Source organism: Arthrobacter sp. AK01, from assembly GCF_021109375.1.
Taxonomy (GTDB): Bacteria; Actinomycetota; Actinomycetes; order Actinomycetales; family Micrococcaceae; genus Arthrobacter.
On the sequence record NZ_JAJOHP010000033.1, the window covers coordinates 1 to 53,922 of the forward strand.

52 protein-coding genes and 1 pseudogene are annotated in these 53,922 nt (G+C 63.0%); 31 read left to right on the forward strand and 22 right to left on the reverse strand.

The window, feature by feature from the left end; genetic code table 11:
• Window positions 1-152: 152 nt before the first annotated feature.
• Window positions 153-362: a dodecin gene (locus LN996_RS12940; RefSeq protein WP_011773002.1), complete on the reverse strand. Its 210-nt coding sequence runs from the start codon at window positions 360-362 to the stop codon at window positions 153-155.
• Between the two features lie 186 nt (window positions 363-548).
• On the opposite strand from LN996_RS12940, the gene LN996_RS12945 reads away from it, so the two are divergent.
• Entirely contained in the window at window positions 549-980 is a 432-nt protein-coding gene (locus LN996_RS12945) for a universal stress protein (RefSeq protein ID WP_159704332.1), read from the forward strand.
• Between the two features lie 81 nt (window positions 981-1,061).
• On the opposite strand, the gene LN996_RS12950 is transcribed toward LN996_RS12945, so the two are convergent.
• The 7 genes from LN996_RS12950 to LN996_RS12980 all read right to left on the reverse strand — a co-directional run bounded on the left by LN996_RS12950 (window position 1,062) and on the right by LN996_RS12980 (window position 9,313).
• On the reverse strand, window positions 1,062-2,738 hold the full coding sequence (locus LN996_RS12950) for a thiamine pyrophosphate-binding protein (RefSeq protein WP_231340784.1): 1,677 nt from the start codon (window positions 2,736-2,738) through the stop codon (window positions 1,062-1,064).
• Window positions 2,735-3,526, reverse strand: coding sequence for a cyclase family protein (locus tag LN996_RS12955; RefSeq protein ID WP_231340785.1), 792 nt, complete (start codon window positions 3,524-3,526; stop codon window positions 2,735-2,737). The genes LN996_RS12950 and LN996_RS12955 overlap by 4 nt, the downstream gene beginning before the upstream one ends.
• A 7-nt stretch (window positions 3,527-3,533) precedes the next feature.
• Window positions 3,534-5,165, reverse strand: a complete 1,632-nt coding sequence (locus tag LN996_RS12960; RefSeq protein WP_231340786.1) for an NAD(P)/FAD-dependent oxidoreductase — start codon at window positions 5,163-5,165, stop codon at window positions 3,534-3,536.
• A gap of 17 nt (window positions 5,166-5,182) precedes the next feature.
• Entirely contained in the window at window positions 5,183-6,949 is a 1,767-nt protein-coding gene (locus LN996_RS12965) for a flavin reductase (RefSeq protein ID WP_231340787.1), read from the reverse strand.
• A 27-nt stretch (window positions 6,950-6,976) separates the two neighbouring features.
• A complete protein-coding gene (locus tag LN996_RS12970; protein ID WP_231340788.1) occupies window positions 6,977-8,215 on the reverse strand; it encodes a styrene monooxygenase/indole monooxygenase family protein in 1,239 nt (412 codons plus the stop codon).
• A 35-nt stretch (window positions 8,216-8,250) separates the two neighbouring features.
• Window positions 8,251-9,039, reverse strand: a complete 789-nt coding sequence (locus LN996_RS12975) for an SDR family oxidoreductase (RefSeq protein WP_231340789.1) — start codon at window positions 9,037-9,039, stop codon at window positions 8,251-8,253.
• A gap of 124 nt (window positions 9,040-9,163) precedes the next feature.
• The gene (locus tag LN996_RS12980; RefSeq protein WP_231340790.1) at window positions 9,164-9,313 is read right to left on the reverse strand and encodes a hypothetical protein; all 150 of its coding nucleotides are present in this window, start codon (window positions 9,311-9,313) and stop codon (window positions 9,164-9,166) included.
• Window positions 9,314-9,462: 149 nt separating this feature from the next.
• Between LN996_RS12980 and LN996_RS12985 the strand changes: the two genes are divergently transcribed.
• The gene (locus LN996_RS12985) at window positions 9,463-10,431 is read left to right on the forward strand and encodes an AraC family transcriptional regulator (protein WP_231340791.1); all 969 of its coding nucleotides are present in this window, start codon (window positions 9,463-9,465) and stop codon (window positions 10,429-10,431) included.
• A gap of 262 nt (window positions 10,432-10,693) precedes the next feature.
• Complete coding sequence (locus LN996_RS12990; RefSeq protein WP_231340792.1) at window positions 10,694-11,911, forward strand: hypothetical protein; 1,218 nt, start codon at window positions 10,694-10,696, stop codon at window positions 11,909-11,911.
• Window positions 11,912-11,923: 12 nt separating this feature from the next.
• Here the strand turns inward: LN996_RS12990 and LN996_RS12995 are convergent, their stop codons facing one another.
• Window positions 11,924-12,931: a LacI family DNA-binding transcriptional regulator gene (locus tag LN996_RS12995; protein WP_231340793.1), complete on the reverse strand. Its 1,008-nt coding sequence runs from the start codon at window positions 12,929-12,931 to the stop codon at window positions 11,924-11,926.
• 216 nt (window positions 12,932-13,147) lie between these two features.
• On the opposite strand from LN996_RS12995, the gene LN996_RS13000 reads away from it, so the two are divergent.
• From LN996_RS13000 to LN996_RS13015, 4 genes are read left to right on the forward strand one after another with little or no spacing between them, the layout of a single operon-like run.
• Entirely contained in the window at window positions 13,148-14,524 is a 1,377-nt protein-coding gene (locus LN996_RS13000; RefSeq protein ID WP_231340794.1) for an ABC transporter substrate-binding protein, read from the forward strand.
• A 9-nt stretch (window positions 14,525-14,533) separates the two neighbouring features.
• Window positions 14,534-15,493 (forward strand): carbohydrate ABC transporter permease, encoded by a 960-nt coding sequence (locus LN996_RS13005; RefSeq protein ID WP_231340795.1) that lies wholly within the window; start codon window positions 14,534-14,536, stop codon window positions 15,491-15,493.
• Complete coding sequence (locus tag LN996_RS13010; protein WP_231340796.1) at window positions 15,493-16,425, forward strand: carbohydrate ABC transporter permease; 933 nt, start codon at window positions 15,493-15,495, stop codon at window positions 16,423-16,425. Before LN996_RS13005 ends, LN996_RS13010 begins: the two co-directional genes overlap by 1 nt.
• Window positions 16,422-17,825, forward strand: a complete 1,404-nt coding sequence (locus tag LN996_RS13015; protein ID WP_231340797.1) for an adenylosuccinate lyase family protein — start codon at window positions 16,422-16,424, stop codon at window positions 17,823-17,825. Before LN996_RS13010 ends, LN996_RS13015 begins: the two co-directional genes overlap by 4 nt.
• Window positions 17,826-17,964: 139 nt before the next feature.
• Here LN996_RS13015 and LN996_RS13020 read toward each other — a convergent pair whose 3' ends face one another.
• Window positions 17,965-18,363, reverse strand: a complete 399-nt coding sequence (locus LN996_RS13020) for a hypothetical protein (protein ID WP_231340798.1) — start codon at window positions 18,361-18,363, stop codon at window positions 17,965-17,967.
• A 104-nt stretch (window positions 18,364-18,467) separates the two neighbouring features.
• Between LN996_RS13020 and LN996_RS13025 the strand changes: the two genes are divergently transcribed.
• Both LN996_RS13025 and LN996_RS13030 read left to right on the forward strand, forming a co-directional pair.
• Window positions 18,468-18,707: a hypothetical protein gene (locus LN996_RS13025; protein ID WP_231340799.1), complete on the forward strand. Its 240-nt coding sequence runs from the start codon at window positions 18,468-18,470 to the stop codon at window positions 18,705-18,707.
• Between the two features lie 246 nt (window positions 18,708-18,953).
• Window positions 18,954-19,343, forward strand: a complete 390-nt coding sequence (locus LN996_RS13030; protein ID WP_231340800.1) for a hypothetical protein — start codon at window positions 18,954-18,956, stop codon at window positions 19,341-19,343.
• Window positions 19,344-19,417: 74 nt separating this feature from the next.
• Here the strand turns inward: LN996_RS13030 and LN996_RS13035 are convergent, their stop codons facing one another.
• Window positions 19,418-19,900, reverse strand: a complete 483-nt coding sequence (locus LN996_RS13035) for a hypothetical protein (RefSeq protein ID WP_231340801.1) — start codon at window positions 19,898-19,900, stop codon at window positions 19,418-19,420.
• A 98-nt stretch (window positions 19,901-19,998) separates the two neighbouring features.
• Here LN996_RS13035 and LN996_RS13040 point away from each other — a divergent pair, with 98 nt between their 5' ends.
• A complete protein-coding gene (locus LN996_RS13040; protein ID WP_231340802.1) occupies window positions 19,999-20,508 on the forward strand; it encodes a hypothetical protein in 510 nt (169 codons plus the stop codon).
• Window positions 20,480-20,836, forward strand: coding sequence for a hypothetical protein (locus LN996_RS13045; RefSeq protein ID WP_231340803.1), 357 nt, complete (start codon window positions 20,480-20,482; stop codon window positions 20,834-20,836). Before LN996_RS13040 ends, LN996_RS13045 begins: the two co-directional genes overlap by 29 nt.
• Before the next feature lie 155 nt (window positions 20,837-20,991).
• On the opposite strand, the gene LN996_RS13050 is transcribed toward LN996_RS13045, so the two are convergent.
• The 3 genes from LN996_RS13050 to LN996_RS13060 form a co-directional block, all read right to left on the reverse strand.
• Window positions 20,992-21,396: a hypothetical protein gene (locus tag LN996_RS13050; protein ID WP_231340804.1), complete on the reverse strand. Its 405-nt coding sequence runs from the start codon at window positions 21,394-21,396 to the stop codon at window positions 20,992-20,994.
• Window positions 21,397-21,428: 32 nt separating this feature from the next.
• Entirely contained in the window at window positions 21,429-21,794 is a 366-nt protein-coding gene (locus tag LN996_RS13055) for a hypothetical protein (RefSeq protein WP_231340805.1), read from the reverse strand.
• A 100-nt stretch (window positions 21,795-21,894) separates the two neighbouring features.
• Window positions 21,895-22,128, reverse strand: a complete 234-nt coding sequence (locus LN996_RS13060; RefSeq protein ID WP_231340806.1) for a cold shock domain-containing protein — start codon at window positions 22,126-22,128, stop codon at window positions 21,895-21,897.
• A gap of 170 nt (window positions 22,129-22,298) precedes the next feature.
• On the opposite strand from LN996_RS13060, the gene LN996_RS13065 reads away from it, so the two are divergent.
• Both LN996_RS13065 and LN996_RS13070 read left to right on the forward strand, forming a co-directional pair.
• Window positions 22,299-22,535: a hypothetical protein gene (locus tag LN996_RS13065; protein WP_231340807.1), complete on the forward strand. Its 237-nt coding sequence runs from the start codon at window positions 22,299-22,301 to the stop codon at window positions 22,533-22,535.
• Window positions 22,536-22,604: 69 nt separating this feature from the next.
• Window positions 22,605-22,982, forward strand: coding sequence for a hypothetical protein (locus tag LN996_RS13070; RefSeq protein WP_231340808.1), 378 nt, complete (start codon window positions 22,605-22,607; stop codon window positions 22,980-22,982).
• On the opposite strand, the pseudogene LN996_RS13075 reads toward LN996_RS13070, so the two are convergent.
• The 3 genes and pseudogenes from LN996_RS13075 to LN996_RS13085 form a co-directional block, all read right to left on the reverse strand.
• A pseudogene (locus tag LN996_RS13075) lies at window positions 22,979-23,979 on the reverse strand (IS481 family transposase). The gene LN996_RS13070 and the pseudogene LN996_RS13075 overlap by 4 nt on opposite strands.
• 109 nt (window positions 23,980-24,088) lie before the next feature.
• Window positions 24,089-24,790, reverse strand: a complete 702-nt coding sequence (locus LN996_RS13080; RefSeq protein WP_159704310.1) for a FadR/GntR family transcriptional regulator — start codon at window positions 24,788-24,790, stop codon at window positions 24,089-24,091.
• A gap of 77 nt (window positions 24,791-24,867) precedes the next feature.
• Complete coding sequence (locus LN996_RS13085) at window positions 24,868-25,668, reverse strand: alpha/beta fold hydrolase (protein WP_231340809.1); 801 nt, start codon at window positions 25,666-25,668, stop codon at window positions 24,868-24,870.
• 131 nt (window positions 25,669-25,799) lie between these two features.
• Here LN996_RS13085 and LN996_RS13090 point away from each other — a divergent pair, with 131 nt between their 5' ends.
• The 5 genes from LN996_RS13090 (at window position 25,800) to LN996_RS13110 (ending at window position 31,130) form a co-directional block, all read left to right on the forward strand.
• Complete coding sequence (locus LN996_RS13090; protein WP_231340810.1) at window positions 25,800-27,305, forward strand: four-carbon acid sugar kinase family protein; 1,506 nt, start codon at window positions 25,800-25,802, stop codon at window positions 27,303-27,305.
• A 35-nt stretch (window positions 27,306-27,340) separates the two neighbouring features.
• Window positions 27,341-28,243 carry an NAD(P)-dependent oxidoreductase gene (locus tag LN996_RS13095; protein WP_231340811.1) on the forward strand — a complete coding sequence of 301 codons (903 nt, stop codon included), beginning with the start codon at window positions 27,341-27,343 and terminating at the stop codon, window positions 28,241-28,243.
• Window positions 28,244-28,346: 103 nt separating this feature from the next.
• Window positions 28,347-29,813: a GntP family transporter gene (locus LN996_RS13100; protein WP_231340812.1), complete on the forward strand. Its 1,467-nt coding sequence runs from the start codon at window positions 28,347-28,349 to the stop codon at window positions 29,811-29,813.
• Entirely contained in the window at window positions 29,813-30,688 is an 876-nt protein-coding gene (locus LN996_RS13105) for a class II fructose-bisphosphate aldolase (RefSeq protein WP_231340813.1), read from the forward strand. The genes LN996_RS13100 and LN996_RS13105 overlap by 1 nt, the downstream gene beginning before the upstream one ends.
• A 49-nt stretch (window positions 30,689-30,737) precedes the next feature.
• A complete protein-coding gene (locus LN996_RS13110) occupies window positions 30,738-31,130 on the forward strand; it encodes a DUF1304 domain-containing protein (RefSeq protein WP_231340814.1) in 393 nt (130 codons plus the stop codon).
• Here LN996_RS13110 and LN996_RS13115 read toward each other — a convergent pair.
• A complete protein-coding gene (locus LN996_RS13115; protein WP_231340815.1) occupies window positions 31,127-31,546 on the reverse strand; it encodes a VOC family protein in 420 nt (139 codons plus the stop codon). The genes LN996_RS13110 and LN996_RS13115 overlap by 4 nt on opposite strands.
• Before the next feature lie 63 nt (window positions 31,547-31,609).
• Entirely contained in the window at window positions 31,610-32,614 is a 1,005-nt protein-coding gene (locus tag LN996_RS13120; protein WP_231340816.1) for an Lrp/AsnC family transcriptional regulator, read from the reverse strand.
• A 141-nt stretch (window positions 32,615-32,755) separates the two neighbouring features.
• Between LN996_RS13120 and LN996_RS13125 the strand changes: the two genes are divergently transcribed.
• The 4 genes from LN996_RS13125 to LN996_RS13140 all read left to right on the forward strand — a co-directional run bounded on the left by LN996_RS13125 (window position 32,756) and on the right by LN996_RS13140 (window position 37,154).
• Window positions 32,756-34,174 carry an MFS transporter gene (locus tag LN996_RS13125; protein WP_231340817.1) on the forward strand — a complete coding sequence of 473 codons (1,419 nt, stop codon included), beginning with the start codon at window positions 32,756-32,758 and terminating at the stop codon, window positions 34,172-34,174.
• A complete protein-coding gene (locus LN996_RS13130) occupies window positions 34,171-35,361 on the forward strand; it encodes a M20 family metallopeptidase (protein WP_231340818.1) in 1,191 nt (396 codons plus the stop codon). Before LN996_RS13125 ends, LN996_RS13130 begins: the two co-directional genes overlap by 4 nt.
• Window positions 35,362-35,442: 81 nt before the next feature.
• Entirely contained in the window at window positions 35,443-36,801 is a 1,359-nt protein-coding gene (locus tag LN996_RS13135; RefSeq protein ID WP_231340819.1) for an acyltransferase, read from the forward strand.
• Window positions 36,798-37,154, forward strand: a complete 357-nt coding sequence (locus tag LN996_RS13140; protein WP_231340820.1) for a GNAT family N-acetyltransferase — start codon at window positions 36,798-36,800, stop codon at window positions 37,152-37,154. The genes LN996_RS13135 and LN996_RS13140 overlap by 4 nt, the downstream gene beginning before the upstream one ends.
• Before the next feature lie 3 nt (window positions 37,155-37,157).
• Here LN996_RS13140 and LN996_RS13145 read toward each other — a convergent pair whose 3' ends face one another.
• Window positions 37,158-37,739: a hypothetical protein gene (locus LN996_RS13145; protein WP_231340821.1), complete on the reverse strand. Its 582-nt coding sequence runs from the start codon at window positions 37,737-37,739 to the stop codon at window positions 37,158-37,160.
• Between the two features lie 146 nt (window positions 37,740-37,885).
• On the opposite strand from LN996_RS13145, the gene LN996_RS13150 reads away from it, so the two are divergent.
• From LN996_RS13150 to LN996_RS13160, 3 genes are all read left to right on the forward strand, one after another.
• A complete protein-coding gene (locus tag LN996_RS13150) occupies window positions 37,886-39,508 on the forward strand; it encodes a sigma-70 family RNA polymerase sigma factor (protein ID WP_231340822.1) in 1,623 nt (540 codons plus the stop codon).
• A gap of 274 nt (window positions 39,509-39,782) precedes the next feature.
• Window positions 39,783-43,616, forward strand: coding sequence for a hypothetical protein (locus LN996_RS23795; RefSeq protein ID WP_231340823.1), 3,834 nt, complete (start codon window positions 39,783-39,785; stop codon window positions 43,614-43,616).
• Window positions 43,617-43,721: 105 nt separating this feature from the next.
• Entirely contained in the window at window positions 43,722-44,150 is a 429-nt protein-coding gene (locus tag LN996_RS13160) for a hypothetical protein (RefSeq protein WP_231340824.1), read from the forward strand.
• Between the two features lie 35 nt (window positions 44,151-44,185).
• Here the strand turns inward: LN996_RS13160 and LN996_RS13165 are convergent, their stop codons facing one another.
• Entirely contained in the window at window positions 44,186-44,551 is a 366-nt protein-coding gene (locus tag LN996_RS13165; protein WP_231340825.1) for a hypothetical protein, read from the reverse strand.
• A 289-nt stretch (window positions 44,552-44,840) separates the two neighbouring features.
• Between LN996_RS13165 and LN996_RS13170 the strand changes: the two genes are divergently transcribed.
• The 4 genes from LN996_RS13170 to LN996_RS13185 are packed head-to-tail and all read left to right on the forward strand — an operon-like array spanning window position 44,841 to window position 50,168.
• Window positions 44,841-46,403, forward strand: a complete 1,563-nt coding sequence (locus LN996_RS13170; protein WP_308102721.1) for an aspartate aminotransferase family protein — start codon at window positions 44,841-44,843, stop codon at window positions 46,401-46,403.
• Window positions 46,400-47,743 carry a lysine N(6)-hydroxylase/L-ornithine N(5)-oxygenase family protein gene (locus LN996_RS13175; RefSeq protein ID WP_231340826.1) on the forward strand — a complete coding sequence of 448 codons (1,344 nt, stop codon included), beginning with the start codon at window positions 46,400-46,402 and terminating at the stop codon, window positions 47,741-47,743. The genes LN996_RS13170 and LN996_RS13175 overlap by 4 nt, the downstream gene beginning before the upstream one ends.
• On the forward strand, window positions 47,740-48,330 hold the full coding sequence (locus tag LN996_RS13180) for a GNAT family N-acetyltransferase (RefSeq protein ID WP_231340827.1): 591 nt from the start codon (window positions 47,740-47,742) through the stop codon (window positions 48,328-48,330). Before LN996_RS13175 ends, LN996_RS13180 begins: the two co-directional genes overlap by 4 nt.
• Window positions 48,327-50,168, forward strand: coding sequence for an IucA/IucC family siderophore biosynthesis protein (locus LN996_RS13185; RefSeq protein WP_231340828.1), 1,842 nt, complete (start codon window positions 48,327-48,329; stop codon window positions 50,166-50,168). Before LN996_RS13180 ends, LN996_RS13185 begins: the two co-directional genes overlap by 4 nt.
• Here the strand turns inward: LN996_RS13185 and LN996_RS13190 are convergent.
• Window positions 50,155-51,477: a BNR-4 repeat-containing protein gene (locus tag LN996_RS13190; RefSeq protein WP_231340829.1), complete on the reverse strand. Its 1,323-nt coding sequence runs from the start codon at window positions 51,475-51,477 to the stop codon at window positions 50,155-50,157. The two genes, LN996_RS13185 and LN996_RS13190, sit on opposite strands and share 14 nt — an antisense overlap.
• Window positions 51,478-51,612: 135 nt before the next feature.
• Here LN996_RS13190 and LN996_RS13195 point away from each other — a divergent pair, with 135 nt between their 5' ends.
• Window positions 51,613-52,398 (forward strand): SDR family oxidoreductase, encoded by a 786-nt coding sequence (locus LN996_RS13195; RefSeq protein ID WP_231340830.1) that lies wholly within the window; start codon window positions 51,613-51,615, stop codon window positions 52,396-52,398.
• 131 nt (window positions 52,399-52,529) lie between these two features.
• Window positions 52,530-53,922, forward strand: a 1,393-nt coding sequence (locus tag LN996_RS23665; RefSeq protein ID WP_269215708.1) for a sigma-70 family RNA polymerase sigma factor, incomplete at its 3' end; no start/stop codon positions are given.

The window sequence follows — 53,922 nt, forward strand, 5'->3', positions numbered from 1 at the left end:
CTCAACCGCCGACCCAGACCAACCCTGAACCTCGAAACACCAGCCAACCGACTAAACCAGCTGCTACAAGCGGCCTAACCCCCAGCGTTGCTCCCACCAGTTGACTTTGCCCGCGGAACATCCGCATTAAATGCCATCCCGCGTAGAGGGATTCAGCGCTCCAGGCGGAACCCAAGCTTGATGGTCACTTGCCAGTCGGCAACTGCGCCGTCTTCGAGGTGGCCACGGATCTCCTTGACCTCAAACCAGTCCAGGTTCCGGAGGGTTTGGGAGGCTGTCGCGATGCCGTTCTTGATCGCGTCGTCAACGCCTTCGGTGGAAGTTCCTACAATTTCGGAAACGCTATATGTGTGGCCAGCCATGGTGCTCCTCATCATCGGTCCCTGAATCTCTGGAAACCGGCCCGCAGGGCAGGCCGTCCATGCAGATTAGCCCACTGATGTCCGTGCGGCCAGAGTCCCGTTGGCCCGGCTTTCGCCCCAGTCCTTGCTGGTGAGTGTAGATTTCTTGCAGCAGCACCCAGCGAATCCCCACAACCAGGAGTACTCATGTCAGAAGTTATTGTCGTCGGCGTCGACAACAGTGAGACTGCCAAGCGCGCAGCAGTTGCAGCAGCGAAGCTCGCCACGGCTCTCGGTGCCGAGCTGCACGTGATCAGCGGCTTCTCCGATGACCGCATCGAAGAATTCGGCAGCGGCAGCGACCGCATCACCGTCTCGTCGGCCGACTCCGCAGAATACGTCGCCCGCAAGGTTTCCGAAGAGCTGGACGTCCCCGGTGGCAGCGTCAAGTACTTCGCGGCCCGCGGCACGCCTGCCAACGCCCTGATCAACTACGCAGAGACCAACAATGCCTCGCTGATCGTGGTGGGGAACAAGCGCATGAAGGGCCTGGGCCGTGTCCTGGGCAGCATCGCCAACAGCGTGGCACACGGTGCCCCGTGCGACGTTTACATCGTCAACACGGACGTGGACGCGTAGCCCACTCCCGGGAGGTAGCAGCAGGCGCCCTTTGAGCCTTCAAAAGGGCGCCTGCTGCTGCTCTGTTGGGCTCCACGGCACTTAGTGGCCCTGGAACGCCTCAGCCAGCCACCACGAGCCGCCGTCGGAAGCGATCTTGGCGTCGATCACCAAGGGGCGGTCCTGCGATCCGGCTTCGTAGGCGGCGATCCACGGGCGTACTGCTTCGAGGTCGGCTACGGTCCGGACTGTCAGCCCTTCGGCTCCGAATCCGCGGGCTATGGCGGCGATGTCTGTTTCCGGGAACACGACGCTGGAGAGTTCGGCATCCGAGTGCTCCGACGCGAAATGGTGGACCTCGGCCCCGTACGCTGCGTCGTTGTAGACGATGCACACCAGCGGCAGTTTCAGCCGGGCGGCCGTCTCCAACTCGCTGATGCCCATAAGGAATCCGCCGTCGCCCGCGCCGAGGACCGGCAACCGGTGCGGCTGGGCAAGCGCGGCGCCAATGGCCGTGTAAAGTCCCAGCCCGATCGCCTGGAACGCTTGGGTGAAGCAGAAACCGAACTCGTCCGGCACGGCGAGGTACTGGCTGGGATAGCCCATGAAGTTTCCCGAATCGACGGACACGATCCGCTCCGCGGGGAGCATGGAGTCGAGTTCGCGGCTGAGGACGCGCGGATCGATGGACGTGGCCGTGGACAAGTCTTCTGTCTCAACGTCCCGCCAGCGTGAGCCCTGCTTGATGGCCAGGGCGTTGGTTTCGGTGCGGTACTTCCCGGCGGGCTCCGGCTGCACGGCGCGCAAGGCGTCCAACGCGTCGGCGGCCGTCAGCGCCGAGTCACCCAGGAGCCCGAAGGTGATGGGCCGGTTGGCGCCCAACGCGGAATCCTCGACGTCGATCTGCACCACGTTCGCGTCGGCGGATATCAGCCGCCCATGCCGCATGGTCCACATATTCAGGGTGCAGCCCCACCCCACAATGAGGTCCGCGTCGCTGATCAGCCCGGCGGTCAGCGGGGAGGAGAAACCTCCGGAGATACCGAGGTTGTGGGAGTCGCCGTTGAACAGCCCGTTTGCCACCGCGGACGTTGCCACCAGCGCCCCCGCATGCTGCGCCAGCTCCAGGATTTCGTCCCGGGCGCCCCGTCCGCCGCGACCTGCCACGAAGACCGGCCGTTCCGCTTGTGCAATCATGGCGACCAGATGCTCTACGGCGGCAGCGTCGGGGCGCACTTTCAGGGGTTGAGGCACGACGACGGCACTCACGTCGTCCGCGGCGGTGGCACTTTGGACGTCCAACGGCAGGCTCAGGACAACAGTGCGGCGCTCATTCACGGCGGTCCGGAAGGCCCTGACGGTGTCCGCGACAGCTGTGGCGGGGGAATGGATCCGTTCCGCGACGGCGCCGACGCTGCGGGCCAAGGCATCCTGGTCGATCTTGAAATTGGACCTGATCGCGGCAGCCTGGGTGTCGGCGGTCAGGACGATCATGGGCGTGCGGCTCTTCGCTGCCTCCCCGATTCCCGTGATGGCGTTGCTCAGCCCGCAGCCTTGGTGCGTGGTGACCACGCCAACCTTTCCTGACATCCGGGAGTAGGCGTCGGCCATGGTCGCCGCGCCGCCCTCGTGCCGCGTGGCGGTGAAAGGGATGCCCTCGGCCATGAGGGTGCCGGTGACGTCGAAATTGCCGCTGCCCACCACCCCGAAAACATGCCCGACGCCGAGCTTCGCCAGCGTCCTGCCCACCAGGGTGGAAACCCTCATCTGTTCACTCATGCTGTTTCCGCCGAGGACTTCTCCACCAACGCGTACACGCGGCTCGGGCTGCCCGTGCCGCCGACGATCGGCAAGGGAGCAACCACCAGCGTGGCGCCCGTGAGGGGGAGACGGTCCACGTTCCGCAGCGAGGTGACGCCATACTTGTCAGCGCCGAGCAGGAACGAGTGGACGGGGAACATCGGGTCCAAGCCGCCCGCCTGGCCGGCGTCGATGCCCACGGTTTCAACACCAAAACCGCTGATCGAGGCGTTGCCGGCCAGCCACTTGGCACCTGCCGCGGAGACCCCCGGTGTGTGGGGTCCGGCGTCGTCCGCGTTGACGAAAGCCGCGGCGTCAGTGCCGCGGGCCGCCCAACCGGTCCGGAAGATGATCCAGCAGTTCCCAGGGAGGGCGCCGTGCTCTTCCTGCCACTGTTCGAAGTGCTCCGGTTCGAGCAGGAAATCCGGGTCCGCGGCAACTTCTGCTGTCTTGTCGATCACGACAACGGGACCAACCAGGCGCTGTGGCTCGATCTGGTCCACGGACTTGCCGTCCTTGCCCGTGATCCAGTGCACCGGAGCGTCCAGGTGTGTCCCGGCATGTTCGCCCACGGTGACGTCGTTCCACGCCCAGGCCGGTCCGGCGTCGTCGAAATTGCTCACCGGTGAGACGGACAATCCCACCGTGTTCGCGAACGGCTGCGGCAGGGTCAGGATGGGGGTTTCGGAACTCAGGGGAGTGGTGAGGTCGATGATCTCCACCGAACCGCTCGAAAGGGCTGCAGTGAGCCCGGCCAGAACAGACATTGTTCTCCTATCGCTTGCTTGGTTTCAGTGCTGCTTGAATGCGGGAAAATCGTGAGGGTTGCGCGGTCAGTTTTTGGGCCACCAGGTGCCCGGAACCGCCTGACAGTCCGGGGCCGGGGTGGGTTGAGGCGCCGATATGCCAGAGCCCCTGGATGGCAGTCCGGTGCCCCGCGGCCTCCGGGAAGGGCCGCCAGAGCAGGTTCTGGAACAGCTCCGCGGAGCCTCCGTAGGGGTCGCCGTTGACGGCATTGGGATTGGCGGCGGCCAAGTCCGTGGGAGCGATGATGTCCGAGGCCAGGACTGTAGCCCGGGTGCCAGGGGCGAACTGCTCCAGTCGGGCGAGGACCCGATCCAGATAGCTTTGTTTCAGCTCCTCGGTCCAGCCTTCCTGCACTGTCAGTTCGCCGGCCGCATCGCCCACGGGAGAGAACGGAACTTCCTGCAGTTGCAGCCACAGCGTGGCCTTGCCCTCTGGAGCGCGGGACGGATCCAGGACGCATTGCTGGCCCACCACCACCGTGGGCTCGCTGGGCAGCAGGCCGGCCTCGGCCTGGGCACACGCAATGCCTGTGCTGTCCGAGCCGTTGCTGATGTGCACCAGCGGAACCCGGTTGAGTCGGGGATCGAGCCACTCCACGGGCTTATCCAAGGCGAGGTGGATCTGCATCGCACCACGGCCGTTCTGGTACCGTTTGGCAGCCGCGGCGGTTCCGGCCGGCGGCTGGCTGAGAAGGTGTCCGTAGAGTGCTTGGGGCGAGACGTTGGCAAGCACGGTGCCTGCTGAAAGACTGCCCTGCGAGGTCCGGACGCCCGTGACAGTTGTGCCGGAAACCAGGATCTCCTCCGCTTCAGCGCCCAGCAGGATCCGCACCCCGTTGTCCCGCAGCAGTGACTCAAAGGCAGCCACGAACTTCGACGCCCCGCCCTTCACCACCGGGAGCCCGAAGCCGTGCATGCTCATGGCCATCACCGGCAACATCACCCCGCCTGTCGCCTGGTCAGGACCCAGCCCTGCATGCAAGAGCCAAGGGGACCAGAGCTGGTCAGCTTCCCAGCCATCGAAGCGGCTCCGCACGTAGTTCCGTCCGCTCATCACCGAGTCACGGACAAAAGCCTCTGTCCCGGAGAAACGCCCTCGTCGGACGGCCCCGAAGGCAATTTTCGCGACCTCCCCAAACGATCGAAGTTCTGCCCCGAACGCCCCGAAAACCGTGCCGGAGTTCCGGCCCAGATCGTCAAGCATGGCCAGATAGGCCTCTTGGTCGCCAAAAATCTTCAACGAGGCGGCTGTTTGGGCCGGGTCCCGGTGCGCGATGACCACGCGTTGGGCTCCCGTGGCCGGATCAGCAGCAACGCTCGCCGTCACCTCGCTGGTGGTGTTGCAGTATTCCAGCCCCCTGGCATGAAGCTCCTTGCCCAGCGCCGAGTACGCACCGCCGGACACGAACAGAGGATGCCAGGAAGAGAAGGAGTCGTGGACAAAGCCCGGCAGGGTCCGCTCCGAGGAGTGGATGAAACCTCCCAGCCGGTCCGCACGCTCGATGATGCACACCCGCTTCCCGTCCAGTGCCAGCTCGGCTGCCGCTACGAGGGAATTGATGCCCGAGCCAATGATCACGACGTCAACGGAATCGTCCATCTCCGCTCCTTTCAAAATTAGAAGTCCGGGTGGCTGGCGGTTGCGTGGTATTTGCCGCCGTGGAACACCAGGGGAGCGCCGCCGTCGTAGTTGTAACTCTCCACTTCACCCACGTAGATGACGTGGTCGCCGGCGTCATGCCGGGAGACCGTGCGGCACTGGAAAGTGGCCACGGCGCCGTCCAGCAACGGGACGCCGGCGATGCCCTCGGTAGTCTCCGTCCCGGCGAATTTGTCCGTTGCCGGCGTTGCGAACTGGCGGGACAAGACGTGCTGGTCGCTGGCCAGGATGTTGATGGCGAAGTGCGTGGCGTCCTCGAAGTCACCCAGGCTGGGGGACCGTTTGCTGGGGCACCACAGCACCAGCGGCGGTTCCATGGAGACGGACGTGAACGAGTTCGCGGTCATGCCCACCTTTCGGCCGTCGGCTGCAACAGTGGTCACTACGGTAACGCCCGTGGCGAACTGGCCCAACGCGCCCCTGAAGTCCCGGAGGTCGAAAGCCGCGGTGTCGTCTTCTTTGCGGGCCTGCATGAAGTCCGCCGCAGCAGTGGGGTCGAACCACCAAGGGTACGACGTCCGCGGATCATCGAACCCGCCCACAATGCTTGCTGCCAAAGCCGGATGCTCCGCAGCCTCGCGCAGCAGTGTCTTCTGGTGGTCCCTGCGCGGCTTGAGGAGATCGTTGGTCCATTCAACCGCCCACTGACCCCAACCCCGCCAGAACTCGTCGAAGGTCCGCTCCATCCAGGCACGGTCAAAAGGCTGCTCGCCACGGCGAACGATCGAATCAAGGTAATACTTGGCAGCCAGCGTCGCGTTGTTGGAACCCTGTCCGGTAAGGGGATCGTTGAGGACCACGGCATCGCCCAGGCCGAACACCAAGGTCCCGTTGCCGAGTTCCCCGACGGCGGACCTCACCGTGGGGGTGATGCGCCCCAGGAGCGTGGCGCCGTCGTCTGTCAGTTCTGCGTCGACAAAGTTCGCTGCTTCGTGGGGGAAATGCTCGCGCAGGATCTCCAGCGAACGCTTGAGCTGCTCTTCAGGGGTTCCGACGTCGGTCCAACGGTCCATGGGGCCGCCCACCACGCCTTCGAACACCATCATGCGGCACGGGCCGGAGACGGTCAGGCCCGGGAACGTAAAGAACTCGCCGACGCCGGGCGCCATGGACATGCGGATGGCCTCGCCGCCACTGGGGTTGCTGTCGGGTGACGTGCCGGTCGCCGGTCCGGCGGCAGCGCCGCCGTCGGGCTTGACGTAGTTCAGTGCCAAGACCCGCTGCGGCCGGTCGAAGGGAGACTTTGCCTTGTCCCGCGGGAAGATTTGCCCGATTTCGCCCTTACCCGTGCTGACGATGACCAGTTCATAGTCGTGGGTGAGTTCTTCGAGCATGCGCGGGGTGACCTTCTCGATCCGGAAGTCGCCGCCGTTGGACACGAACGTCTCGATCCAGAGGGCACTCTTGATCCGCTGGTCGATGGAACGGGCCGGCCCGTCCAAGGGAGCCTGCCATTCGATGGGTTCGTCGGCTTCCACGCGCAACCGGATGGTGCCTATCTCCGGTACTGATCCGGACCCGTAGAATTCCGTGAGCGCTGTCCCCAATTGGGCCTCGGCGTCGAGGGCTGTGGAGAACATGCACTGGCTGGACATGACCTTGCCGGTGCGGATCTGGGCCGCGGAGCGGTCGGACAACAGCGTTACCGCGTAGCCGTCCCGTTGCAGGCCCAACGCCAGCTGGGCACCGGATTCGCCGGCCCCCACGATTGCTATCTTTCGCATGATTGAGTCCTTATTAGCAGGGTTGTGCTACGAAACCTTGGCGGCAGAAAGGCTCGCAAGATAGTCGGCGGCCTTGTCCGGGTACATGAACCATTCCTGGAATTCCGGTGGATGGTTGAAGCCGTTGGCAAAGCGGTGCGCGATGTCCGGCTCGCTGTTCGCGGCGCCCAGGAGTTCAAGGACGTGGGGCGGCGGCGGGGCCAGGAGGGCATTCGTCCAGTGTGCAACGTGCTGCGCGTAATCCCAATAGCGCTCGAACGTCGCCTGCATGAAGCTTGCATCGAAAACACCGCCGTGCTGGATGATGCTGTCCAGATACGAGGCCGCGCACTTGCTCGCGTTGTTGGACCCCTGTCCGGTAATGGGATCGTTCAAGACCACGACGTCGGCCAGGCCCAGCACCTGCCGGCCGCTCGGCAGCGTGGCAATCGGGTGGCGGACGGTCGGCGCGAACCTGCCTTGGAGAACGCCGTTGGCATCGGTCAGTTCCACGTCCGTGGCGCGCTCGGCTTCCCATGGCAGGAAGGTCTTCAGGATGTTCTTGGAATTCTCCAGATGCTCTTCCGGGGTGAGGCCCTTCCATGTGTCCATCGGGCCGCCGGGCACGCCTTCGAAGACCATGATTTCGCACGGTCCGGTGGTGGTGAGCGCTGGGAAAACGAAGTATTCGCCAACGCCGGGGATGAGGTTGAAGGAGACCGCCGAGTAGTCTTCGCGAGGCTTGAGGCCCTTCACGTAGGTCAAAGCCAGGGCGCGTTGCGGGGCGTCGTAAGTGCTGCGTTCGGCGTCGCGGGTGAAGAGTTGCGCGATCTCGCCTTTACCGGCTGCCACGACGACCAGGTCCGAGTTCTGCGTGTACTTTTCCAGCTCTTCGACACCTGCGTCTTCGAAGACCAGCTCGCCGCCCCGCGCGGTGAACTCCTCCATGAACTTGGGGAACTTCACCCGCTGATCGATGGACTTGGCGTGGTGGTCCAAGCGGGAGGCCCAGCTGATGGCCTTCTCGCCGGGGAGCTCGGGGTGGGGGATGGTGAACGAGATGCCGTCCACAGTGGGAGCGTCAGGCCAGAAGTCCAACCCCAGTGCGCGCTCGTGCTCCAGCGCGTTGTGGAAGATGCACTGGCTGGAGGCAACTTTGCCTTCACGGATTTCTTCCGGCGTGCGGTTGGAGATAGTGGTTACCTGGAATCCGGCGTCCAGCAGGCCGATGCCCAGCTGCAGCCCGGACTGGCCGGCCCCGACGATGGTGATGTGGCGTTGCGTCATGGTGTTGCCCTTTTCTCTTGGTCTGTCGGTAGTTGTCAGTTGGCGGCCAGCAGCGGAATGGTTTCTTCGGCGCGTTCCGGACCCAAGGCGGAGTAGCCGCCGTCGACCGCCCAATCCGCTCCGGTAACGAAGCTGGCTTGGTCGCTCGCCAGGAACGCGACGACGTCACCCACCTCGTGTGGCCGGCCTACGCGCTTGAGGGCGTGGAAAGGGGCCGCGACGGCGTCGGTCTTTTCGAGGCTTCCGTTGCTGAGGGTGTCCATGATGTTGCTCCACACCCAGCCCGGGCTCACGGAATTGACCCGGATGCCGTCCGCGGCGAAGTCCACGGCCATGCTGCGCGTGATCTGGACCAGGGCAGCCTTGCTGGCCGGGTATAACCAGCGGCCGGTTTGGGCGATCGAGCTGGAGATCGAGGTGAAGTTGATGATGGCTCCGTGCCCCGAGGCCTCGAGGTGGGGGCGGGCCGCGTTGGCCGCCATTACGGCGCTCACCAGGTTGACGTTGAGGGCTTCGAGCCAGTCCGCCCTATCGGAGGATGCGCCGTCGTCCTTGTAGGTGCAAGCGAGATTGACCAGGATGTCCAGGCCGCCATGCTGGGTTACGGTCTGGCCCACGAGTGCGTTCACGGCGGCATCGTCGGTGATGTCTGTGTGGGAGTAGTGGATTCCTTCGCCCAACCCGGCGGCGAGTGATTCGCCGTCGGGGTCTATGTCCGCCACCACCACTGTGGCTCCGGCGTCCCGCAGCGCGGTGACCACGCCTTGGCCCACCTTGGTTGCCCCGCCAGTGACGATTGCTGTCCTGCCTTCGAGTGCTGACATAACCAGACCCTTTCATTGCGGATTAGCTGTTACGAGAATATGACGTGCGTCACGCTTGCCTTATGGACGACTCTAGGCAGTCCCTGGAATCCGGACTATCCACTTGGCGCGAGGGTCATCCGAATTACGCAAGGTCCTCCTCTTCTTCATGCCAACCAACCCAAGCCGCTGAGGTGAGCCGGGCTTCCTTGGCCTGGAGCTCCGCCGCCCAAAGTTCGAAGTGGCTTCGGTCCCATTCATCCCTGCGGTCATGCACGAGCTTGATGTTCTTCACTGGTCCTCACCTCCCTATCGGCACTGTTATGGTGATGTGAGCTGCGTCATACTTGTCTTAAAGCGACTCTAGGCAGTCCTTGAAATCCGGAATATCCACGTGGCGCTTGGATCATCCGAAAAGCGCAAAACAGTGGAGTGGGTGCCCAAATGGTGAGGATTCTTCCTCGTGACGTTCTGCGGGGACGGCCAACAACGGCAACAACTGACGTGGACGAGGCACATGCCAAGATCGCGGAGTTGTTCTGCAGCCATGAGCTCGCCCCGCGGACGCGGACGTCAGCGGTGGATATGAAGCTGCGCTCCCTTCACCGGGGCGACGTCGGGATCGAGTTCCTGGACTATGGAGCAGATGTCCGTATTGAGCCCGAGGGACTGCAGGATTTCCATTTGGTGCAAATTCCGCTGGCCGGGCACGCGTCCATGCAAGTGGGTGCGAGTGTTGTGGACTCAAGTCCGCGTTTCGCTACGGTTCCGCCCATCGACCGGCCATTTTCGATGAGTTGGGATGGCGGAAGCCCGCACCTCATCGTCTACGTACGGCGCACAGCGTTGGAGCGGGTGGCCGGGCAGTTGTACGGCGAAACCGCGGTGGACCTTGGCTATGGCATGGACCTTTCAGGTGCCGCCGGTCGAGCATTCTTGAGGTCCGTCGTCGAACTTCATGATGACCTGATCAGTCGGCCACAAGCCACGGCCCCCGTGTTTGTTCAGGGCTTGTTGGCGGACAGCATGGTGTCGCGGTTGCTGATGGCGATGGAACTGCCCGGCAGGCAGGCCGGGGACGCTGACTCCGAAAGCCGCGTGGTGCGCGAGTGCCGTGAGCTGTTGGAGCGGCACGCCTCTGAAGAACTGACGGTGCCGGACATCGCCGAGTGCCTTGGCGTTTCGGTACGAACGCTGCAAACTGCCCTGCGGGCGGAAACCGGTGCGACGCCGTCGGAGTTGCTGCGGAGCATCCGGCTGGATAGGGCCCGGGAGATGCTGCTGGAAGCGAGCCCGCGGGAGCAGAGTGTCACGGCCGTTGCTGAGTTGTGCGGCTTCACGCATCAGGGGCGGTTCTCTGCCCTGTACGTCAAAGCCTTCGGCGAGTTGCCGAGCGAGAGCCTGCGCCGCTAGGGATCCCTTGTGCGTGCACAAGGTAGCGAAAACAGCTGACTATGTTGCTCCATTTGCTGTGCGAATCAGGGACCCTCCCCAAAGGAGGGTCCCTGATTCTTGTCTGGCATCACGTGCGACGGCCCCGACAGTTGTTAGTCCACCGCTGGTCTCCACGACGGCCGGTCGTGGCTCTGGCACAGCCGCGAGGTTCATGAACCCGCGAGAGGTCTCTGTACCGCCGCATTTTGCCGCGAGAGTGAAGCCCTCTAGCCTGTGCATCATGTCGTATGACCTTGCCGTGTACCTGCCCGAAGCCTTGGACGCCGAGGCGCTGACCGCTCTCGTGGATGCTTCTCCCGGTTTGCAGCTCGAGGCAAGCACCAGCGGCGACGCTGCTGGTCCTCAAAACTGGCACATCCTCAGAGGCAAGAAAGCAAACTACTGCTTCACCCTCGAAGGCCCGTATCTCGTCGAGCCGGAGGATGTTCCCCATGAGGTGACGGCTGCTGTCCTTGGCGCCTGCGTCATGTACAGCATCCTGGTTGAAGGCACCGATCCGGCATCCATTCCGCACGCTGTCCGGTTCGCCAAACGCCTGGCCAAGGAAGGCAACGGGGCGGCACGGGACCTGCAGACCGAAGAGATCTGGCCCAAGACCAGCAGCCGGGCGGCAGCCAGGCCAGATCGCGACACCATGATCGACATCGTGGAGGTCCGTTGGTATCACCTCATGGACGAAGTCCGGGACGACTTTCCGCAGCGCTATCTGGACCTGGCCCGACAGTATCTGCCGGAGGCTCTGCCGAAGCGCTTCGGCAGTTACGAACCGCTCCAGGGAAACCTGGCACGTGATGGAGATCAGGCGTTCGTGAAGTTCTTCGCCGAGGACTACGACGTTTCGGCCGTAGGGAGTTTTCCGACCGCCGGAGCCTACTTCAAGGGCGTGTTCGGCGGCCACACGAACCAAGACCGCCCGACCAGGAAGGGCGACATCCAAGCTGTCTCGCTTAGTATCCACCGTGTTGCTTTGGAGAATCCACGATGGAGGGAGGCCTTGGAGCGCTTCTTCGTTGCCGTGGCCATCGAGCTTCGCAGCTTCTATGCCACCGCCGAAGTCGACTCCGGATGGGGATGGAACGGTCGCTCATTGTGGTGCTACGCCTCTAAACCCAGCCTCTACTCCCAGAAGGAAGCATGGGGCCAATGGCTGGGACTGAGCACCCACCCTGTCTGGCTGGCATGGTTCTCCCCGCTTTACGCAGACCTTGTCCGCCCGCACCTGCAAGGCGCTGTTCAGGAGTATTCGGAAGGTTTCGTGCATCGATTCGGTGACGGGCCGCTTGGCCCAAAGGAGATCATTGAACGCTGGCCGGCGGCTGAAGACTGGGTTCCTGCCGAGTTCACCGGTGCCACGGGACACCCTGAGAGCCGGTTCGCCGATGTCATACCCGAACGACTCACCCAGATGCTCGTCCCGGCACCGCCTAAGCCAGGCTAGGCCTGAGCGCAGCTAAGAGCAACCACACGATTGGCGCACTGCCAGTTCGGGAATGGTTTTATCGATTGATGTCGGTGTACCGGGTTCCTTGATGCGTTCGAGCAGCATACGGGCTGCCCGTCGTCCGAGCGCCTCGCCCTGTGTGGCCACGCTTGTAAGGGGCGGCTCCCAGAGCGCCGCCCCGCCGATGTTGTCGTAGCCGATGACGCGAGTGTTGTTGCCCAGACCATGGATTCTCAGAGCTCGGTAGAGCCCGAAGGCGACGCTGTCGCTGTGGCAGATGATGCCGTCCGGAAGAGGCCCTGACGCGATAAGCCGTTCGCCCAGTTCAAGCCCACCGGTCCCGGAGACCTCACCCGGCATGTCGATGAGCGCTGAGGTGTCCAATCCGCGATGGAGGAGTGCATCTTTCACGCCATTGGTCCTGTCACCACGGGAAAGGATGGCAGGCAGCCCGCCCAGATATGCGAGGGATTCGCATCCGTGGGTTTCGAGCAGGTGGGTTGCAGCCAACCGCCCACCGACGACATCGTCGGCCCCAACATAGGGTGCGTTGACGTCCTTGAGATAACGGCTGACCAGGACATGCTCCATTTTCCAGGCCCGAAGTTCATCGATCAGGGACGCGGTCGTCCCGGTTGCCGGAACCAGAGCCAGGCCGGCCACTTGGTGCTCGCGTAGTTTACGAATCGCTTCGTGTTGGCGCGCGGGGTCATCATCGGTGTTGACCAGGAGGGGAAGATACCCCGAATCAGTCAGTCCGGTTTCGAGCCCGTGGATGACTTCGCCGAAGAAGGGGCTGGCAATGTGGGTCACCACGACGCCGATGGTGTTGGCCGTTTGAGTGCGAAGGGACGCAGCCCCGCGGTTGTAGACGTAGCCCAGAGTGGTCATGGCTTCGGTAACCCGTTGCCGGGTCTGCTGGGAAACCCGTCCGGTCTCCCTGAGCACCAGCGATGCCGTGGCCCGCGAAACACCGGCATGATCGGCGACGTCTTGCAGTGTTACGGGTCCGGCCACGAACGCCTCCTTGGGTTCTCTGAAGTGATGGTGAATATTCTCCCACGTCAAACACTAGAACAATGGTATATCGATCTATCGAAACCAGAAAGGATTAATAGCGAGCCCTTGCTGTGACAGCGACGTTTGTCAGTTGATGCTTGACAGTGATCGAAGGCACATGCTCCCATTGTTGCTAGATCGATTGATCAACATCCCTAATCCAGGAGACCCATCATGAACGCAAAGAAGCGGCATATTGCAGCAATGGCTGTTGCGGGAGCCCTCGCACTTTCAGTTTCAGCATGCAGTCCCGGAAGCGAACAACCGGCCGAGGACCAGAAGCTGACCGTTTGGACCTTGGAGCGTCAGCCCGATCGGGTGGAGATCCAGAAGCAGATCGCTGCGGACTACACCAAGCAGTCCGGCGTCGAGGTGGACATCGTTGCCATTGACGAAGCGCAGTACAACCAGCTCCTGGTGTCCTCAGCGGCATCGGGGGAGCTGCCCGATGTCGTTGGAGGTCTGGGTCTGCCCGGGGTTGGGGCCCTTCAGGCAAACGACCTGCTGGACGGTGAGGCCGCAGCCCGTGTGGTCGATGAACTGGGAAAGGACACCTTTGCCCCGCGTGCCCTGGAACTGGCAAGCATCGACGGCCAACAACTGGCTGTTCCCAGCGATTCCTGGGCTTCGGTGCTCGTCTACCGCAAAGACCTCTTCGACAAGGCGGGCCTGAAAGCTCCGGAAACCTATGACGACATTATGAAGGCGGCGCAGGCACTCACCGGCGATGGCCGTGTCGGCTTCTCCGGATTCACCACCAACCAGGAAACCTTCGAGCACCTCGCGCTGGGTAACGGCTGCCAATTGGTAGGGCAGGACAAGAAGATCGGCCTCGAAAGCCCTGAATGCGTTGAGTCCTTCAGCTTCTACCGCGAACTCATGACCAAGTACTCGGTTCCTGGCGAGCAGGACACTAACACCGCCCGGTCAAACTACCTCTCCGGACGTTCAGCCATGACCATGTTCTCCTCGTTCATCCTCGACGAGCTGGCTGGCCTGCGGAAGGACATGCTCCCATCCTGCGCCGAATGTGCCAGCGACACCGGCTACCTGGCCAAGAACACCGGCGTCGTGACCGCCATCAAAGGCCCCAGCGGTGAGACCCCGGCGCAGTTCGGTTCACAGGTCAACTGGGCCATCCCCGTTGAAGCCTCCCCCGCAGCATCGGACTTCGTGAAGTACATGATGAGCGACGGGTACGAGCGTTGGCTCGCCTTCGCCCCGGAAGGCAAAGTCCCCGCACGCCAGGGAACCAAGGACAAGCCATCCGCCTACGTGGACGCCTGGAAGGCACTCCCGTCCGGCACCACCACGAAAGCCCCGCTGTCCGATTTCTACCCGCAGTCCGTTATTGACCAGCTGAGTTCATCGCCCGAGAAAATGACCCTCTGGGCAGTGCCCCAGGGCCAAGGCGCATTGGCCGGGGCATTGCTCGCAGAGCAGCCCGTGGCAAAGGCCATCAACTCCATGGTGACCGGCAGCACGACAGGCCCGGAAGCTGCCAAGAGCGCAGCTGACACCGCACGCACCATCCAGTCGACCCTCAAATAACGGATCATCATGAGCACCACAACCACACTCCGGCGCAAGGGAAGCGTCAGCCGCCGCCAAGCCCGCGCGGGCATCGCCCTTGTCTCACCCAGCGTCATCATCGTCCTCGTCCTGGTTGTCCTGCCGATCCTCTGGACCGTCATGCTCGCCTTCCAGGACGTGCGCCTCATCCAAATCCGCAGAGCCAACCTCTTCGGCAACTACACGCTCGACAATTTCATCAATGTTCTGACCTCCGAAGCACTCTGGTCCTCCCTGGGCACCACCCTCACGTACTCGGTGCTCGGTACCGGCGGGGCAATCGTCGTTGGCCTCATGGCAGCACTTTCCCTCCGCAACGCCTTCCGCGGACGCACCCTGGTCAGGGCAGCCATGCTGCTTCCCTACGTTTCGCCCGTCGTCGCAGCAGCCTTCGTGTGGAAGACCATGCTCAACCCGCAGTTCGGCGTCGTCAACGCATGGGGGACCGGTGCACTGGGCTGGGACCAACCAGTCTCCTTTCTTACCACCCGCACGAGCGAGGTTGAGATCCTCGGATTGACCGTCCCTGTGCCCACCGCCCTGTTCACGGTCATCGCCTTTGAAATCTGGCGGACCTTCCCGTTCGTGTTTCTCTTCGTAACGGCCCGGCTCCAGGCAGTGCCGAAGTCCATCGAGGAAGCGGCACGCATGGACGGGGCCGTACCTACCCAGATGTTCCGGCACATCCTGCTGCCGCAACTGCTCCCCACCATCGCCGTGCTCAGCGTGCTCCGCTTCATCTGGACGTTCAATAACTTCGACGACGTCTACCTCCTCACCGGCGGCGGGGCAGGCACCGAAGTGGTGAGCGTGGGCGTTTTCAACTACCTGATCGGCCGCGGAGACATCGGCTCCGCCTCAGCCCAGGCGCTGGTTCTGGCAGCCATCCTGACCGTGATGGTCCTGATCTACATGAAGTTCGCCGTCAAGGACGAGGAAGTGGCCTGATGACCGTCATGAATGAAACCCCCGTACGCCGGAACACCGCGGCCGCCCGGCCGCCGCGAAAACGGCAGTTCTCACGGGACCTCGCGGAAACCAAACTCTTCCGGATCCTCCGCTGGCTCGTGATTATCGGGCTGCTGGTGGTGACGGTGTTCCCGTTCTACTACATGATCACCCTCTCCGTGCGGGACATCGGTTCGCTCATTGCCGACCCCGCCCGGATCTGGCCCAATCTCGCCGAGATCAGCTTCGACGCCTATACCAGCGTCCTCGCCTCCGTCGCCGACGGCGGCCAAGGCTTTACCGGTTTCATCATCACCAGTGGGCTGGTCGCACTGGGAACCGTTGCGCTCACCCTGCTGATCGCCATTCCCGGCGCCTACGCCGTGAGCCGTCTGCAGTTCTTCGGTCGCCGGCAAATCAGCGCCCTGTTCCTTGCCGTGTACCTGTTCCCCAGCATCTTGCTTGCCGTCCCGTTGTTTGTCTTCTTCACGAGGCTGGGGCTGCGCGGCGCTGTCGGTGTGCTGCTGGTCGTCTACGTCTCCCAAACCATTGCCGTCTCCATCTTCATGCTCCGCAACTATTTCCAGACCATCCCCGAAAGCCTCGAGGAAGCCGCGGCCCTCGACGGTCTTGGCAGGATAGGCACGATGCTCCGTATCAGCCTGCCCCTGGCGGGACCGGCCATCATGTCCAACGCGCTGTTCGTCTTTATGATCGCCTGGAACGAATTCCTCTTCGCACTGCTCTTCCTCGTCGAAGACCGCGACAAATGGACAGTATCGCTCGGCCTGGCACAGCTCTCAGGGAGCCTCGAAGTCCCCACGACGGTGCTCATGGCCGGCTCCGTGATCCTCACACTGCCGATCATCGTCCTCTTCTTCGGCAGCGAACGCCTCCTCAGTGAAGGCCTGACGGCAGGATCCGACAAATGACCGACACAATTCCGCTCGACTCAACCAGCCTGCCGACTGCCTACTCAGACACCGGCGACATGCCGGTGCGTTTTACCGACTACCGTGTTCCAGACCCGGGAATCCGGGACCTCTTCACCCTCGAAGCACGGTGGGAGAGCTGGCTCCACGTAGAAGCAGCCTTGGCCGGGGCACAAGCCCGGCTCGGCATCATCCCTACAGGAGCAGCCACAGAAATAGCAGCTCAGGCGCACCTATCCAGCCTTGACGTCGTCTCCATCCGTCGCGGCATCGCCGCCACTAGTCACCCACTGATGGCTCTGATCACAGAACTGAGCAGAGCCACCGGTGAGGAACATGGCGGCTGGGTGCATTGGGGCGCAACTACGCAGAACATCACCCAGAGCGGTGACGTTCTCCAGCTCAAGCAAGCCCACGTCATCCTGACGGGCCAACTGCAAACGGTTCTTTCCGCCGCCGCAGCGTTGGCCCGTAAAGGTGCTACGGCAGTGATGGCAGGGCGGACACACAGCCAACAAGCCGTACCCATCACCTTTGGATTCAAAGTCGCCGTCTGGATTGACGAGCTGCTCCGGCATCAGGAACGGCTCGCCCAGCTCGAACCACGGGTCTTCACTGCAATGGCAGGCGGCGCCGTCGGCAGTTTCGCCTCCCTCGGCCGGAAGGGCCCAGAAGTCCAACGTCTCATGGCCGCAGACCTGGGGCTCGGAAGCATGAGAATCCCCTCCCGAGGGATAGGCGATCAATTCGCAGAGTACGTCACTGTTCTGGCGCTTCTGGCCGCCACAGGCGGACGGATAGCCGGTGAGATTTACAATCTCATGCGACCAGAGATCGCTGAAGCCCGCGAAGCGTCACCGGGCGGAACAGTGGGGAGTTCGACCATGCCCCACAAGCAGAATCCCCAGCTGTCACAGGACGTGCTCACTATCTCGGCACAGATTCGAGCAAACGTTCCCCTCGCTCTGGAAGCCATGCTCCAAGACCAGGAAGTCAATGGCGCCAACACCGCCATGATGGACGACGCCCTCAGCCGCTCAGTGATCCTCACCGGGGACATGCTGGCACGGCTCCACATCATCCTCTCCCAACTCGACATCGACGAAGAGAGGATGCGCGCCAACCTCGAAATTACTCACGGCCTGATCTCCTCCGAAGCTGTCATGCTTTCCTTAGGCCACGTCATTGGCAGGCAGCACGCCCACGACGTCGTCTATGAATCGGCTCAGGAAGCGATCCGGACCGGACGGCAGTTCGGGGACGTCGTCCGGAACGACCCAGCCGTGACAGCCCATCTGGGGCCCGAACAGATTGATGAGCTACTTGATCCACTCAACCACGTTGGCTTGTGCCATGACATGGCACTTGAGGCAGCCGGGCGAGCGGAAAAATCCGGCTGACACCATGGCGCAGTGTCGGACAGATACGCTGGGGCCCGGTGGTGGCATTGAGTGGCACAGAGACTGAGATCGGCAGTGTTTGAAGTAGTCAAAGGGTACTCGATCCTCAGACAGACCGTGTTTCTGCCCCTCGCGGGGATCAGTCGGCCAGCCACTCCGGAAGCGGAATGTTGAGCCGTCCAAGAAGCCGGACAACGGTGTCCTCCACGAAGGTGTCGTCGGGCTCTTCAACAGCTTCGACCGCCATGAATGCCCTGAGCTCGTCGGCGGGGACAACCGCACCCGCCACTGTGGCGGCCCAGGCAGAGAAGCTTTCCGATTCGGTGATCAGGTCCACCGGCGCGCTGGCGTCAGGGTTTTCGAAGTAGTCCCTCGGCTGGAAACCTAAATAGAAACGCCCGGACGCTCCCTCATGGGGACGGTAGTCAATCGTGGCGATGTCGCTGTCGTGGACAGAGATCCGGAGCTGCCACTCGTCGGCGGCCTCGTTCCCTGACCATGATCCAGCGGTGTAAACGGACGTCTCAAAATTTCCCATGGTTTCCTTTCCAGCGGGGACCACCGTATCAAGGCGATCGCGGGCGGTGCGGTGTCATGGGTGAAAAGCCTTTATCGGTACGCCGTGGCTCCCGAGGCGATGCCGTGAAGTACACCGCCCCGTTCGGCGAAAGCAGTGATCATCAGTTCGATCTATGCAGTGCGGCTGACTATCTGACGTTTTGCGAGTCTCTTGTCGATTCGATTCAGGAGTACTTGAACCACCTTGAGGAGATGGGGAAGCTCCTCAGACTTGTAATGCTCGAGTCCGACACCAAAGCGTACAAACTGATCGTCGTCAAGCGTGATCTTGTTGATGAGGTTTGGCTGTGGGGCGCTCGTTAGAGCAATGTGGTTCCCTACTTCCAGCGAAAAGTCCTCAGGACTAACGAGAGAGCAACTTGACACGTCCTTGAGGCGAAAGAGCAGCGGCTGGCCATCATTGGTGTCCTCTAGAAGACGCTCTTCCGGGCAGCGACTTTACTGCTGTGTGTGCGTGTAGGGATAACGGGACCTGCTTGCCGTTGTCCTATTCCAAAAGTTTGTCGAGTGAGCGCTGCTTTATGGCCCTCGCGTCGTTAAGGTGTCCTCATGGAGGATACGGTCAAAGAATTCTGCCTGGCCAGCGGCAAAGCAACCCTGCGCTTGGATGCCGCCGGGGTCCTGCACCTCATTTGGGCAACGAACGTTCCGATCCTTGCTGCAGACGCCATGGAGGTCGCCGCCGCGAGCCGTGAGCTCACAGAAGGCCGCGTCATAGCTCTGCTAGTCGAAGCCAACGGGAACCATTTGGCGTCAGGAGTCAGGCAACACGCACTGTCTTCCGTTAGTCCCTCAGCAGTCGCGATTGTCGGTGCAACCAGTATCGACCGTGTCCAAGCAGCGCGAATGGGCCGTAACAGCGACATCCCCCAGGCGTACTTCAACTCCAGAGAGTCCGCTCGGGAATGGCTAGCAGGGTTCGCTCGTGCGGATAACTAGGGCAGAAAGCAGGCTCACAAAGATGCCCAGGGTGTTGCCGCCCTGCTGGCACGTCCGCTAAAACTTGGTAGCCCCTAGAACTCGATGAGGTCATCGATGGCCGAGTGCAACCAGGCATCGAAGTCTTCGAATTCGCCACGGGCCTCCCACCCGGGGGAGGCGAAGTCGTGAACTATCGCGACCTTGCCGGTGTTCAAATCCCAGCAGGCAGTGTCGTCATTGTCCTGACGCCTGGCGAAGAAGATCAGCTTCCGGTCCGGATAGCGTACGGCCAGGCCACGGTTGCGGTCCCGGAGCCGATCACCGGTGAGGATCCACCACGGTTCCAGTTCGAACAGTTCCAGTTCCACGAGCCGCAGCAGTCCCCGCGGGTAAACGAAACCCTCAGGGAGCTCTTCAGCCGTCAACAGCAGCGGCGTCGGTGCCACATCCTCGACTTCGACTGTGCTCGCCACTTCCACGGTGATTTCTGGTTCGACAGTGCCCGCCGCTTCTACGGTGCTCTCTGTTTCAACAGCCAGGGCAGGGCCGTGGGCCTTCTTCCGAAATAATCCCATGCTCAGAGGTAACCACAACTTGGCGATGGTTGCCGACTGCTACATTGTTCCCGATGGGGGCGCACTGGGTACTCCCTGCACTCTTAGAGGGAACCCGTATGAGCCTTCAACTGCCGCGCCCAAGCGACTTACCTGCAGCTGCTGCTCCAACCGCGGACACGAAACAACTCCGCAGGGGACGAACCAGTGTCGGTATCGCCCTTCTTATTGTTGGTGCGTTCAACATCTACAGCATGATCTGGGCGTACTCGACCTACGGGTATCTTCTCGAAACCCTTACCGCGAGCCAAAAGAGTGAAGTCGTCGTGGCGGATGCTCTCGTTGTTCTTCTCATTCTGGCGCTGATCGGGGTGGGAATCTGGAACATTGTCGCCCGGAGAAGCACGTCGGTGGTGCCGCTCATCGCTGCCCTGGTCATTGCGGTGGTCAGCCTGGCGTCCGATCTCTTTAGCATCGTCGATACGCTCGAAGTCAACGGCAGTTTCCCGTACTTCATACTGTTCCTCCAGTTCGGCCTCATCGTGCAGACGATCCGACTCCTGCGGCTCAAGCCGGACGCTACTGAACCGGACTCCGGCCGTGGACAGGCCAGCCAGAACGTTGGATAAGGAACTGCGGGTCTTCTTCCATACGGCACTAGGTGTCTGGGGAGGTCCGGCCAGAGCCGCCGACAACTTCGCACGGCAGCACGGCTTTGACGACGCCGATGCCTTCACCGCATGGCGCCAGGACCTCATGGTGCAGCTGGAGGTCGGTGCGGCCCTTTCCCTGGCCGAGCTGGGACGGTTACTCCGGATCGCACGCATTGCCGTCTATGACGACTACTACGGGGCAGGCTGGGAGTGGATCCACGTCACGCCTTACAGCCAGGAGGAAGCTGAGCGACTGCTGCAGCGAGCAGAGACGGAACTGCAGGCACTCGGCAGTCAAAACTGACGCAGGAAAGCCCGCCGATGGGGGACCGGCGGGTGGGGATCCAGACGGCTGGACTTGACGAAAGGCTCCGCCAAAACACGAAGGGGCCGCATCGCCTCATTCATCGTCTCGGTCATCACGGAGCAATCCTGCCATGCTCGGGACAGCTCCCGGTTCTAGGTTTCGACGGGAGAAGGCATCACGGAGAAGTGCTGCCGGGCATCTGCAGCAAACTCGGGTCCGCCGCTGCTGGGGAGCCGTCGGCGCCACCAGGGGACGGTTTCGTCTCGTATTGCTGGGCCGGAGTTCAGAACGGCGGCGAAACGGGCATCGATTTCAGCGACAGCATCCGCGAAGACGGCAACTGCAGCGTCTTCGACCGGACCAAGCGAAGTCATTACCTTCTCGATCACGTACCGGACGCTGATGTCGTTTTCGTATTCGTAGATGTTCCCTTGGTACCCGTTCTCGCAGTCCTCCGTGAAGGCCGCCCAAGCCTCCAAGTAGGCAGCCGGTGACCATCCGGACCGTAGACCCTCTTCATTGGTCGCTGCAGCGAAGCGTTCCAGGAAGGTACTCATGATGACACCTTTGGGCCGGTAGTCATGCCCTCCTATAGCTCGGCACCAACTGAGGCGGCGCTGACCTCGAGTAGCCCAAAATCACCTTCCAAGCGGTAGACGTTGTCTTCGATTGTGAAGGAGTCGATTCCGCCGTAATCGATCTCGTCGTTGGCGTCGATCGGCGGGTTGATGCGGCCCTGACCGCTCCATGAAATTTCTTTGACGCCGCTGAACACTAGGCGGCCTTTTCGGTAGGAGTACTGTTCTCCCGGCAGGGGAGAGGCGTACTGCGGGTGGCCTTCCCGGAGGACAAAGTCGAGCATGATGGAAAACCTGCCCGGGGTGGCCCGGACGTCCAGCACGAAACTGTCCTCCAGGTAGTACTCGGTGAGTGGCTCCAGGTCCCAGTACTGCATCAACAATTTCGCCCCGGCTTTCTGTGGGTGGGCCGGCACCCGGCGTGGCACTTCGGGACATTGCCCATCGGTTGGTCAGTTCTGATCGTGCGACCGAGCCTCATGGTTGAGTCTCGCTCTCAGCAGTCCTGACCGAGATCGCCCTGAAGGCGTACCCGTCCTGCTCAACGGCCTCCCACTCCAACTCCACGTTTTCGCCGGCAGTGAGCGACCGATAGCCGGCAACCTCGACGACACTGAAATGGGCCCAGCACCCGCCGGGAGTCGGTGCGGAGTCGATGACGCCCCATCCGTGTTCGTCGCTCCAGAAACGGACGACCCCTTGAGTTTTCATCGCACCAGTCTAGGTGCGTCGTGAAAGCAGTTTCGGAGCAGGGCAATAGCTGAGTAGCCAACCTGAGCGGACAGCGCACGCTCCGGCATGGGCACCCCTTCCCATGTTCCATGCCCCGCCCACGCTGATAGTTTCGCTCTATCCATTCAGGACTATTTGGGGGAGTAACCATGAAACGCAGAATTGCTGCAGCATTGCTCGGGTTGGGCATCGCCGGATCCACACTCGTCAGCGGTGCAATTCCCGCCCAGGCGGCCACCCTCAGGGTGTACACCTACGAGTCGCTTTCAACATGCAACCAGGCCGCTGAGTACTACGCACAGCGCGGCATCATCGTCCAATACTGCACTGTCATCACCACCGTCAACGGTGTGCCGGTCAAATGGCGTCTGATGTTCAACATGTAGGTACCGTCTGGCCCGTCACTGACTGCCAAGATGCCTTGACAGTAGAGGCGGACAAGCTCACCACGAGCCATGGCACGATATAGCGGCGGGCCAACCGTCCACAGGGCCATGACCGGTCCTCGGAGCATTGTGGTGTCCTTGACGAGCCCGGAGGGGTGGAAGACGGAAGTGACGACCACCCTGACCGCCATCCAGCAGGTCCGTCAAGCGTGCGACCTCACCGAACTCCGAACCGTGCGATACGCGCGGAAGGCCGGCCTGTCTTGGGCCGAGATCGCCACAGCCCTGGGGGTGACCCGCCAAGCAGCATGGGAACGATGGCATGAAGTCGACGAGACCCTGCCCAAGAATGATGCGTGGGGACCGTTCTCGCTCAACGACGAGGTTCCGGAGCGTTTCCTAGGAACGGGTCGAACGCCGCAAGGCGTTGAAGGCTACGTGTACTAACCCGGTAGCTTGGTGACGCGGCTGGCTGGGGAGGCGCCTTTGAGCGCGGTGTGTGGCCTGGTGTGATTGTAGTGCTCGATGAAACCGGGAAACAGGCTTGCCGGTCGGGTTTTGAGGTGTAAGGCCGGGCGTACGCCCATTCTTCGAGGAGGATGCGGTTGAAGCGTTCGACTTTGCCGTTGGTTTGGGGTCGGTAGGGCCTGGTGCGTTTGTGTCGGATCCCGGCTTCTTTCAGGACCTGGGCGAAGGTCTTGGACCGGTAGCAGGAGCCGTTATCGGTGAGCACCCTTTGGATCTTCACGCCGTGGGCGGCGAACGCGGCAATGGCGTTGCGCATGAAAGCTGAGGCGGTTTCCTTGGTTTCGTCGGGCAGGATTTCGGAGTAGACGTAGCGGGAGTGGCCATCGACGGCATGGTGGATGAACGTGTAACCACGGAGCAGGCCTCTGTTCTTGCGGGTTCCTTCAGCCAGATTCCGGGCCCGGGAGTTGGCCTCCCCGGCCACCCGGCCAAGGCTCTTATGGCCACCGCCATCGGGGATCCTGCCGAGCTTCTTCACGTCGACGTGGATCATTTCCCCGGGCCAGGCGTATTCGTAACGGCGTGCGCGTTCTCGGCGGATCCTGATTCCGGTGGCACGGTCCGTGAAGCGCAGCGGTGGGCAGTGATAGCGGTGCAGGATCCGATGGACCGTGGAGATGTTCAAGTGCAGGTGGTAGGCGATCCTGGCCGGTCCCCAGCGCTTGGATGTCCGAAGGCCCACGACGCGATGTTCTGTCCGCACTGAACTGCGGTGCGGGCAGCTCAGCGGTCGGCTGGGACGGTCCTGCATGCCGGCTTCGCCGAGCTCGACATTGCGCTTGGCCCAGCGGGCAGCCGTTGGTACCGAAACGTTGAAGCGTTCAGCGGCCCGCCGCAAAGGTCAGTGGCCATCGACCACGCAGTGGGCGAGTTTTAGGCGGCCGGCAGGGGTAAGGATCGCGTTAGAGTGGGACACGACGACCTCCTGGTTTGTGTGTTTGCTCTCGACAAGCACCACACAACACCCGGAGGTCCTCTTATTGCGTCACATCAATCCGTGTCACCAACCTGCCGGGACACTACAGTTAGGCCTCCAGCACGTACGTCTTCAGGTCATCCAGCGTCTGCTGCATATGGGCGTCCATGGCGAGACGCGAGTCGTTGGGATTGCGTGACTCCAATGCGGCAGCAATTTTCCGATGATGGCCGATCGCGTGTTCCTGGATTTCCGGGAACGCCGAGGTCTCGGTGCGCCTGGCCTCGAGGACCCGGTGCAGCGGCTCAAACAGGACGGCCACGAACACGTTGCCCGAAGCGTGGAGGATGACGTCGTGGAAGGCGAGGTCTGCCTCCACAAAAGCTGCGAGGTCGTTGGCCTCATGGGCTGCCTGCATTTTTTCAACGTGTTCCTTAAGCGCAACCAGCTCGTCGTCTGAGATGCGCTCCGCCGCGAGTTCGCACGCACCGGTTTCGAGCATCCGACGGAGCTCAATGAGCTGGATCGCCGCAGCAGCGTCCTTGGTTCCCTCAGACGCAGCACGCAGCACAGCTTCCAGCGATGCCCACTGGTTCAGGGGATTCACAAAGGTTCCGCGGCCCCGCTCGACGCTCAGGATCCGCTGCGCCTCAAGGGTTTTCATGGCCTCACGCACGGTCATGCGGCTTACCTCGTGCTTGGCGCTGAGCTCCAACTCTCCAGGGACCACCGTTCCAGGCGGAAACTCGCCAGCGATGATCCGGTCCAGCAGCTCATCAGCCACGACGCCGACCAGCGACTTGCGTGCCATGTATCCCCATTTCCTGTACTCCGGACCGCCCGACGCCCCGTGGATCTTCCCCTGGGGCGGGATGGTTGTCAGACATCTTACGCTGGCGGTGGCCAGCTCGTTCTCCAAAATTCGTGCAGTGTGTCGGCGCATTCTTGCGGCTGCTCCCAGTGGACGCTGTGACCCGCTCCGGGAATGGCCTTCAGGTGCCGATGTGGGCCGGCATCCACGAAGGCAGCCATTTGGTCGATGGACCGCACACGGTCCCCGGTCCCGGCAATGACCAGCAAGGGCGCGTGGACGCGCCCGGGCACTGAAGGCTCGACGCCGGTCATTGCCGCCAACGCGCTCGCGGCCAGAACCTCGAACGGCGCGTCGAAGCCCTTGCTGAGCTGCTCCATCTCGTCCCCGGCCAGTTCCCCGTACCAAGCGTTCATCAACTTCGCCCTCGTGCCGGCGTCGAAGAATCCCTGCTCCAGCTGCGAGACCAGCAGGTTCTTGAATCCCTCGTTTGGTGGCGCCGGGACCATGCCCACCAAGGTCACTGTGGCAACCAGTTCGGGACGGGCTGCCGCCAAGGTCAAGGAGACGCTTCCGCCCATCGAGTGCCCCACGAGATGCACTGGGCCGGTTCCCCGGGCATCAAGTGCCGCTGCAACCGAGGCTGCTGCGGAGTCCAGCGTCCACTCATGGTGACCGGGTAGTTCCTCTCCGGGGTGGTAGCCCGGGAGGTCAAGAATCCAGGCCGGCCTGCCGTCGTCGAGTAGTTTCCCGGCCAGCGGTTCCCAATACACCGAACCCGAAGCCCAGCCATGGATCAGCACCGCTGGGACATCGTCCGCAGCATTCCTGGGCATCCGCACATCCACGAAGGGAAGCGGAACCGCACTGTCAGCCATGCACCCAGCCTAGTGACGGCGGGCACCTTGCGCAGCGAAGAGCCGTGTGTCACACTAGCATTCAAATGCTAGATGTCTGACATCTTACATTCACTAAACCGCTACACAGATTTCCCACGATGGAGTGCACAGTGACCCTTGAAGCAGACGTTCTGGCCGCCTTCCCGGCGGAAGTCCAGATTCCCGCTCACCTGGTGGCCGACGCCGTAGCAGCGTCCGCAGCCACCACCCCGCGCGTGCTGGTTGTCCTCGACGACGACCCCACCGGCACGCAGTCCGTGGCGGATCTCGCCGTGCTCACCCGCTGGGAGGCGGAGGACTTCACCTGGGCCTTCACCCACATCCGTGAGAACCAGACCAAGCCCGCGGTCTACGTCCTCACCAACACCCGCAGCCTGGACCCGGCCGAAGCCGCAGCCCGCAACGAGGAAATTGTGCGCAATGCACTGTCCGCAGCAGCCGCCGGCGACGGTACTGGTCCTCGGCTGCGCCTCGGCTTCGTCAGCCGCAGCGACTCCACCCTCCGCGGCCACTACCCGCTGGAACCGGACGTCATCGCAGCCACTGTTGCAGCCCAAACCGGCGAAGCAACCGACGGCGTGGTGATTGTTCCCGCTTTCCCCGACGCCGGCCGCGTCACCATCGGCGGCGTGCACTACATGCGCGGCACCGGAGAGGATTCCGGCTCCCTCACTCCCGTTGCCGAGACGGAATTCGCCAAGGACGCGAGCTTCGGCTTCAAGAACTCCGAGATGGCCAAGTATGTGGAGGAGAAGTCGCAGGGCCGGTTCCCCGCCAGCGACGTGATCGTCCTGGACCTGAACATCATCCGCGCCGGAGCCTCCGCGCAGGACCCCACCATCTCCGCCAAAGCCATCGCCGACGCCCTGGAATCCGCCACCAACTCCACGCCGATCGTGGCCGACATCGTCACCGAGAACGACTTCCGTGCCCTGGCTCTTGGCCTCGAAGAAGCCGAACGCCGCGGCAAGAAACTCCTCTACCGCGTGGGCCCGCCGTTCGTCCGCGGCCGCATTGGGCAGGAAATCCGCACCGCGCTGACCTCCGAAGAGGCCTTTGCGGGCAACACCCCGTCCACAGCGGGCGGCTTGATTGTGGTCGGTTCCCACGTGGGTGTCACCACGCGCCAGCTCAATGACCTCACAGCCGCGCATGGCTCGGCACGGACCATCGAGATCGACGTCGAGAAGCTTCTCGAAGCCGAAGCCGATGCCTATATCGAAACCGTCGTGTCCGACGTCGTCGATGCCCTCCGCCAGGGCGACGTGATCGTCCACACCAGCCGCCTGCTCATCAAAACCGACGACGCCGCAGCGAGCCTGAAGATCGCCCGCACCGTTTCGGCCGCCGTCGTCGCCGTGGTGAACCGGACCTTGAAGACCTTCCCGCCGCGGTTTGTTATCGCCAAGGGCGGCATCACGTCCTCGGATGTGGCTGCGCACGGCCTGGAAATCCGCCACGCAATTGTCCGCGGCCCCATGCTGCCGGGCATCGTCTCGCTGTGGGAGCCGGTGGACGGCCCCGCCAAGGGCATCCCGTACATCGTCTTCGCGGGCAACGTCGGCGACGACCAATCCCTCACCCAGGTCACCCGCAAGCTCAGCGCCACCTTCTAGAACTCCCGGCCCCAAAAAATTCAATGGAGAACACCATGACCAGCAGCAACTACACCGTCACCGTCCTGGGCCTCGGCGCCATGGGCCTGCCCATGGCAACCCGCCTCGCGTCCGAGCTCACGGTCCACGGTTTCGACATCGCCGAGCCGCGCCTGGAACTCGCGGCAGCAGCCGGCATCAAGACTTTTGCTTCCGCCCGCGAAGCTTCGAATGGCGCTGATGCGCTGCTCCTGGCCGTCCGCAACGGCGAACAGCTCAACGATGTCCTCTTCGGCGAGAACGGCGTGGCTTCGGTCCTGAAGCCGGGCGCCGTCGTGATCCTTGGCAGCACCGTCGGCACGGAAGCAATCCCGGCCACGGTGGAAAAGCTTGCAGAATACGGAGTGGCCCTGGTGGACGCTCCGCTGTCCGGCGGCCCGAAGCGTGCCGGCGAAGGTGACCTGCTGATCGTTGTTGGCGCCGAGCCGGAAGCACTCGGGAAAGCCCGTCCCGCGCTGGAACTGCTGGCCTCCACCCTCAGCATCGTGGGCGACAAGCCCGGCGACGGCCAGGCACTGAAGACCGTCAACCAGCTCCTGTGCGGTGTGCACATCGCTGCCGCTGCCGAGGCCATGGCCCTCGCCGATGCCCTCGGCCTCGACCAGGCCAAGACCCTCGCTGCCCTCGAAGCCGGAGCCGCTGGTTCCTTCATGCTCTCCAACCGCGGCCCGCGCATCCTCGAGGCCTACACCGAAGACGGCGCCGAGGTGCTCAGCCGCCTGGACATCTTCGTCAAGGACATGGGCATCGTGGGCAAAGCCACCCGCGCCGCAGGACTTGCCGCTCCCGTCGCCGCCGCCGCTGAACAGCTTTACCTTCTCGGCCAGGCCCAGGGCCTCGCCGCTGCCGACGACTCTGCCGTCATCAAGGTTGTTGCGCCCTCCAAGCGCACCGCCTAACCGCCCCCAACAAAGAACCCGCGACGACGGCGGTCCCCCCTTCGCCGTCGTCGCCACCTCCGCCGGTCTTCTCTAGACTGGTATGTCAAAGGAGACACCCCCAATGAATCCCCTCGTCAACTCGCTGATGGTTCGGGCGGCCGATGCCCCCGCCATCAAGCCCGCAGTGGAGCTGGGAACACCGCTTCTGCTGACCATCGCCGCGGCAGGGATCGCCCTGTTGCTGGTGCTGATCATCCGATTCAAGATCCAGGCTTTCGTTGCCCTGCTGGCCGTCAGCATCCTGGTGGGCGTCGCAGCCCAGATCCCGCTCAAGGACATCTTCACCGTGGTGACCACCGGCGTTGGCAGCACCATGGGTAAGGTCGCTTTGCTGATCGCCCTCGGTGCCATCCTTGGCCGCATGATCGAGGTGTCCGGTGGCGTCCAGTCGCTGGCCACCCACTTCACTGACAAGCTCGGCGCCAAGCGCGTTGCTGTCGCCTTGACGGCGGTGGGCTTCCTGGTGGCCATCCCTGTGTTCTTCGAAGTCGGCGTGATCGTCCTGGTCCCGATCGTCTACGCCTTCGCCAAGATCGCGAATGTCCACCCGATCAAGTTCGGTTTGCCCATGGCCGGCATCATGCTGTCCATCCACGTCGCGGTCCCGCCGCACCCGGGCATCGTGGCCGGTGCCGGCGTCTTCGGCGCGGACATTGGACTCATCACGATGATTTCGCTGATCATCTGCATTCCCCTCGGGTTCCTGTCCTACTGGGTTGCCAGCATCATGAACCGCAAGGATTACGAGCTTCTCCCGGGCGTGAAGCAGCAGGTGGAAGAATTCGGTTCCGAATCCCTGGTCCACGTTGGCCACGACGGCCCGGGCGCCCGTGCCATCGCTCCACCCCGTCCCGGCCTGATCATGTTCCTGATTGCCGCCCCGATCGTCCAGATCCTCCTCGGCACCGTCGGTACGCTGACCATTGCCAAGGACAACTACTGGTACGGCGTGGCCGCGTTCATCGGCAACCCGTTCTTCGCGCTGCTGGTCGCCGTCGCCCTGTCCTTCTTCCTGCTGGCGGTCCGCCGTAACTGGTCCCTCAAGGAAACCGGGGAGATCTTCGAAGGGGCCCTGCCTCCCATCGCCTCCATCCTCATGGTGGTTGCCGCAGGCGGTGTCTTCGGTGAAGTCCTCCGCACGTCTGGCATCGGTGCCGCACTTTCGCACACCCTGGACAGCCTTGGCCTGCCGGTGATCGTGCTCGGCTTCATCATCTCCCTGGCTCTGCGCGCCGCGCAGGGTTCGGCCACAGTGGCCATCGTGACGACCACCGGCCTGCTTACGTCCGCGGTCATGGAGGGTGGCTACTCGCCGGCCCAGATCGCCGTGATCGTGATCGCCATCGGCTTCGGCTCGCTGGGCCTGTCCCACGTGACTGACGCGGGCTTCTGGACCGTTATCCGGTACTACGGCCTCACGGTTTCCGACGGCCTCAAGACCTGGACCGTCCTCACCACCATCCTGGGCCTGGCCGGCTTCGCCCTGACGTACGTCGCCTGGATCCTGGTGGGAGGCCTGGCCCACTGATGCGCACCAAACTCGACCAGCTGGTCACCTCTGCACTGGCCTCCGGCTCCGCCGTTCCGGCCTTCACCTGCTACGACTTCACCACCGCACTGGCTGTTGTTTCGGCTGCGGAGGAAGCCCGGCTTGGAGTCATCCTGCTGGTGGCCCCGAAGACTGCCTCCACTCCGAACGGGCTGCGTCTCATCGCAGCCCTCCGCGGCCTTGCCGATGACGCCGGCGTTCCGGTCTCCGTGCAGCTCGACCACGCATCGGACCTGCAGGTCATCCGTGATTCCGTGGCTGCCGGTGCCGACGCGGTCCTGGCGGACGGTTCGTCCTTGCCCTACGAGGACAACATCGCCCTGGTCCGCGAAGTCCGTGCCGCGCTGGACGCGCAAGGTGCCTCCGACGTCGTGATCGAAGCGGAGCTTGGCGGCCTTGCGGGGGATGAAGACAAGGCGTTCGGTACCGATGATTCAGCGCACGACGCCGGCGCTTCAGTTGCGGGGCTCACTGACCCGGCGCAGGTGGCGGACTTCGTTGAACGAACCGGCGCGCAACTCCTGGCCGTTGCGGTGGGGAACGTGCACGGCAAGTACAAGGGAGAGCCCAACATCCGCTGGGACGTGCTGCAGGACGTTGCCGCGCGCACCGACGTGCCGCTGGTGCTGCACGGCGCATCGGGAATCCCCGCCAGCGAGCTTGCCAAGGCTTCGTCCCTGCGGGTTGGCAAGGTCAACTTCAATACTGAGCTCCGGACCGGAATCCTCTCGACCCTCGAAGCTGAAACTGCGGCGCACCGCGCTGACGGCGAGAATCTCCAGGGTCTGCTGGCGCGCTGGAACGGTTCGGCCGCGGCATTCGCGGGCGCCACGCTGGAGCTGCTCAGCGCCTGAGTCCCGCCGCATCACCGGCACTGTACGTCAGGGAGGCTAGGATCAAACCATGATCCTGGCCTCCCTGATTTTTGCCCTCTTTGCGGCATTGCTGCACGTGTATATCTTCACCATGGAGTCCATCACATGGACCAAGCCCAAGACCTGGAAAACGTTCAGCATCACTTCCCAGGCCGACGCGGAAACTACCAAGCCGCTCGCGTACAACCAGGGTTTCTATAACCTGTTCCTCGCCATTGGTGCACTGATTGGCATCATCGCCGTCTGGGCTGGGTCACCCCAGGTCGGCTGGACCCTTGTCTTCAGCAGCTGCGGTTCCATGCTCCTGGCAGCCTTGGTGCTCGCAGCGAGCGGCAAAAAGTATCTCCGGGCAGCGACGCTGCAAGGCACCACTCCGCTGCTCGCGGTCGTGCTCGGGGTGCTGGCGATAACGCTGGGCTAGTGCTCCGGGGGACCGGCCTGCGCTGCAGCTTCGTCCATCCAGAGGACTTCCCAGTGGTGGCCGTCCAGGTCGCGGAATGCCCGGCTGTACATGAAGCCAAGATCCTGGGCGTCGTACGTTTCGGATCCGCCGGCCTCAAGGGCCTTGCTGGCCAGAGCGTCCACGGATTCGCGGCTGTCGGCTGAAATGGCGACGATTGCCGCCGTCGAGTTTTTGGTGTCTGCGATGGGCTGTTTGGTGAACTGGCTGAATTTGTCGTGGGTCAGGAGCATGGCGTAAATGGTGTCGCTGAAGACCACGCAGGCGGCTGTCTCGTCGGTGAAGTTCGGGTTGATGGAGTAACCAAGTGCTGCGTAGAAGGCCTTGGAGGCCTCGAGGTCGCTGACGGGCAGGTTGACGAAAATGGACGTAGTCATGCGTCTGATCCTGCCGGTGTTTTTGCGCCCCGTCCAGACCCCAAACACCAGTTGTGGATTCCGCTAAGGTGCTTCCCTCCACAGCGGAAGGGGCACCACGGACAAACTGCGTCCGCTTCCATCAAGCAGGTGGCCCAAGCGCTTGTAGGTTCGGACTACCGCCTGCCGGGAGATCACTGTGCTGCCCGGTGCGCGCTCTGCCAGTTCCCGTTCGAACGCCTGGGCCTCCAAGTAGTCGCGCACCCACAAGGTGACCACCAGATTTTGCGTGCCCAGCACTTGGGCACAAAGACGACAGTTGCTTTGTGCCGCGAAATAGCGGCCCACTTGGTCAACGAATTGCGCCGGGATGTTGAGCATGAGCGTGACCTCCCGCAGGCCCCTGTTCGCTGCAGTAGAGGTATCGCACCTCAGCGTGACGTAGCCGGACGCCAGAAACCGCTCCACCCGGCGTCGTGCTGTTTGCGGTGAAACGCCACAGGCGACGCCCAGGTCGGCCCAACTGGCGCGGCCGTCCTTGGCGAGTTCCTCCAGCAGCGCGGCGTCCAATCGATCGAATGAGTAGCCTGCGGGCGCGGCCTTGGACTGCGACGAGACCTGTCGAGCGCGAGCGGGTTCCAGCGTTCCACTGCGCCATTCGGAGGCCTGCCGGTACAGCTTGGTGACGAAAACGACCTCGCGGTGCGTAACCCCCGGAAGCTTCGGAAAGGAGTCGGTGACAATGTCCATCAGTTCGTCGTGGCTCGACGCGAAGCAATCAATGAACACATCGTGCGAGCCGCTGACCATCGAAACCGTGCCGAAGGCCGGCTCCGCGCACAGCCGTTGGATCAGTGCCTCGGTTTCGCCGGGCAATGACGAGAGTTGGATGAAAGCGGACCAACCTGCGTTGAGGTAGCGCTGCCCGGGAGACGGTGTGATCCATGCCAGCCGGTCCCCGGCCAGGGCTTGCCAGCGCCGCGCAACGGTTGGGCCGGACAGCCCCAGCGCATCCGCCACCCGGCTCCATTCCGCACGCGGATTGATCTGGAGTGCATTGAGGATTTCCAGGTCCAACTCGGTGATCATGGATGATTCGTTCAATATTCGCTGCCTCGTGTTGTTTTCAAACAATCTGGAGGTCAGTGTAATCGACCGCCCTAACGTTGTGACTCGCATCACCACCAGCGAATCCGGCTGAACCAACCGGCACAACACCCAAGGAAACACATGGCAAGCAACACAGCACCTCCTGCGGCGGCGGCCACCACCCGCAGGGCCATAGCGGGCATGATCCTGGCAATGGCGCTCATCGAGTCGCTCAGTGGCGTCACCCAGGGGTACTTGAACCCCATCCTGCCCGCGCTGGGACCGGTCTTTGAGATTGACGACCCCACCATCAACGGCATTTTCCTCATCTCCAACGTCAGCTTCGCTGTCCTGACCCCCATCATTTCCAGGCTCGGCGACAGCTACGGTTACCGCCTTGTGCTCCGCTGGTCCACCGGTGTGGTGACTGTCGGCGTGCTGCTCATGGCGTTGTGGCCATCGCTGTGGACAGTGACCCTGGGCGTCGTCATGCTCACCTGCGTGGTGGGCTTCATCCCCCTGATGATGGGAATCCTCCGCGTTACGAGCCCCGCCGACACCCGCACGGGTGTCAGCGTCATGATCGGCATGCTCATGATCATGGTGGGTGCGGGTGGCTTGCTCGCCGGGATTGTTGGCGTCACGGATCCCACCCTGGGGTTCTGGGTCGCTGTGCCATTCGCGGTGATCGCCTTGGTTTGTTCCTTCTTACTGCCCGACGCCGGGATCCCGACTCGTGAGGGCATCGCCCTGGCCCCGCTGTTGGCGTGTTCGCTCGGTCTCATAGCCTTTGTTGTAGCGCTCTCCATGGCTCCTGAATGGGGATGGCTGGACGTCCGCACGCTGGGGGCCGGCCTGCTGGGACTGGCACTGCTGGCCTCTTGGGCCAGGCGCGACTACAGCGGTGGTGCCGGCAGCCGGTTCATGGACCTGCGTATGCTCGCCAATCCCCGGATCCGGGTCATTTCCCTGGCAACGTTCTTCTTCGGCTTTGCCTCCATCAGCTACTTCGGCACCAACGGGATCTTCCTGCATTCCAACCCGGACAAGACCGGCTACGGGTTTGGCCTCAGCCCCCTGATGATTGCGATCGTCCTGGCTTTGGCTTCTGTTCTTTCGCTGGTGTCCTCATTGTTGACGGCACGTGCTTTGCGGCGTTTCGGTGAGCGGGCCACGCTCGTTCTTGCCGGGGTCATGCTCGCAGGCGGATTCCTGGTCATGATGCTCGCCCATGGTTCCTTTGCCGGCTACTGCTTCGGCTTCGCGATGTTCAACCTGAGCCTGGGGATGTACCAGGCGGGAACCCGCTCCCTGTCGGTGGAAGGCGTTGCCTTGGAGGAGACCTCGACGGCCGCGGGGCTCAACGAGCTGGCGTTGTCGGTAGGCATCGCAGTGGGAGCGGCAGTCGTCAAACTGTTGTCATCAGCGTCCGTCGAGTCCGGGCGCATCACCGAAGCCGGGTTGTTGTCTATCTGGGGAACCTTGGCCTTCGCCGCCCTGATCGCTGCAGCGGCCAGCGCCCGCTACCCGAAGCTACAGCCTGCCGGGGTGACCGCATGAACGCCGGGGTGGACAGCCTTCACGCAACTCTGGACAGCCTTCACGCAACTCTGGACAGCACAGTGCAGCGCTGGAGGACGGAAATTCTGGACCTCAGCCACGCCATCCACGCTGATCCGGAGCTTGGCGGGGAGGAGTACCGCGCCGTCAAACGCGTACAAGAGTTGTTCCGAAAAGCCGGATTCACTTTCGATGAAGAGCAGCCTGCGCAGCCAACGGCCTTCAGCGCGAGATACGGCAGCGGCGAACTGGTGGTGGCGCTCTGTGTTGAATACGACGCCTTGCCGGACATCGGGCATGCCTGCGGCCACAACGTCAACGCGGCCGGCGCAGTGGGGGCAGCTTTGGCATTGGCCGCTGTGGCCCGGGAGCTGGACATCACCGTCAAGGTGTTGGGGACGCCGGCGGAGGAAACCACCGGAGGCAAAGTGGACCTGATCGAGGAGGGCTTCTTCGACGACGTTTCGCTCGCCATGATGGTCCACGCCGGCGCTGCGGATGTAGTGGGTGGCTCCTCGTTGGCGATGTCCATGTGGGAAGTGCTTTTCGAAGGGCGCCCGGCACACGCTGCAGCGGCACCTTCTGAGGGTGTCAACGCCTTGGACGCGCTGGTGGTCGCGCAGCTGGCCATCGCTTTGGCGAGGCAACAACTCCCGGCCGGATCGGTCGTGTCCCTTATCGTCACCGAGGGTGGCAGCGCGGTCAACGTCATCCCTGAGAGGGCACGGGCGAGCGTGGAAATGCGGGCTCCCGGAATCGGCCAGCTGCGTCTGATCCAGGACAAGGTCCGGCGATGCTTGGAAGCCGGCGCCCTCGCGAGCGGTTGTACAGTGCAGGTGACCCCGAAGGGCAACGATTATGCCGAGTTGCGACAGGATCCGTTCCTGTCCCAGGCCTACCGGGAAGCGATGCAGGCCAAGGGAAGGGATGTTGCCTTCAACGCCGATCCTGTGGCTTCCACGGACATGGGCAATGTTTCGCAAGTGGTGCCATCCATCCACCCGGTTGTCGGCTACGACGTACGTGGCGCCGCGCACCACACAGCGGAGTTCGCCGCATTCGGTGCGTCGGCAGGGGCGGACGCGGCAGTCTTGGAAGGGTCGTTCGGGTTGGCGGCAGCGGCAACCGCGGTGGCCCGGGACCCGGAACAGAGGAGGCGGCTGCTCCGGGGTGGGCGGGACAACTAGTCCGGTCCACTTGCTGGCCCCGGCCCATGACCGGGCGGACAATGGACTCAGCACGCAGGTGCGTGCCTCGTAGGGAGAGCCATGGAGAGGGACACGTATCCTGCGGTCAGCGCAGTAGCGGCTGCGCGAAGGGATCCCGCGATCGATCTTGTCCGTTTCACCTGCCTGCTGGTGGTGGTGGCATGCCACTGCATGATGGTCAGTTCTGTTCTACACAAGGACGGGACGGTCACCACGGAGAACGTCCTCATGGATCAAGGCTGGTTTGTTCCCGTTGCCTGGGCGCTCATGATCGTTCCATTGTTCTTCGTCCTTGGCGGTGTGACGGGGCTGCAGTCGTGGCGGCGGTTGAAGGCCCGCGGCGGTACCGGGTTCGACTTCGCCCAGCTTCGGCTCCTGCGCCTGGTCCGTCCTGCCATGGCACTGCTCGCTTTCATGTGGGGAGGGCTGTGGGTGGCGCTGCTGCTTGGTGTCGATCCCCAAGTCATCCAGCTCATGACCGCCGGCGCGGCCATGCCCCTATGGTTCCTGGCGGCGTATCTCACCGCGCAGCTCAGCGTTCCCCTCATGGCACGGTTTCACCAACGCGCACCGATCCTGACCTTCGCGGCCTTGGTGGTCCTCATCGTCACCGTCGATTCCCTACGCGGCACTCTTCCCGTGCTCGCGTTCAGCAATCTGGTCTTCGTGTGGTGCGCGGTCCAGCAGTTGGGATTCCTCATGGCCGACGGCTTCTTCGAACAGCGCAGCCGCACCTGGCTGGTAGGTGCCGTTGTTTCCAGCAACTTGCTCCTGGGCCTCGTGACCGGCGTGGCTGTCTATCCAGGGAACATGGTGGTCAATATCAACCCGCCCAACCTGTGCCTGCTCCTGCTGGGCATCTCGCAGGCCGCATCACTCCAGCTGCTGAAAAACGTCATTGGTTGGCTCGCAGGAGTTCGCTGGATCCAGTCGATGATTGCTGTCGCCGGGCGCCGATCCATGACCGTCTACCTGTGGCATCTGCCGCTGCTGGTCGGTATGTCAGGGCTGCTGTTGCTCACCAACGTCCCCAAACCCTTGGCCGGGACCGCGGAGTGGTGGTGGGCCCGAATCCCCGTCTTCCTCGCCGTCGTCAGCCTGCTCGTTCCGGTGGTGTGGCTTTTTGGCCGTCTGGAGAACCGTCCGACGGCGGCCAGCCACGCCCGTGGTCCCTCGCGTATCGCTGTGGTGACGGCCGCCGTCGTGGTCTTCATTCCGGTGGCGGACGCAGCGTTCAACGGTTTGACGCTGGCGCTGCTGGGTGGGGGAGCGGCATGCTTTGCCCTTTCAGTCCTTTTGCTTGGCAGGGTTCCGACGCCCGTATTGCCGCCATCGCCCGACGTTAACGTCCTGAAGCGTCAGGAGGGTCAGTCGCCCACGTTGCCAGAGCCAGGTTTAAGTGCCAATCTCGAACCATGACCGAGTACACGGATTCACTGGCAGAGTCTTTTCGCCCTGGCGTCACTACGGTGCGCAATGACAAATTCCACCGCTATGAGCTGCACGTAGACGGCGAACTGGCCGTGATTTCCCAGTTCCTGGACCGGCCCGGTCACATCGATTTCATCCATACCGAAACGAAGCCCCAGTTCAATGGCCAAGGCCTGGCTAAAGTGCTGGCCCATTTTGCTTTGGACGATGTGGTGGCGTCCGGCAAGCGCATCATTCCGCATTGCCCGTACATCGCTGCGTACCTGAAAAAGCACGAAGGCTACGAGCAGGATGTCGACTGGCCCGCTGAGAAGCCGGTGGGCGAACCGGACAACGAGTAGGGCCTAGGCGGGCACCGGCTGCCCGGGGTCCTTACTGCGCCTTCGCGGTTGTTCGGCCCTGTCGGACGGGAACGGCCAGTCCCTCCGCGTACCGCTGAGGGAGACGATTGCGTCGTGCTCATCGGAAACTACCTGGCCGCGGCATGTCGCGCGGACCTGCATTGCGCTGACCAGGCTGCCGCCATGGACGTGGTCGGCGTCCGTAACCAGGTAGGAAAAGCTCCGCATCACGGATTGGCCGGGAGCCAGGCGGCGGATCCGCAAGTCACGCTCGACGGGTTCTGCCGTGTAGGACAGCATCTCCATGCCCTCGTTGGTGAAGGAACGGGGTACAAGCGTCACGTCCCGCAGGTGGCTTGGGGAGTCGTTGGTGATCCACGCTGTGAAGATGACGGTATCGCCCGGAATGGCCACGGGCCTGTCAGCTCCATAGACCAGGGCAACATGTCCCGCATTGATCTTCCTGGCGAGGACGGCCGAGCGGAGGGGCGGCACAACGCGAACGATGGTGTTCTGTTGCTGCGCGGCGTCCTTATGGATGGCACGCATCAGTTTCAGGAAGGGGCGGGGGCGCTGGATGTCCATGGTTCCTCGATTCGCACCAGGGGGATTGGAAGGTCACGTCATATACGTGGGGCGCGAGGGGGAATCGTGATGCGAAAGCAGGAGTTCTCTACAGGCAGGGAACGCTCGATTCAAGTCAAACAGTTTCTGATGTCACACTATTGTTTATGGATCAAGTATTTGCGGTAGGCGCTGATGGGGCGTCACCAACTTTGGCGATGGCCTCCGACAGCGATCCCCAGATCATTTCATTGGTGCGCCAGGGCGTCACGAACGCCTTCGATGTGCTTTATGAGCGGCATGTGAAGGTCGCCCACTATGTGGCTCGTGCCCAATCGGACAACCCCAGCGATGCCGATGACGTCGTCGCCGAGGCTTTTGCCTCCATCTTCCAACTGCTGACAGAAGGCAAGGGGCCCAAGGAGTTCTTCCGGTCCTACCTCCTGACAGTTGTGCGGCGTACCGCCCACGATCGGAACCGCAAGGCCCGCCGCATGCCGGTGGCGGATGATCAGACGCTTCTCGATGTGGCTGTCCTGGATGACGATCCCGTCCTCAGCGACCTCGAGTCGAGCATCATGGCCAAGGCTTTCAAATCATTGCCTGAGCGTTGGCAGGCCGTTCTTTGGCACTTGGACATCGAAGGCCTGAAGCCCGCAGCGGCTGCCCCCTTCGTGGGGCTTACCCCCAACGGTGTTTCGGCATTGGCGCTAAGGGCCCGGGAGGGCCTGCGCCAGGCTTACCTGCAACAGCACATCAGCAATACGGTTGACGAAGCCTGTGACGAATATGCCAGCCAATTGGGGAAGTACGCCCGCAATGCGCTGAAACGGACGTCGAAGGAAAGGGTCGGCAGTCACCTGGAAGGCTGCGCCAAATGCACGGCTTTGTTGCTTGAACTCAATGACGTCCAAAGCGGCATGCGCGCCATCCTGTTCCCGTTGCTCACGGGGATCACTTTCACCCCGGCTGTTGCTGCAGCCATTGGCTTCGGAGGAACGGCTGCAGGCACGGCCACGGGCGCAGGAAGCGCTGCGCCGGGCAACGTCGCCACGCACGCGTTCGGCAGCGTCAGCAAAGTATGGAAGTTGACCGCTGCCATTGTGCTGGGTGTGGTCGCGTTGGCTGCAGCTCTGGCATGGATTCTTCAGCCAGACCCGGCTTCGCAGTCCACTGTCACTTCCGAAGCGACGTCCGACGTCCCGCCGGTGAAGGAATCGGTTCCCACGGCGACGCCCAGTCCCACTGCGTCGCAAGCGCCAGAGCCGGCACCCCAGCAGGCGTCGAGCCCTCCCGTGGAAGCGGCACCGCAGCTTCCCGCCGTCGTGGTTCCTCCGGTGGCGCCGTCGCCGCGAAGTGCCATCGTAGTCGACTCCGGGACCGTAGTGTCGACGCCCGGAGCCACGGCCTCGACGCCCACGGCGCCCACAACCCAAACGGTTGACGCCGCGTTCTCGGCCTCCCAGGGCTCGATTCCAACAGAACGGGAACTGCAGGTGCAGTTTTCGCTTCAAGGTGAGGGCGTACCGACAAGCGGTGACGTGCTGTTCACCCTTCCGGACCAAGCGACCTTTGTGGCGGGACAGACCGTTGCCCCAGCTGGATGGACATGCGCCAACGATTCTTCGAGCGTCCGCCAGGTTCGTTGCGCCACTGATTCCCTGGCCAACAACGGCCTCGCGTTCACGCTGGGAATTGCCATGCCTGCTTCCGCCGGGAGTGGAACGTTGAACTACCGGTTCACCGGGCAGGGCGTCGTCACCAAGAACTTCACCAACACCTTCCACTAGGCGCCTTCTGCGTGGTGCAGGTGACCCGGTTTTCGCTACGCCAGCGGGCTATGACCGGCACTTTCACGAGCCTGCGGTTGGCATTCCAGGCCCGGCAGAACCTGCCCGGGAGTCGACTGGCCAGAATTTTCTTGAATATTTTTTGAAAATTTCTCAGATTTTCGCGTCACGAACACGCGACTTCTTCCACTGGAGTACTGGCGAGAAGCCTAGCTCGATGCCGGTTCATGCTGTGGACCGGCCTCTTGCGTGACCACTAGAAGCGAGAAAACCCGTGAAACACGCACGTTCACAGAAGCTGTTGGCGGCAGTTGCCGCCGCAGCGATCATGTCGCTGTGGATGGGTGGCGCCGTAGCGCCGCCAGTCTTGGCCACCACGCCCGGCACCCCTGGCGTAGCCCAGCCAGGCACCCCCGTCTACACGGAAGACTTCTCGAACCAGAATGCCACCGCTGGTGCCATCAGCATTCTCAACTACGCGGGCGGCCCCGCCGCAGCCAACGAGATGTACACGGCTGATACGCCCTACACTCCCGCCGGCGGACAATGCGACGGCTGGATACTGAACTCCCTGACCCCGCTGCCAACCTCCGATACCGGCTGCCTCAGGAACCAGCCCGACGGCTGGGGCCAAATCCAGCAAATGTCGACTGCCCTTGGCTTGGCGCAAGGGCAGACGGCAGCGCAGGCCGCCAGCAACCAGTCGCTCTCCGAGTACACCAACAGTGCCTCGGGAATCATTGCGCCGGGTGTCCAGTTCCGGACCAAAGCCAACACTATTCCCGCGATCGCGGGCCACTACTACGCCGTATCCGGCTACTTCGCCCAAGTCAATTGCCACGCGGCACACGCCAGTGAGACCTTCAGCCTTCTCATCAACGGCACACGGCAAGTGCTCAGCACAGGGCTTGACCCCTGTGGCGGCAGCAATCTGGCAAAAGTGCAGGTCACCAAGCTCCAATCGGCTGCCTACCAGATTCCCGCAGGCACAACCCCCTCCCTCGGCCTTGAGCTAAGGAATGAAGCCACCACCGGATCCGGTAACGACGTCGCCTTCGACCTCCCGCAGATCGTGGACGTCACCCCCCAGGTGGACAAGGCCTTCACGCCGTCCATCATCGGGCCGGGCGGAATCTCCAAGGTCACGCTTACGGTGACCAACACCGATGATCTGAAGGCCAAGAACGACTGGTTCATCACGGACACCCTCCCGGCAGGAGTGGTTGTCGCCGGTACTCCCAACATCGGGGGCACCTGTGTGCAAGCCTCGGGAACCAATCCCTTGGTGCGGACGGCGGTGGCTGGAAGCAACACCATTTCTGTCGCCGGCGGTGACATGGCGTTGGGGATGACCTCATGCACCATCACCGTGGATGTCACGGCCGCCGAGGAAGGAACGTATGTCAACGGTCCCGCCAACATCGCGACCAACCTCAATCCTCCGGCAAACGCCACTCTCATCGTTCGTGCACCGCGCCTCCAACTGACCAAGGCACTGGACGCCCCGAGACTGCTGGATTCGGATCAATTCACCGTTGAAATCCGTACGGGTTCAGCCACAGGACCGATTGTCAGCAACACCGCCAACGCGACCACCACGGGTACGGGTTCCACCGTTACTGCCGGTACGGGCATGACCGGCGAATACGTGGCCAACGCAAACGCCACCTACTTCCTGACCGAGTCGGGTGGCGCCAACCTGGCCAGCTATGACAGTGCCATCACGTGCCTCGACGCCAACGGGCTGCAGGCCGAACTGCCCAACGGTGATGCTTTTGATGGTTCGCTGGATCTGGTGCCCGTTGCCGGCGCCGATATCAGCTGCGTGCTCACCAACACCGCCGTCCCGGCACCGGAGATGGAGTTCAGCAAGTCCGCCGACTCGTCCGGCATCCGGAATCCGTCGGTTGTGGGTGACCGGATCACGTACACCTTTACGTCCAGGAACACCGGAAATGTGCCGCTGACCGGCGTCACCATTAATGACCCGCTGGATGGCCTGTCCGCACTGACTTACACCTGGCCGGGCACGCCGGGTACATTGCTGCCCGGGGAGACCGTCACCGCCATGGCGACCTACGCGATCACCCAGGCGGACATTGGCGCGGGTCATATAGCCAACCTGGCAACCACCACGGGTAATCCTCCGACAGGTCCCCCAGTCACCCCGCCGCCCGCAGCAACCGATACTCCGTTGACACCTGGTCCGGCCATGGAGTTCAGCAAGTCAGCCGACGCTTCCGGCATCCGGAATCCGTCGGTTGTGGGTGACCGGATGACCTACACGTTCACGTCCGCGAACACCGGGAACGTGAAACTGACGGGTGTGGTCATCGATGATCCGCTGGCCGGTCTCTCGGCGCTGGTTTATACGTGGCCGGGAACTCCCGGCGAACTGCTCCCCGGCCAGGCCGTCACGGCCACGGCAACATACGCGATCACACAGGCTGACATTGAGGCCGGCCACGTCGCGAACAGCGCCACGACCACTGGTACTCCACCCACCGGTCCGCCAGTCACCCCGCCGCCCGCAGGAACCGATACTCCGTTGACTCCTGGTCCGGCCATGGAATTCAGCAAGACTGCTGACGCTTCAGCGATTCAGAATCCCTCTGTTGCAGGCGATCTGATGACCTACACGTTCACGTCCGCGAATACCGGGAACGTTGCGTTGACCAACGTGGCCATCAATGATCCGCTGGTGGGTCTCTCGCCGCTCACTTACGCATGGCCGGGCACCCCGGGCGAGCTCCTCCCCGGCCAGGCAGTGACTGCCACCGCAACGTACGCGATCACGCAGGCTGATATCGACGCCGGCCATGTCGCCAACAGGGCCACGACCACTGGCACTCCACCCACCGGTCCGCCAGTCACCCCGCCGCCCGGAACGACATATACCCCGTTGACCCCGAAGCCGGCAATGGAGTTCAGCAAGTCTGCAGACGCTTCGGCAGTCCAGGACCCTTCAACGTCTGGCGACGTGATCACGTACGCCTTCTCCACGAAGAACACCGGAAACGTCACGTTGAAGGATGTTGCCATCACCGATCCGCTGGCTGGCCTGTCTGCGTTGACCTATACCTGGCCTGGTGTTGCAGGGACCCTGTTGCCCGGTGAAACCGTGACGGCTACGGCAACGTACGCCATCACACAGGCTGATATCGACGCCGGTCATGTCGCCAACAGCGCCACGACCACTGGCACCCCGCCGACGGGTCCCGCCTTCACGCCTCCTCCGGGCGAAACGGACACCGCGCTGATCACGGCTCCTGCGATGGAGTTCAGCAAGACCGCTGTGGCACCGGCAATCGACAGGCCGTCGAAGGTGGGTGACGTGATCACCTACGATTTCACGGCCAGGAATACCGGCAACGTGAAGCTCGCCAACGTGTCCATTACCGATCCGCTGGCTGGTCTCTCGGCGTTGACCTACACCTGGCCTGGTGTTGCAGGGACCCTGATGCCCGGTGAAACCGTGACGGCTACGGCAACATACGCGATCACACAGGCTGATATCGACGCCGGCCATGTCGCCAACAGCGCCACGACCACGGGCACTCCGCCCGCCGGTCCGCCGGTAGGGCCTCCTCCGGGCGAAACGGACACCCCGCTCACGCCGGATTCCGGCGTGGAGTTCACCAAGACAGCGGATGCGTCAGCAGTGGGAGACCCCACCCAAGTGGGTGACATCATCACCTATAAGTTCAAGGCAAAGAACACTGGGAACGTGCCCATAACGGACGTTGCTGTCAACGATTTGATGCCCGGCCTGTCGGACTTGGCTTACGTGTGGCCCGGTGCTGCCGGGACCTTGCTGCCCGGCCAGATGGTGACTGCCACGGCTACGTACGCAATCACCCAGGCGGATATCAACGCCGGCAGGGTCGCCAATTCGGCGACCGTGACGGGTACGCCTCCGACGGGACCCCCTGTCACCACTCCACCTGCAAGTGTTGTTGTGACGTTCCCGCCGGTGGTTCCGAACCAATCTGGAGGCCCACTGGCCAACACGGGAGTTGTCCTCACCGTGCTGCCGATCAGCCTCCTGGTTGTTGGCTCGGGACTGTTCCTGTTCCTCGTTGGACGTCGTCAGCGTTCCGAGGCGTAGGACAAGAGTGCGCGGCACCCGGGGCCCCAACCCCGGTTGCCGCGTATTTTCCTTGAACTCACAAACGTGAACCCACAAAACTGGAAAGAACCAGGTAGTCATCACATGAAGAAGACAGTCGCGTGTATTGCGGGGGTGCTTGTTTCTGCAACTGCACTTGCAGGTTGCTCGTCGTCCTCAAGCAGCGAGGCGGGGACGCCGCCGTCGTCAACGACAACCCAGGCCGCTACGACAGGCGAGGCAAGACCGGCCAACCCCGGCACGGGCATCATTGGGGCCACCAAGATGACCTCCTGCGATACAGCGCCTGGAAAGGTGACGGCAAAGGGGACCGTGACTCCTCCTGAGGGAACCAAAGGCACGGTCAAGATCACTGTCAGCTGGGTGGATCCGACAACCTCGGCCGTCCTGGCCCGGGGTGAGCAGACCTTCGAGGACGCCGCAGCAGGCGAGGCCCTTGACTGGGTCGCGAACGCAGAGGTGACCAGGCCTGCCACGGCGCTTAAGTGCGTTCTGGGGGCCACGGTCCTGTAACTGGAACCAGGAAGGAGCGGCCGATCGGGTATCTACTACCTGGTCGGCCACTTTTTTTGCCACTGAACCGCGTGCCACAAGAGGAGAGCAGCGGTGATCAGGATGGAGCCCAAGAGCGCATATGGTGCGTTGGAGAAGATCATGAAGTTCAGTTGGGCCGACTCGGCGGACTGGACTGGTATAGGACCCGCAACCGCGCTCATCGCCGCAGTAAGTGCCCACATTCCGAACCACGCAAGGCCGGCGTCCAGAACCCACAACGCAATGATGAACGGGTTGACCGGGAAGCGCTTGCGTTCCGGGCCTGCGGTCTCCGGCACATGGGGACTGACGGCCCGCACGGCGTTGCCATGTTCGTCGATTTCGCGGAAGCCGATGCGCTCGTGAACGTGGTCCTTCATGTGGTCCCCCAACCGTTGGCAGTGGATAGTCCTTGCACTCTACTACTCCATGCCCCCTGGGAGGCGGGGCCCAGCACATGGCCCGAGGGCGACACTCCGTGGCCGAAAAGAGTGCCATATTTTGCACCCAAGAGGGCCCGAAGAAAAGTCAATGACGCGCTACCGGGCGGTACAAGCGCGAGAAACCGCCTTCTAAGCGAAATAGGTCACAAAAGTTTGACGGAAAGGCTTGCCTAAGTAAGGCTTGCCTTTGCTAATAAGCGCCCCAACGCAATGGAAGGAAGCTGACGTGACGTCACCTAGTGTCGAAGAGCGGATCGCTCAGGAGCAGGATTTTGGCTCCAAGGTGGAACTGGCCCTCGCTGCCACCAACCAGCTGTTCAACGCACGAAATTCGCCCAGCTACGTCGCGCAGGTTCTTCAAGGAGTCAATGCTGTCTCCACCAAAGTCCAGCGGACCACCCAGCCGTTCACCGGCGTCGGGCATGCTGAACTGAAGGCCAAGGTGGGTGCCGTCGATCTTGAGCGTCCCTTGCCGGACACAGCCGCCGCCCTCGAGGAGCTGGACGAGCTCTACCTCAAGGACGCCATCTACTTCCACGATTCCCGCTACGCCGCGCACCTTAACTGCCCGGTGGTCATTCCCGCGTTGGTTGGCGAAGCGGTGCTCTCGGCCGTGAACTCCTCCATGGACACCTGGGACCAGAGCGCCGGAGCCACCATGATCGAGCGCCGACTCATCGATTGGACCGCGGAGCGCATCGGTTTCGACGCCGATGCCGACGGCGTGTTCACTTCGGGTGGCAGCCAGTCCAACTTCCAGGCATTGCTGATTGCCCGCAACCATGCCGTTGCCAAGCTGCGGGCCGCGAAGGGGGACGCGCGCCTGCCGCACCTGCTGGACCGGCTCCGGATCTTCACCTCCGTGGACAGCCACTTCAGCATTCAGAAGTCCGCTTCCATGCTGGGCCTGGGCTTCGACGCCGTCATTGCAGTGCCCACGACCGAAGACCACCGCATGGACCCCACCGCACTTGCGGCTGCTTTGGCCGAAGCGCACGACGCCGGACTGGTGCCGATGGCGGTAGTGGCCACTGCCGGGACAACGGACTTCGGTTCGGTTGACCCGCTGTCCGAAATGGCCGCCTTGGTTCGTGCTTACGATTCCTGGCTGCACGTGGACGGCGCCTACGGTGGAGGACTCATCGTTTCCGGCCGCCATCGCCACCTCCTGAACGGGATCCACCTTGCGGACTCCGTCACCGTCGACTTCCACAAGACCTTCTTCCAGCCGGTCAGCTCCAGCGCAGTCCTGGTCCGCAACGGCTCCATGATGGGCCACGTCACCTATTACGCGGACTATCTCAACCCGGAGAGCGCCGCGAAGGCCGAGATCCCCAACCAGGTGGACAAGAGCATCCAGACCACCCGCCGCTTTGACGCCCTGAAGCTGTGGCTCACGCTGCGCATCATGGGTGCCGACGCGATCGGCGCCCTGTTCGATGAAGCGATCGACCTCGCCGCCCGGGTGGGGACGCTGCTGGCTGACGACGCCGAATTCGAGCTCGCCGCCGAGCCCCAGTTGAGCACCCTGGTGTTCCGCTACCGCCCGCTGGTTGATGGCGCCCCCCTTAACGACGATGCTGCAGACGTCCTCAACCCGGCCATCCGCGCAGCCATCTTCGCCTCCGGCGAGGCCGTGGTTGCCGGCACCAAGGTGGCTGGCCGCCACTACCTCAAATTCACCCTCCTCAACGCCGAGGCGAGCCTGAGGGACATCCAGGAAATCATCGAACTTATCCGCCGGACGGGCCACAGCCTGCTTGCGGACACCACGGAGGCTGCAGCGTGAGCACCCAAGACAACGGCAAGATCTACGACGTCGCCGGAATCGGCGTCGGGCCTTTCAACCTGGGCCTGGCCGCGCTGAGCGAACCGGTGGAGAACCTGGACTGCGTGTTCCTGGACCGCCGTGAGTCCTTCGACTGGCACCCTGGCATGATGCTGGAGCCCGCGCACCTGCAGGTCCCGTTCATGGCGGACCTCGTGACGCTTGCCGACCCGACGTCGCCGTTCTCGTTCCTGAACTTCCTGAAGCAGACAGGCCGCCTGTACCGCTTCTATATCCGGGAGAGCTTCTACCCGTTGCGCGCCGAGTACAACCAGTACTGCCAGTGGGTGGCCGGCCAGCTTGAATCCGTTCGTTTTAGCACGGATGTGCTGGATGTGGCGTACGACGACGGCGTATACCGCCTTTCGGTGCAGGGCCCGGACGGCGCTGAGGTGCTTCGCGCCCGCAAACTGGTCCTTGGCACTGGCACGTCCCCGTATGTTCCGGACTCCTGCGCGGGGATAGTCGAAGCCGGCGGACTTGTCCTCCACAACGCCGACTACCTGTCGAGGAAGAGTGAGCTGCAGTCCAAGCGCAGCATCACCATCGTGGGCAGCGGCCAGAGCGCCGCGGAGCTGTACTACGAACTGCTTCAGGAAATCGACGTCTACGGCTACCAGCTCAACTGGGTGACCCGTTCCGGCCGCTTCTTCCCGCTGGAATACACCAAGCTCACCCTTGAGATGACTTCCCCGGAATACGTGGACTACTTCCACTCGCTCCCGGGCGGGCAGCGCGATTCGCTGATCAAGAGCCAGAAGAACCTGTACAAGGGCATCAACTCGGACCTGATCGACGACATTTACGATCTCCTCTATACCAAGAGCCTCTCCGGCATGGTGGATACGCAGTTGCACACGCACTCGTCCCTCACCGCCGCAGAGTGGGACCCCACCACTGGTACCCACGCCCTCCAGTTGCACCATGAGGAACACGGCCGCGACTACAGCCTGGAGTCCGAGGCCGTCGTCCTCGCTACCGGCTATACCTACAAGGAGCCCGCCTTCCTGGCCGGCATCCAGGACCGGATCCGCCGCGATTCCAAGGGCCGTTTCGACGTCGAGCGCAACTATGGGACCGGCGTCGAACCCGGCGAAATCTTCGTCCAGAACGCGGAGCTGCACACGCACGGCTTCGTCACCCCGGACCTCGGCATGGCGGCCTATCGCAACTCCTGCATCCTGCGCGAAATCACGGGCCGCGAGGTCTACCCGATCGAGCGCAGCATCGCCTTCCAACAGTTCGGCGCTCCCGCTCCCGTGGCCGCAGCGTTTCCGGATGCAGTGGGGGCAACCGTATGAGCTTCACCTTCCGGCCCGTCGATCCAGTGACGGACGCACCTGTCCTCCACAGCTGGGTCAGCCAGGAGTACGCGCGGTTCTGGGGCATGGTTTCCGCCAGTGAGCAGGATGTTGTGGAGGAGTACACGAACATCTCGGATTCGGGCCATCACCAAGCGTTCCTGGGGCTCGACGACGGCGTTCCCGCCTTCCTGATGGAGCGGTACCGTCCCGAGTCATCGCCGTTGGCGGACGTCTACGAGGTCCAGCCCGGTGATGTGGGCATGCACCTCCTGGTATCCCCGCCATCCGGCGAACCGCAGCCTGGGTTCACTACGTCCGTCATGCAGGCCGTGATGGCCGAACTGTTCGCTGACGCGGAAACCCTGCGGGTCGTCGTCGAGCCTGACGCCCGGAACCACAAGATCCATGTCCTGAACGAAAAAGTGGGCTTCCGTCCGCATGGCGTGGTGACCCTTCCCGCCGTCGATCCCGCCGAAGACCACAAGCAGGGCCTGCTGAGCTTCTGCACGCGCGAGGATTTCCTCGCAACCCTGACCCCGATTCTGGCCGCGCCTGTCGCGGCGACCAGAGGAGAATCCCTGTGACCACCACTGCCGACAACGCGACTACCACCGCCATTGATTCCGTGTCCCACCTGACCCCTGAACGCTGGGCCATTGCCAACAGGCACCTGGTCCGCAAGGCCATCGCCGAGTTCTCGCACGAACGCATCCTGGTCCCGGAGCTGATCCGGGAGGAGGGCGCCGGCGTCGGCCTTTACAAGGTGGTGAGCGACGACGACACCGTTGAGTACCGCTTCCGGGCGCGCCTCCTGCAGTTGGAGCACTGGTCCGTCTCCGCGGAATCCATCGTGAAGCTGCGTGACGGCGAGGAATTGCCGGTGGACGCTTTGGACTTCATCGCCGAGTTCCATGAGGCACTGGCCATCCGCCAGGAAATGCTGCCTGTCTATCTGGAGGAAATCAGCAGTACGCTGGCCAGCCACGCGTACAAGCAGGGCAAACCGTTCAGCTCAGCCCAGTTGGCTGCGGGCATCACTGGCGGGGCTGACCGCGCTGCCGACTTCCAGGCCATCGAACACAGCATGACCGAGGGGCACCCTTGCTTCGTGGCCAACAATGGCCGGCTGGGCTTCGGGATTGCCGACTACCACGCCTTCGCGCCGGAAACGGGTGCCACGGTGAAGCTGCAGTGGATCGCGGTGCACCGCAGCAAGGCGGTGTTCACGTCCAGCGCAGGACTGGATTACCGGACCCATTTTGAAGCCGAGCTCGGACCAGCCACGCTTGATTGGTTCAACGCTGAACTCTCCGCATCCGGACTGGACCCCGAGGACTACCTGCTCATGCCAGTCCACCCCTGGCAGTGGGACAACAAACTCACCGTGACGTTCGCGGCAGAAATCGCACAGCGCCACATTGTCCACCTCGGAGCCGGGGAGGACGCCTACCAGGCGCAGCAGTCCATCCGCACGTTCTTCAACACCGACTACCCGGAGAAGGCCTACGTCAAGACGGCCATGTCCGTGCTGAACATGGGCTTCATGCGTGGCTTGTCCCCGCAGTACATGAAAGCGACGCCGGCCATCAACGACTGGTTGCAGGAACTGATCGGAAACGACCAGGAGCTCCAGAACCGGGGCCTGGCCATGATCCGCGAATCAGCAGCCATCGGTTACCACAACCACTACTACGAGGCCGCCTCCGCCAAGGGCTCTCCCTACCGGAAGATGCTCTCGGCGCTGTGGAGGGAAAGTCCCCTTCCGCTGCTCAAGGACGGCCAGCAGTTGGCCACCATGGCATCGCTGCTGCACGTTGATGGGGCCGGGAACTCCGTGGTCACGTCCCTGATTGAACGTTCAGGCCTGGCACCCACAGAGTGGCTTCGCCGCTACTTCGAGGCCTACCTGGTGCCACTGGTCCACTGCCTCTACGAGTACGAGCTCGCGTTCATGCCCCACGGCGAAAACGTGATCCTGATCCTCGAGAACGGTGTGCCGGTCCGCGCAATCATGAAGGACATCGCCGAGGAAATCGTGGTCATGGGGGACAGGCTGGAACTGCCGGAGGAGGTCTCCCGCGTGAAGGCCGAGATCCCTGCCGAGGAAATGGTCCTGGCGATCTTCACGGACGTGTTCGACTGCATCTTCCGCTTCCTTGGAGCCATCCTTGTGGAGGACGGGACGTTGCGCGAGGACGAGTTCTGGGGAACCGCAGCTGCGGTGCTCCGCGAATACCAGCAGCGCCACCCGGAGCTTGCAGACCAGTTCGCCATGCACGATCTCTTCGCGGCCGACTTCGAACTGTCATGCCTCAACCGCCTGCAGTTGCGGAACAACCAGCAGATGCTGGACATCTCGGATCCCTCCGGAGGACTCCAGATGGCGGGCCGGCTGGCGAACCCGTTGGCTAAGTTCGCCTAGTCAGGCGCAGTACCACCTCGGTCTCATACGCCTGCGAGGACTTCATTGATCCCCGGAACCAGCACACTGCGTGCACCGACGGGTCGCCGGGCACCACCATCGGGCGGAGGTTGTCCACGGAGGAGTCTTCGGTCACGGCTTCCCACGTCCAGCTCACTCCGGCGTCGGAAGTTACACCGCGGTAGATCTCGTAGTGCGCGGTAGCAACAGCCGTCCGTGGATCTACCGGCGTGGAGATGTACACCCGGTCCAGGTTGTTGGGGTCCACGGCGCCCAGCCCTGTGTAGTCCTGCTCGTGCGGCAGCAGGCCCGCACCGGCGACGGCGAGCGGATGAAGTTCCCAGCGCACCCCATCAAAGCGGGCGTACAGCAGGCGGTGATCGTCGACGTCGAGCATTTGCTCCCGCTGCAGCGGACCGTTGACGTCGTTGGCCCGGCAGGTGACGATCGCGGCAAGTTCCTTGCCCTGCCGGCGAAGGTCAGTAGTCCAGCCATGGGTGAGGGTGTCGCCGTCGAGCGTCATCCCGGCCTCAAAAACGGTGGTGAGGGCCATCTGGTTGACGCCGGCCGAACCGATGACGGGCTTGCCAACCACGGTCCCCCCGGCGTCGTGGAGCCCATCGCCTTGGATGTAGCCGTGGTAGATGCTGTTGTTGAAGTCGCGCGGGTGGTGGTCCGTGGTGATGAGGTCGATGCGGTCAACGCCGTTGGACACGTACCGGGTGTAGCCGTTGACATAGCCGATCTTCGGGCGGGTGAAGAGCTTGCCGCCGTAGCTCCAGGTGCTGCCGTCATCGTCGGAGACCAGCAGCGTGGGGTCGTCGTTGATGGCGCGGACAAAGTTATAGACCCGTTCTTCGGCGTCGAGCCGGTGCAGATTGGAGTAGGTGGCACCGCGGCCGTCCGCCAGCTCAGTCCAATCGAACTGCTGCTCCGGTTCCCATGCGGAAGCGTCGTGCGGGCGGGTGGAAACCCGCCACCGTGAGTAGTTGTCCGTCTTGTGCTTGGCGTACATTGCCACGTAACGGCCATCCGGCCGGATCAGGAGAGCCGGCGCATTGTGGTCATCGGCCTCCAGGCGTTCGTGGAGGACGTGGATGCTGCACTCGCCGGTAGCAAGATCCAGGACAGCGACTTCGATGTTGCCCCCGCGTTCAAGCCCTCCCGGGCCCTCCGGTGCGGCAACCGACCCGAGCAGCAGCGAGTTGTTGGCGGGGTCGATGAGTGCCCGCTCATCCTGGAACCAGCACCAGGCGCCGTTGTTGTTGAGGACCAGTGGCTCATGCTGGGATGGGGCGTCGTTGACCATGGAAATCCTTTGCGGCTTTGCATCGTTTCAAAACCATCTTACGCACCGACGTTCCTGTTAGTGGCAATCCTCCTCGGCCGTATCGTCATGAGGTGCCATCCCGGCGCGGGCCGGGGAGGGGACTAGTCTTGGCGCATGACGACACGAGCCAATGAACTCACCGCCTTGGTCACTGGGGCCACCGCCGGGCTCGGTGCGGAATTCGCCCGCCAACTCGCCGAAGCCGGACACCACCTGGTCCTGGTAGCCCGCGACGAAGAACGCCTGAAGGAAAAGGCAGAAGAGCTTGAACGCGACTTCAGTATCTCGGCGGAGGTCCTGTCCGCGGACCTGACCACCGACGTCGGGGTTTCGGCAGTGGCGGACCGGTTGCGGGACGCTGGCCGTCCGGTGGACGTGCTGGTCAACAACGCCGGCATCGGGTTGTTGAAGCCATTCGAAAGGAACGGCCTGGATGAGGAACGGCGACACCTTCGGCTGCACGTCCAGACACCCATGGAGCTGTGCCACGCTGCGCTCGAAGTGATGCTGGCACGGGGGAAGGGCCGGATCATCAACGTCGCCAGCGTGGCAGCGTTCGCCAACAGGGGCACCTACTCTGCTGCCAAGGCCTGGCAAGTGACGTTCAGCCGGTGGGCCAACATCACCTACGCGAAATCCGGAGTGCAGATCACCGCGGTTTGCCCGGGTTTCACCCACACCGAGTTCCACGATCGCATGGGCATGGATAAGTCCGTGGCTCCCCGATTCCTGTGGCTCACAGCCGAACGAGTGGTGCGCGAAGGGCTGGAGGACAACGCCGAAGGCAGAGGCGTTTCCATACCGACGCGCAGGTACAAGGTGGTCAGCTTCTTCGCCCGCATCCTGCCAGCCAAGCTCACGTCCGGCCCACCTCGTCGGCCACTGGAGCCATCGACGTAAAACCCGGTCCGATGGTGTTCACTTGATCGGTTCCGGGCCTTAGGCTGGGGCTGGAATGTGGCACCGGGCGCGGCTGCCGCACTGGGGCTACAGCAGCGTGGTCCCGCATGCAGGCCTCACGAAGGTCTTGTTTGCCCGCGTATGATGCCGTGTCCGAAGCGGGTAGCGGCATGGGCGAATCGGCTCCAATGGGGGGCCAGGGGCGGCGCGGAACGCACGACGGCGGTGCCGTCGCCATGGCGGACAGCGACATGGAACTGGTCCTGCAGGTCCGTTCGGGGGACAAAGCTGCGTTCGAGACGCTCTATGGGCGGCACCGTTCCATTGCCCGAACGGTGGCCACAGCGCAACTGGACAACTTTGCTGACGTGGACGATGTTGTGGCTGACGCTTTCGCCTCTGTTTACCAGGCCCTGGCCGCGGGGAAGGGACCTGATTCCTTTTTCCGCGCGTACCTTCTGACCGCCGTCCGGCGAACGGCCCACCTCATGAACAGGGCGGCGACCCGTACACGCCCAACATCTGAGTCTTACATGTTGGATTCGGCAATTGCCCATGATGATCCAGCCCTGGCTGCGTTCGAGTCAACAGCGGTGGCCCAGGCATTCCGCTCTCTTCCTGCCCGTTGGCAGGAAGTCCTTTGGTACGTGGACATCGAGGGGCTGAAGCCCGCTGCAGTTTCGCCGCTGCTTGGCCTGACTCCCAATGGAGTCTCCTCCCTTGCCCTCCGCGCACGGGAACGCCTGCGCCAGGCCTACCTTCAGAACCACATCAGGTCCTCGGCAGGGGAAGACTGCGAGGAATACTCAACCCAGTTGGGCGCGTACTCCCGGGACGGGCTGAACCGGAGGAGCCAGGACAGGGTTCAGGCACATCTTGAGAACTGCCCCAAGTGCACTGCCTTGCTCCTGGATCTCAATGACGTCCAGTCAGCCATGCGGGCTGTGGTCTTCCCGTTGGTCGCAGGTGCAGCGTTTACCTCCGTCTTTCCAGCTCTTGCAGGGGCGGGCACCGGCGCCGGGGCGGGCGCCGGCTTGGTGCACGGCGTGCCGCACAAGGAGATGGCCTTCTTCTTGAAAGTGGGCGCAGGTGTGCTGGCCGTCGCGGCAGTGACGGTGGGCGCGGCGGTGGCGTTTGGAGGTGGAGGACCGGCCGCGGTGGGCCCGCCTGTGGCGGAGGCGTACCCTACCTCTGGTGGGCAAGTTTCCCATGGCACAGATCCGCCCGGCCCTGGAGCCGGGGAAGACGAGGAGTCCGAACTACCGGGCCGCGATGAGCCGTCAAACGGAGGGATCGAGAAGCCAGCCTTGTTTCCCTTTCCTATGCCCACGAAAACAGCACCCATCGGGTTCCCAAAGCCCGCGCCGTCCCCGACGCAACCACTGTTTCCGACGTTCGCACCCACAGGGCCACCGACCTTCCCGGCCCTGGTGCCGACTCCGGGCCCAACCCTTGCTCCAGGCCCAACGTCAACGCCGAGTCCTTCCGCAACGCCAGTCCCCCCTCCGCCGCAAACCCCCACGG

Bases quoted from the DNA above. Each gene is read 5' to 3' on its own strand.
- LN996_RS13100 (WP_231340812.1), top strand. From the start codon at position 28,347: ATGAATCCCCTCGTCAACTCGCTGATGGTTCGGGCGGCCGATGCCCCC.
- LN996_RS13165 (WP_231340825.1), bottom strand. From the start codon at position 44,551: ATGAAGGACCACGTTCACGAGCGCATCGGCTTCCGCGAAATCGACGAA.
- LN996_RS13085 (WP_231340809.1), bottom strand. From the start codon at position 25,668: ATGGCTGACAGTGCGGTTCCGCTTCCCTTCGTGGATGTGCGGATGCCC.
- LN996_RS13065 (WP_231340807.1), top strand. From the start codon at position 22,299: ATGAAACGCAGAATTGCTGCAGCATTGCTCGGGTTGGGCATCGCCGGA.
- LN996_RS13050 (WP_231340804.1), bottom strand. From the start codon at position 21,396: ATGAGTACCTTCCTGGAACGCTTCGCTGCAGCGACCAATGAAGAGGGT.
- LN996_RS13115 (WP_231340815.1), bottom strand. From the start codon at position 31,546: ATGACTACGTCCATTTTCGTCAACCTGCCCGTCAGCGACCTCGAGGCC.
- LN996_RS13055 (WP_231340805.1), bottom strand. From the start codon at position 21,794: ATGCAGTACTGGGACCTGGAGCCACTCACCGAGTACTACCTGGAGGAC.
- LN996_RS13160 (WP_231340824.1), top strand. From the start codon at position 43,722: ATGAAGAAGACAGTCGCGTGTATTGCGGGGGTGCTTGTTTCTGCAACT.
- LN996_RS13035 (WP_231340801.1), bottom strand. From the start codon at position 19,900: ATGGGATTATTTCGGAAGAAGGCCCACGGCCCTGCCCTGGCTGTTGAA.
- LN996_RS13000 (WP_231340794.1), top strand. From the start codon at position 13,148: ATGAACGCAAAGAAGCGGCATATTGCAGCAATGGCTGTTGCGGGAGCC.
- LN996_RS13195 (WP_231340830.1), top strand. From the start codon at position 51,613: ATGACGACACGAGCCAATGAACTCACCGCCTTGGTCACTGGGGCCACC.
- LN996_RS12950 (WP_231340784.1), bottom strand. From the start codon at position 2,738: ATGAGTGAACAGATGAGGGTTTCCACCCTGGTGGGCAGGACGCTGGCG.
- LN996_RS13080 (WP_159704310.1), bottom strand. From the start codon at position 24,790: ATGGCACGCAAGTCGCTGGTCGGCGTCGTGGCTGATGAGCTGCTGGAC.
- LN996_RS13005 (WP_231340795.1), top strand. From the start codon at position 14,534: ATGAGCACCACAACCACACTCCGGCGCAAGGGAAGCGTCAGCCGCCGC.
- LN996_RS12985 (WP_231340791.1), top strand. From the start codon at position 9,463: ATGGTGAGGATTCTTCCTCGTGACGTTCTGCGGGGACGGCCAACAACG.
- LN996_RS13145 (WP_231340821.1), bottom strand. From the start codon at position 37,739: ATGGACATCCAGCGCCCCCGCCCCTTCCTGAAACTGATGCGTGCCATC.
- LN996_RS13140 (WP_231340820.1), top strand. From the start codon at position 36,798: ATGACCGAGTACACGGATTCACTGGCAGAGTCTTTTCGCCCTGGCGTC.
- LN996_RS12940 (WP_011773002.1), bottom strand. From the start codon at position 362: ATGGCTGGCCACACATATAGCGTTTCCGAAATTGTAGGAACTTCCACC.
- LN996_RS13030 (WP_231340800.1), top strand. From the start codon at position 18,954: ATGGAGGATACGGTCAAAGAATTCTGCCTGGCCAGCGGCAAAGCAACC.
- LN996_RS13125 (WP_231340817.1), top strand. From the start codon at position 32,756: ATGGCAAGCAACACAGCACCTCCTGCGGCGGCGGCCACCACCCGCAGG.
- LN996_RS13120 (WP_231340816.1), bottom strand. From the start codon at position 32,614: ATGATCACCGAGTTGGACCTGGAAATCCTCAATGCACTCCAGATCAAT.
- LN996_RS13010 (WP_231340796.1), top strand. From the start codon at position 15,493: ATGACCGTCATGAATGAAACCCCCGTACGCCGGAACACCGCGGCCGCC.
- LN996_RS13150 (WP_231340822.1), top strand. From the start codon at position 37,886: ATGGATCAAGTATTTGCGGTAGGCGCTGATGGGGCGTCACCAACTTTG.
- LN996_RS12975 (WP_231340789.1), bottom strand. From the start codon at position 9,039: ATGTCAGCACTCGAAGGCAGGACAGCAATCGTCACTGGCGGGGCAACC.
- LN996_RS13135 (WP_231340819.1), top strand. From the start codon at position 35,443: ATGGAGAGGGACACGTATCCTGCGGTCAGCGCAGTAGCGGCTGCGCGA.
- LN996_RS13040 (WP_231340802.1), top strand. From the start codon at position 19,999: ATGAGCCTTCAACTGCCGCGCCCAAGCGACTTACCTGCAGCTGCTGCT.
- LN996_RS13095 (WP_231340811.1), top strand. From the start codon at position 27,341: ATGACCAGCAGCAACTACACCGTCACCGTCCTGGGCCTCGGCGCCATG.
- LN996_RS13180 (WP_231340827.1), top strand. From the start codon at position 47,740: ATGAGCTTCACCTTCCGGCCCGTCGATCCAGTGACGGACGCACCTGTC.
- LN996_RS13070 (WP_231340808.1), top strand. From the start codon at position 22,605: ATGGCACGATATAGCGGCGGGCCAACCGTCCACAGGGCCATGACCGGT.
- LN996_RS13060 (WP_231340806.1), bottom strand. From the start codon at position 22,128: ATGAAAACTCAAGGGGTCGTCCGTTTCTGGAGCGACGAACACGGATGG.
- LN996_RS12970 (WP_231340788.1), bottom strand. From the start codon at position 8,215: ATGACGCAACGCCACATCACCATCGTCGGGGCCGGCCAGTCCGGGCTG.
- LN996_RS12955 (WP_231340785.1), bottom strand. From the start codon at position 3,526: ATGTCTGTTCTGGCCGGGCTCACTGCAGCCCTTTCGAGCGGTTCGGTG.
- LN996_RS13130 (WP_231340818.1), top strand. From the start codon at position 34,171: ATGAACGCCGGGGTGGACAGCCTTCACGCAACTCTGGACAGCCTTCAC.
- LN996_RS13020 (WP_231340798.1), bottom strand. From the start codon at position 18,363: ATGGGAAATTTTGAGACGTCCGTTTACACCGCTGGATCATGGTCAGGG.
- LN996_RS13015 (WP_231340797.1), top strand. From the start codon at position 16,422: ATGACCGACACAATTCCGCTCGACTCAACCAGCCTGCCGACTGCCTAC.
- LN996_RS12990 (WP_231340792.1), top strand. From the start codon at position 10,694: ATGTCGTATGACCTTGCCGTGTACCTGCCCGAAGCCTTGGACGCCGAG.
- LN996_RS12945 (WP_159704332.1), top strand. From the start codon at position 549: ATGTCAGAAGTTATTGTCGTCGGCGTCGACAACAGTGAGACTGCCAAG.
- LN996_RS13190 (WP_231340829.1), bottom strand. From the start codon at position 51,477: ATGGTCAACGACGCCCCATCCCAGCATGAGCCACTGGTCCTCAACAAC.
- LN996_RS13105 (WP_231340813.1), top strand. From the start codon at position 29,813: ATGCGCACCAAACTCGACCAGCTGGTCACCTCTGCACTGGCCTCCGGC.
- LN996_RS12965 (WP_231340787.1), bottom strand. From the start codon at position 6,949: ATGCGAAAGATAGCAATCGTGGGGGCCGGCGAATCCGGTGCCCAGCTG.
- LN996_RS13110 (WP_231340814.1), top strand. From the start codon at position 30,738: ATGATCCTGGCCTCCCTGATTTTTGCCCTCTTTGCGGCATTGCTGCAC.
- LN996_RS12960 (WP_231340786.1), bottom strand. From the start codon at position 5,165: ATGGACGATTCCGTTGACGTCGTGATCATTGGCTCGGGCATCAATTCC.